The 57,671-nt window shown below is 66.5% G+C and carries 45 protein-coding genes and 6 pseudogenes (1 of these 51 only partly in view); 28 read left to right on the top strand and 23 right to left on the bottom strand.

Annotated elements, in window-relative coordinates; genetic code table 11:
* Positions 1–333: 333 nt before the first annotated feature.
* The 6 genes from ACQEXA_RS04125 to ACQEXA_RS04100 form a co-directional block, all read right to left on the bottom strand.
* Positions 334–4,035, bottom strand: a complete 3,702-nt coding sequence (locus tag ACQEXA_RS04125; RefSeq protein ID WP_433128721.1) for a S8 family peptidase — start codon at positions 4,033–4,035, stop codon at positions 334–336.
* Positions 4,036–4,792: 757 nt separating this feature from the next.
* The gene (locus ACQEXA_RS04120) at positions 4,793–5,575 is read right to left on the bottom strand and encodes an SDR family NAD(P)-dependent oxidoreductase (protein ID WP_432937164.1); all 783 of its coding nucleotides are present in this window, start codon (positions 5,573–5,575) and stop codon (positions 4,793–4,795) included.
* Positions 5,576–5,621: 46 nt separating this feature from the next.
* The gene (locus tag ACQEXA_RS04115; RefSeq protein ID WP_432937166.1) at positions 5,622–6,251 is read right to left on the bottom strand and encodes an LUD domain-containing protein; all 630 of its coding nucleotides are present in this window, start codon (positions 6,249–6,251) and stop codon (positions 5,622–5,624) included.
* Between the two features lie 64 nt (positions 6,252–6,315).
* Positions 6,316–6,861 carry a hypothetical protein gene (locus ACQEXA_RS04110; protein ID WP_432937169.1) on the bottom strand — a complete coding sequence of 182 codons (546 nt, stop codon included), beginning with the start codon at positions 6,859–6,861 and terminating at the stop codon, positions 6,316–6,318.
* 13 nt (positions 6,862–6,874) lie between these two features.
* A complete protein-coding gene (locus ACQEXA_RS04105; RefSeq protein ID WP_432937171.1) occupies positions 6,875–7,798 on the bottom strand; it encodes an RNA polymerase sigma-70 factor in 924 nt (307 codons plus the stop codon).
* Entirely contained in the window at positions 7,795–8,736 is a 942-nt protein-coding gene (locus ACQEXA_RS04100) for an NAD-dependent epimerase/dehydratase family protein (protein WP_432937173.1), read from the bottom strand. The genes ACQEXA_RS04105 and ACQEXA_RS04100 overlap by 4 nt, the downstream gene beginning before the upstream one ends.
* Positions 8,737–8,961: 225 nt before the next feature.
* On the opposite strand from ACQEXA_RS04100, the pseudogene ACQEXA_RS04095 reads away from it, so the two are divergent.
* Positions 8,962–9,289 (top strand): annotated as a pseudogene (locus ACQEXA_RS04095) (IS701 family transposase); the annotation flags it as partial.
* A gap of 76 nt (positions 9,290–9,365) precedes the next feature.
* Here ACQEXA_RS04095 and ACQEXA_RS04090 read toward each other — a convergent pair.
* Complete coding sequence (locus tag ACQEXA_RS04090) at positions 9,366–10,715, bottom strand: IS701 family transposase (RefSeq protein WP_432938733.1); 1,350 nt, start codon at positions 10,713–10,715, stop codon at positions 9,366–9,368.
* Between the two features lie 746 nt (positions 10,716–11,461).
* On the opposite strand from ACQEXA_RS04090, the gene ltrA (ACQEXA_RS04085) reads away from it, so the two are divergent.
* The 7 genes from ltrA (ACQEXA_RS04085) (at position 11,462) to ACQEXA_RS04055 (ending at position 19,391) form a co-directional block, all read left to right on the top strand.
* Positions 11,462–12,718 carry a group II intron reverse transcriptase/maturase gene (gene ltrA, locus ACQEXA_RS04085; RefSeq protein WP_432920871.1) on the top strand — a complete coding sequence of 419 codons (1,257 nt, stop codon included), beginning with the start codon at positions 11,462–11,464 and terminating at the stop codon, positions 12,716–12,718.
* A gap of 806 nt (positions 12,719–13,524) precedes the next feature.
* Positions 13,525–14,652: a group II intron reverse transcriptase/maturase gene (ltrA, locus tag ACQEXA_RS04080; RefSeq protein WP_432937481.1), complete on the top strand. Its 1,128-nt coding sequence runs from the start codon at positions 13,525–13,527 to the stop codon at positions 14,650–14,652.
* Complete coding sequence (locus tag ACQEXA_RS04075) at positions 14,649–14,780, top strand: hypothetical protein (RefSeq protein ID WP_433128713.1); 132 nt, start codon at positions 14,649–14,651, stop codon at positions 14,778–14,780. The genes ltrA (ACQEXA_RS04080) and ACQEXA_RS04075 overlap by 4 nt, the downstream gene beginning before the upstream one ends.
* 548 nt (positions 14,781–15,328) lie before the next feature.
* Complete coding sequence (locus ACQEXA_RS04070; RefSeq protein ID WP_433128719.1) at positions 15,329–16,006, top strand: reverse transcriptase domain-containing protein; 678 nt, start codon at positions 15,329–15,331, stop codon at positions 16,004–16,006.
* Between the two features lie 711 nt (positions 16,007–16,717).
* Complete coding sequence (locus ACQEXA_RS04065; RefSeq protein WP_433128717.1) at positions 16,718–17,572, top strand: reverse transcriptase domain-containing protein; 855 nt, start codon at positions 16,718–16,720, stop codon at positions 17,570–17,572.
* Positions 17,476–18,672: an ISAs1 family transposase gene (locus tag ACQEXA_RS04060; protein WP_433134444.1), complete on the top strand. Its 1,197-nt coding sequence runs from the start codon at positions 17,476–17,478 to the stop codon at positions 18,670–18,672. The genes ACQEXA_RS04065 and ACQEXA_RS04060 overlap by 97 nt, the downstream gene beginning before the upstream one ends.
* Positions 18,669–19,391: a group II intron maturase-specific domain-containing protein gene (locus tag ACQEXA_RS04055; protein ID WP_433128715.1), complete on the top strand. Its 723-nt coding sequence runs from the start codon at positions 18,669–18,671 to the stop codon at positions 19,389–19,391. Before ACQEXA_RS04060 ends, ACQEXA_RS04055 begins: the two co-directional genes overlap by 4 nt.
* A 483-nt stretch (positions 19,392–19,874) precedes the next feature.
* On the opposite strand, the pseudogene ACQEXA_RS04050 reads toward ACQEXA_RS04055, so the two are convergent.
* Positions 19,875–21,134 (bottom strand): annotated as a pseudogene (locus ACQEXA_RS04050) (IS4 family transposase); the annotation flags it as partial.
* 806 nt (positions 21,135–21,940) lie between these two features.
* Here ACQEXA_RS04050 and ltrA (ACQEXA_RS04045) point away from each other — a divergent pair.
* From ltrA (ACQEXA_RS04045) to ACQEXA_RS04025, 5 genes are all read left to right on the top strand, one after another.
* Positions 21,941–23,068, top strand: coding sequence for a group II intron reverse transcriptase/maturase (gene ltrA, locus ACQEXA_RS04045; RefSeq protein ID WP_432937481.1), 1,128 nt, complete (start codon positions 21,941–21,943; stop codon positions 23,066–23,068).
* Positions 23,065–23,196 (top strand): hypothetical protein, encoded by a 132-nt coding sequence (locus tag ACQEXA_RS04040; RefSeq protein ID WP_433128713.1) that lies wholly within the window; start codon positions 23,065–23,067, stop codon positions 23,194–23,196. The genes ltrA (ACQEXA_RS04045) and ACQEXA_RS04040 overlap by 4 nt, the downstream gene beginning before the upstream one ends.
* 554 nt (positions 23,197–23,750) lie before the next feature.
* Complete coding sequence (gene ltrA, locus ACQEXA_RS04035; protein ID WP_433128711.1) at positions 23,751–24,896, top strand: group II intron reverse transcriptase/maturase; 1,146 nt, start codon at positions 23,751–23,753, stop codon at positions 24,894–24,896.
* A 107-nt stretch (positions 24,897–25,003) separates the two neighbouring features.
* Positions 25,004–25,831, top strand: coding sequence for an HARBI1 family protein (locus tag ACQEXA_RS04030; RefSeq protein ID WP_433128709.1), 828 nt, complete (start codon positions 25,004–25,006; stop codon positions 25,829–25,831).
* 251 nt (positions 25,832–26,082) lie between these two features.
* The gene (locus ACQEXA_RS04025; RefSeq protein ID WP_433128707.1) at positions 26,083–26,565 is read left to right on the top strand and encodes a group II intron maturase-specific domain-containing protein; all 483 of its coding nucleotides are present in this window, start codon (positions 26,083–26,085) and stop codon (positions 26,563–26,565) included.
* A gap of 183 nt (positions 26,566–26,748) precedes the next feature.
* Here ACQEXA_RS04025 and ACQEXA_RS04020 read toward each other — a convergent pair whose 3' ends face one another.
* Complete coding sequence (locus ACQEXA_RS04020; protein ID WP_432937189.1) at positions 26,749–27,615, bottom strand: LysR family transcriptional regulator; 867 nt, start codon at positions 27,613–27,615, stop codon at positions 26,749–26,751.
* 200 nt (positions 27,616–27,815) lie between these two features.
* On the opposite strand from ACQEXA_RS04020, the gene ACQEXA_RS04015 reads away from it, so the two are divergent.
* Positions 27,816–28,205, top strand: a complete 390-nt coding sequence (locus ACQEXA_RS04015; protein ID WP_432937191.1) for a VOC family protein — start codon at positions 27,816–27,818, stop codon at positions 28,203–28,205.
* A 185-nt stretch (positions 28,206–28,390) separates the two neighbouring features.
* Entirely contained in the window at positions 28,391–29,140 is a 750-nt protein-coding gene (locus tag ACQEXA_RS04010) for an SDR family NAD(P)-dependent oxidoreductase (RefSeq protein ID WP_433128705.1), read from the top strand.
* 478 nt (positions 29,141–29,618) lie between these two features.
* On the opposite strand, the gene ACQEXA_RS04005 is transcribed toward ACQEXA_RS04010, so the two are convergent.
* Both ACQEXA_RS04005 and ACQEXA_RS04000 read right to left on the bottom strand, forming a co-directional pair.
* The gene (locus tag ACQEXA_RS04005; RefSeq protein WP_433128704.1) at positions 29,619–30,587 is read right to left on the bottom strand and encodes a helix-turn-helix domain-containing protein; all 969 of its coding nucleotides are present in this window, start codon (positions 30,585–30,587) and stop codon (positions 29,619–29,621) included.
* 466 nt (positions 30,588–31,053) lie between these two features.
* Entirely contained in the window at positions 31,054–31,707 is a 654-nt protein-coding gene (locus tag ACQEXA_RS04000; RefSeq protein ID WP_432937198.1) for a TetR/AcrR family transcriptional regulator, read from the bottom strand.
* Positions 31,708–31,765: 58 nt separating this feature from the next.
* Between ACQEXA_RS04000 and ACQEXA_RS03995 the strand changes: the two genes are divergently transcribed.
* A complete protein-coding gene (locus ACQEXA_RS03995; protein ID WP_432937200.1) occupies positions 31,766–32,284 on the top strand; it encodes an ester cyclase in 519 nt (172 codons plus the stop codon).
* A gap of 469 nt (positions 32,285–32,753) precedes the next feature.
* Here the strand turns inward: ACQEXA_RS03995 and ACQEXA_RS03990 are convergent, their stop codons facing one another.
* Entirely contained in the window at positions 32,754–33,668 is a 915-nt protein-coding gene (locus tag ACQEXA_RS03990; RefSeq protein WP_433128702.1) for a helix-turn-helix transcriptional regulator, read from the bottom strand.
* A gap of 244 nt (positions 33,669–33,912) precedes the next feature.
* Here ACQEXA_RS03990 and ACQEXA_RS03985 point away from each other — a divergent pair, with 244 nt between their 5' ends.
* On the top strand, positions 33,913–34,614 hold the full coding sequence (locus ACQEXA_RS03985) for a type 1 glutamine amidotransferase domain-containing protein (RefSeq protein ID WP_432937204.1): 702 nt from the start codon (positions 33,913–33,915) through the stop codon (positions 34,612–34,614).
* Positions 34,615–34,843: 229 nt separating this feature from the next.
* Positions 34,844–35,893 (top strand): NAD(P)-dependent alcohol dehydrogenase, encoded by a 1,050-nt coding sequence (locus tag ACQEXA_RS03980; protein ID WP_432937206.1) that lies wholly within the window; start codon positions 34,844–34,846, stop codon positions 35,891–35,893.
* Positions 35,894–36,038: 145 nt separating this feature from the next.
* Here ACQEXA_RS03980 and ACQEXA_RS03975 read toward each other — a convergent pair whose 3' ends face one another.
* Entirely contained in the window at positions 36,039–36,224 is a 186-nt protein-coding gene (locus tag ACQEXA_RS03975; RefSeq protein ID WP_432937208.1) for a DUF5808 domain-containing protein, read from the bottom strand.
* A 740-nt stretch (positions 36,225–36,964) separates the two neighbouring features.
* On the opposite strand from ACQEXA_RS03975, the gene ACQEXA_RS03970 reads away from it, so the two are divergent.
* Entirely contained in the window at positions 36,965–38,062 is a 1,098-nt protein-coding gene (locus ACQEXA_RS03970) for an NADH:flavin oxidoreductase/NADH oxidase (protein ID WP_432937210.1), read from the top strand.
* Positions 38,063–38,372: 310 nt separating this feature from the next.
* Here the strand turns inward: ACQEXA_RS03970 and ACQEXA_RS03965 are convergent, their stop codons facing one another.
* Together ACQEXA_RS03965 and ACQEXA_RS03960 are read right to left on the bottom strand one after the other, a co-directional pair.
* Positions 38,373–38,636: a hypothetical protein gene (locus ACQEXA_RS03965; RefSeq protein ID WP_432937213.1), complete on the bottom strand. Its 264-nt coding sequence runs from the start codon at positions 38,634–38,636 to the stop codon at positions 38,373–38,375.
* Positions 38,637–38,793: 157 nt separating this feature from the next.
* Entirely contained in the window at positions 38,794–39,822 is a 1,029-nt protein-coding gene (locus ACQEXA_RS03960) for a helix-turn-helix transcriptional regulator (protein ID WP_433128699.1), read from the bottom strand.
* Between the two features lie 870 nt (positions 39,823–40,692).
* Between ACQEXA_RS03960 and ACQEXA_RS03955 the strand changes: the two genes are divergently transcribed.
* The 4 genes and pseudogenes from ACQEXA_RS03955 to ACQEXA_RS03940 form a co-directional block, all read left to right on the top strand.
* Positions 40,693–41,622 (top strand): SAM-dependent methyltransferase, encoded by a 930-nt coding sequence (locus ACQEXA_RS03955; protein ID WP_433128697.1) that lies wholly within the window; start codon positions 40,693–40,695, stop codon positions 41,620–41,622.
* 267 nt (positions 41,623–41,889) lie between these two features.
* Entirely contained in the window at positions 41,890–42,816 is a 927-nt protein-coding gene (locus tag ACQEXA_RS03950; RefSeq protein ID WP_433128695.1) for a GNAT family N-acetyltransferase, read from the top strand.
* A 234-nt stretch (positions 42,817–43,050) separates the two neighbouring features.
* On the top strand, positions 43,051–43,539 hold the full coding sequence (locus tag ACQEXA_RS03945) for a cupin domain-containing protein (protein ID WP_433128693.1): 489 nt from the start codon (positions 43,051–43,053) through the stop codon (positions 43,537–43,539).
* Positions 43,540–43,563: 24 nt separating this feature from the next.
* Positions 43,564–43,764: pseudogene (locus tag ACQEXA_RS03940) on the top strand (transposase); the annotation flags it as partial.
* Here the strand turns inward: ACQEXA_RS03940 and ACQEXA_RS03935 are convergent.
* The 3 genes and pseudogenes from ACQEXA_RS03935 to ACQEXA_RS03925 form a co-directional block, all read right to left on the bottom strand.
* Entirely contained in the window at positions 43,740–43,934 is a 195-nt protein-coding gene (locus ACQEXA_RS03935; RefSeq protein ID WP_432937228.1) for a hypothetical protein, read from the bottom strand. The pseudogene ACQEXA_RS03940 and the gene ACQEXA_RS03935 overlap by 25 nt on opposite strands.
* A 97-nt stretch (positions 43,935–44,031) precedes the next feature.
* Positions 44,032–44,595 carry a dihydrofolate reductase family protein gene (locus ACQEXA_RS03930; protein WP_432937230.1) on the bottom strand — a complete coding sequence of 188 codons (564 nt, stop codon included), beginning with the start codon at positions 44,593–44,595 and terminating at the stop codon, positions 44,032–44,034.
* 216 nt (positions 44,596–44,811) lie between these two features.
* Positions 44,812–45,649 (bottom strand): annotated as a pseudogene (locus ACQEXA_RS03925) (IS5 family transposase).
* A gap of 92 nt (positions 45,650–45,741) precedes the next feature.
* On the opposite strand from ACQEXA_RS03925, the gene ACQEXA_RS03920 reads away from it, so the two are divergent.
* The 4 genes from ACQEXA_RS03920 (at position 45,742) to ACQEXA_RS03905 (ending at position 49,996) form a co-directional block, all read left to right on the top strand.
* Positions 45,742–47,148, top strand: coding sequence for an IS4 family transposase (locus ACQEXA_RS03920; protein WP_433128691.1), 1,407 nt, complete (start codon positions 45,742–45,744; stop codon positions 47,146–47,148).
* A gap of 79 nt (positions 47,149–47,227) precedes the next feature.
* The gene (locus ACQEXA_RS03915) at positions 47,228–47,539 is read left to right on the top strand and encodes a transposase (RefSeq protein WP_432929109.1); all 312 of its coding nucleotides are present in this window, start codon (positions 47,228–47,230) and stop codon (positions 47,537–47,539) included.
* Between the two features lie 251 nt (positions 47,540–47,790).
* The gene (locus ACQEXA_RS03910; RefSeq protein WP_433128689.1) at positions 47,791–49,035 is read left to right on the top strand and encodes an IS110 family transposase; all 1,245 of its coding nucleotides are present in this window, start codon (positions 47,791–47,793) and stop codon (positions 49,033–49,035) included.
* A 58-nt stretch (positions 49,036–49,093) separates the two neighbouring features.
* Positions 49,094–49,996: an IS3 family transposase gene (locus ACQEXA_RS03905; protein WP_432929105.1), complete on the top strand. Its 903-nt coding sequence runs from the start codon at positions 49,094–49,096 to the stop codon at positions 49,994–49,996.
* 42 nt (positions 49,997–50,038) lie between these two features.
* Here the strand turns inward: ACQEXA_RS03905 and ACQEXA_RS03900 are convergent, their stop codons facing one another.
* Complete coding sequence (locus ACQEXA_RS03900) at positions 50,039–50,623, bottom strand: DinB family protein (RefSeq protein ID WP_432937236.1); 585 nt, start codon at positions 50,621–50,623, stop codon at positions 50,039–50,041.
* Between the two features lie 269 nt (positions 50,624–50,892).
* On the opposite strand from ACQEXA_RS03900, the gene ACQEXA_RS03895 reads away from it, so the two are divergent.
* Positions 50,893–52,332, top strand: a complete 1,440-nt coding sequence (locus ACQEXA_RS03895) for an NF041680 family putative transposase (RefSeq protein WP_432920289.1) — start codon at positions 50,893–50,895, stop codon at positions 52,330–52,332.
* Between the two features lie 361 nt (positions 52,333–52,693).
* Here ACQEXA_RS03895 and ACQEXA_RS03890 read toward each other — a convergent pair whose 3' ends face one another.
* The 4 genes and pseudogenes from ACQEXA_RS03890 to ACQEXA_RS03875 form a co-directional block, all read right to left on the bottom strand.
* The gene (locus tag ACQEXA_RS03890) at positions 52,694–53,491 is read right to left on the bottom strand and encodes a maleylpyruvate isomerase family mycothiol-dependent enzyme (protein WP_433128687.1); all 798 of its coding nucleotides are present in this window, start codon (positions 53,489–53,491) and stop codon (positions 52,694–52,696) included.
* A 36-nt stretch (positions 53,492–53,527) separates the two neighbouring features.
* A pseudogene (locus tag ACQEXA_RS03885) lies at positions 53,528–54,457 on the bottom strand (NAD(P)-dependent oxidoreductase); the annotation flags it as partial.
* Between the two features lie 67 nt (positions 54,458–54,524).
* Positions 54,525–55,907, bottom strand: a complete 1,383-nt coding sequence (locus ACQEXA_RS03880) for an NADP-dependent succinic semialdehyde dehydrogenase (protein WP_433128685.1) — start codon at positions 55,905–55,907, stop codon at positions 54,525–54,527.
* Between the two features lie 349 nt (positions 55,908–56,256).
* Positions 56,257–57,671 (bottom strand): annotated as a pseudogene (locus ACQEXA_RS03875) (IS3 family transposase) (it continues 57 nt past the right edge of the window).

Raw genomic sequence — 57,671 nt, 5'->3', positions numbered from 1 at the left:
GCTTCAGCCAGTACGGCGGCGCGTGGGCGCATCACGGAGTCCGCACGTCCGTCGGTGCCGCGGTCCTCGCGGGCACCAGGCTCTTCATACCTGGTTCCGTGACCCGCTTCGCCGACACCCACCGCCGGCCGACGACTCCGACGTCATCGAGGGCGTCACCCGGGTCATCCAGCAGCCTTCCCAGGCCGGCACCGCGGCCGTCTGATCCCGCCGTCGCCGGAACGCGCGGGCCCACGGGCCCGCGCGTTCCGGATCGTCTCCCGCCGGGGCGGCTTCCGGCCCCCGGCGGGAAACGCGTGGGTGCACCATGCTGTGGCGGTGCGCCCCACAAGGTCAGCGGAGACCGAAGGCCCGCATCACGGTCTGTGTGACCGCGTTTCCGGCACTGTCGTGGGCGTGAGCCCGCAGTGAGACGAACTGGGCCTGCTTGGGGGCGGACAGTGCGAACCGGCCGTCCTTTCCGCTGGTGATCTTCCGCCACGTGTGTCCGTCGTCGTAGGACACCTCCAAGGTGACCGCCGACAGGGTTCCGGCGCCGGTGGCGTAGGCGAGGTGGGCGACGGACGCCGCGAGCGTCGCGTTCCTCGCGGCCTTGCCCGCCGCGTTGGTGTCGACTCCGTAGTTGATCTGCATGAGCGGCAGGACTGATGTCTCGTCCCCCGCCGGAGCCTGGGAGGTGAAGTCCCACTCGGTGTGCGTGGTGGAGGAGTACGGGCTCACCGTGCCGTCCCGGCTGGCGTCCAGGACGAGGCGGTACGGCAGCTTGCCGGCGCCCGGTGCGTCAGCCTGCACCATGGTGTTTCCCGAGTTCTGGGCCAGCTGGGTGTCACCCTGGTAGAGCGTGAGGGTGTGCGGCATGCGCTGGTAGTCCATGGACATGCCGACGTGATCCGAGCCGCCCCAGCCGGGGACGTCCAAGGTCAGCCGGCTCCCCGTGCGGGTCGGCGGCTTGTAGTTGTTGTTCAGGTACGGGCGCTCGATGGGCTTGAACCACTGCTGTGTCTGTGTGCTGCCCGCCCGGTACGTGGTGCGTGGCTCGATCTCGAAGAGCAGACCTTCGACGTACGCCTCCTGACCCCAGGAGTATCCGGGCCCGGTGGAGACCCAGTCGACCCGCTGCGAGTTCATCGGCTCACTCGTCATCGTGCCGATGCCCCAGTCCGAGTAGACCGGCCAGTCGAAGCGGAACTCACCACCGCGCCGGGTCGTATCGGGGCTGTCGAAGTCGACGTTCACCCGCGCGAGGGTCTTCGGGCCGCCCTGGACGACCATGTGGTCCGGAATCTGGTTGTGCCACGTCCACATCAGGTCGTAGACGTAAGGGCTGACCGGCTGCGAGTCCACCGAGAGCGCCGCCTTGGGAGCAGAGGCCTGGGCGAAGAGCTTCTCGCCCTCGTCCGTGCTCAACAACGCCACGTCGATCCGGGCGGGGGTCTCCTTCCACGGTTCCGGGCTGTAGCTCCGGAACCAGCGCCCCGGTTCGTTGTTCACGACCAGCAGGAGTCTGGCGCCCGCCTCGATCGCCGCGGCGGCCTGGTCGGCGTCGCTGATCGTGTCGTTGCGGCGGACGACCACCGCCTTGCCCCGCGCGTCCACGCCGGCGTAGTCCGCGCTCGTGCCGTCGCCGGCGGCCACGAGCGGGAGCTTGTAGTGACCCTGGGCCAGCGGGGTGACGTCCTGTTGCCGGAGGGCATCGGTGAACTCGGTGGTCTTGGTGGCGATGGCGAGTGCCGGCTGCTCCTTGCGCCAGCGGGCGCCGAGGTAGAAGTCGCCGTGGGTCACCTTGTGCGTGGTGGGCTGGGCCCAGAGGCTGTCGTAGCTGGTCTGCGTCTCCATGTAGTCGCGCCAGGTGCCACCGCCCATCGAGCGGTTGTACTCAAGGCGTTGGTAGGTCGTCTCGGTCTGCTGCGGCGTGGTCATGTCCACCCGCTCGATCTTCGAGGCGTCCAAGGTGACCGTGGTGTCGTGGTCCATCACGACCTCGGGGTCACCGAGCAACGCCATCCCCATCGAGTGAGGGCCGTGGACACCCTGTACGTCCTTGAACTCCAGCACTGAGTAGACGTCGTTGGGGAGGAACATCTGCGCCGTGCCCGTCTCGTCGACGATCAGGAACTCGGGCCCGAACTGACCGGACCGCAGCAACTCGACGACGCCCGACATCGGCTTGCCCTGTGCGTCCTTGAGGACCAGGGTCAGCTTGTGGGCGATGTCGCCCAGCGACACGGCCGTGTGGGTGAGGGTCTTCCCCGCCGTGTCGGCCGCGATGACCTGGCCGGTCCAGTGACCGTTCCCCGTCGCTTTGGAGCCGTCGATGATGGCCGTGACCTCGGCGGTGCCGTGGGCCGGCACGACGACCTGGGAGGCGGACAACCGGAACATTCCGGCAGGTGCGTTCGGGGCCTGCACGGACAGGTCGAGGGTGACCGGCGAGCCACCCATGTTGGTGTACGTGACCGGACGCGTCACCGCGTCGGACGCGCCCGTCGTCACCTGCCCGGCGAACGCGGTCGCCGAGGCGAAGACCTCGGCGCTGAGTGCCGACGGGACGTCCACCCGGCCGCTGCCCGCCTGGAAGGCGTCGTACTTGGGCGTTTGCTTCGAGCTGCTGACCAGGAGGTCCTTCAACTGGGAGCCGGTCAGCCCGGGGTGCGCCGCCGCGAGCAGGGCCGCGGCGCCCGCGACATGCGGGGTGGCCTGGGAGGTCCCGCTGAAGGTCTGATAGCTGCCCTCGCCGGACGGCGAGTATTGGGAGCGTGCCGCCAGCACGTCGACGCCCGGGGCGGTGATCTCCGGCTTGAGCCCGCCGTCGCCGACGCGCGGACCCTGGCTGGAGAACCAGGCGACGTCGTCCGAGGAGTCGACGGCCCCCACGGTCAGGGCTGCGTCGGCCGCGCCGGGGGAGCCGACGCTGTAGTCCGAGCCCGCGTTGCCCGCGGCGACCACGAACAGCGTCCCGGTCTCGGCGCTCAGGCGGTCGACCGCCGCGCTGAGGGGATCCGTGCCGTCGGACGGCGCCATGGAGCCCAGGCTCATGTTGACGATGTCCGCGTGCTGGTCCACTGCGGCCCACTCCATGCCGGCCAGCACCCAGGAGTCCTGACCGGAACCCTCGTCGGAGAGCACCTTGCCGATGTGCAGGTCGGCACCGGGCGCGACGCCCTTCTCCTTGCCGTCTGACGCGGCCCCCGTGCCGGCGATGGTGGACGCGACATGGGTGCCGTGGCCATGGCGGTCCGTCACGTCCTCGCCCGGAACGAAGCTCTGCGCGGCTGCTATTCGGCCGACCAGGTCAGGGTGTTCGGCGTCGACGCCGGTGTCCAGGACGGCGACGTCCACGCCCTTCCCGGTGTCGCCGGCCTCCCACGCCTGCGGCGCGCCGATCTGAGAGGTGGACTCCGCGAGATCCGCCTTCACGACCCCGTCGAGCCAGATGTGGGAGATACCCCCGCCGAAGGCCGGTTTGCCGGACGCGGCTGCGGTGGTCCTCGAGCCGGACGCCGGCGCGGAGGTGACAGCGCGCCAGAAGTCGGCCGATCGGTCCCGGTCCTCGGACAGGGCGGCACCCTGGACGCTGCCGAGGGCCTTGACCCGGGTGGCGCCCTCGGGGGTTGTGGAACGCAGCCCTGAGGCGGCCTTGCTGTTGTACGAGACGATCAGCGGCAACTGGTCGCGATGTGCGTCGTCGTAGCCGTCCGCGACGAGCTGGCTGATGTCGAACAGGCGCTTGTCCAGCACGCCTGCCGCCACGTAGGGGAGAACGGACTCGGGATAAACGTAAAGGTCGCCGTTCGACTCCATGATGCGCGCCTGGGCTTGTGTACCGGCGGCACCCTGCACATCGACGGTGCCGCCGGCGGCGCCGGACCGCCGTGTGACCACGACGTCACCCGTGATCAGGGTGACCGAGTGGGCGCCGGGGGGAACGTTGCGCTGCGCGGCGGGAGCGGGGGAGTCGGTGGCCGCGGCGTGGGCGGCGGACACGGCGGCGGGCTGTGCCAACGACAGGAGGGCGGCGCCGGCGACGGCGAACACGCTCCAGCGTCTCGGTGATGATCTCAAAAGGATTCCCTGACTGTTCCGTAGGGCCCAGGTCGGCCCCGCAAGCGATTCATGGCTGAAGTGACGGATCGGCGGGGGATGGGATGGCCGACGCTGCGGACCGGTGGTGGGGGTCCTGGGATCGCGGCAGCTCGGCGTGGACGATCAGAGTTAAGGCTCGTGAACGGTAGATGTATAGATCAGACTCGTGTCTGATATCGCCAGCTGGCGAATCGCGCCAACGCCCGGCGTGTTCGGATCAGGCGGAACAGCAGTGCCGTTCGAAACCCTTGGTGGTGGCTCGACTTGAGAACTGGGCCTCTTGGTCCACAACGGTCTCGGGGCCGCCACCGCGATCAGCGGGTCCGGCGTCCTGACGTCAGCTGTGGTCGGCAATGACACCTGCCCTCGTTGATCACGCCGTCAGTACTCAGATCCGCAGGAGTCGGTGAGCGGCCAAGTCGGTCCCAGACACCAGCCCTTCTTGCGCGAGAGGCGGGAGTTGTCCACGAGTCCGGTGTGCGCGATACCTGTTGTGATGTCGGGCATAGGCATCGAGGCCCTGCCGTGCACGGTACTCGTCGCAGACGGATCCCGAGCCGTGGCCCAGCCGCAGGTGCCTACCGGGCGCGCTCGACGGGCTCAATGGCTCGGCGGTTCAGGATCGGCAACCCCGGCCGAGTTGATCCAGGCCGCCGGCCGACTGGTCGCGCCCGGAGGTTCCACCGGCCTACCAGCGCGGCACGACGGGTCAGATCGTCTTGATCAGGCCGCCGTCGACGAGGTACTCCTGGCCGGTCATGCTGGCCGCCAGAGGCGAGGCGAGGTAGGCGACCAGGGAGGCGACCTGCTCGGGCTCGACGAGCCGGCCGGAGCGGATGCCGGACGCCGCAGCCAGGCCGGCCAGTAGGTCGTCGTGCGACATTCCCTGCGCGGCCGCGAGGGCGGCGCCGATGCCGTCCGGGGCGGTCCATACCGGCGTGCGGGTCGGTCCCGGGGCGACCGTCGCGACGCGCACGCCCTGGTCCCCGTACTCCTCGGCGAGCGCCTTGCTGAACGCGGTGAGCGCCGCCTTGGCGGTGTTGTAGGGAACCGGGCCGCTGTGCGGCAGACGGGCGCCCACCGAGGAGATGTTGACGATCAGGCCGTGCCGGCGGATCAGGCTGGGGATCGCGGCCCGGCAGGTGCGCACCGCGGAGTAGAAGTTCAGGTCGAACGTCTTGTGCCACAACGCGTCGTCGTAGTCGAAGAACGCGCGCAGGTCCGAGGCGTCGCCGCCGCCGGCGCAGTTGACCAGGACGTCGATGTCGCCGTGGGCTGCGACGGTCGCGTGCACGAGCTCGCCCGGACCGTCCGGCGTGGCCAGGTCGGCGGTGATCGCGTGTGCGCCGGACTCGGCGAGTTCGGGCGACACGGTGCGGGCCGAGCCGATCACGTTCGCACCCTCGGCGACGAGCGCCTGGACGACGGCCAGCCCGATCCCGCGGCTGGCCCCGGTCACGAGCGCCGTCGTACCTGTCAATTGCAGATCCATGTTCTGGGACTCCTCTACGTCCGGAGGGCCGGCCGGCAACGCGCGCTCAGAAGCCGATGGCTTCGCGGAGCAGCAGGACGGTGGCCCGGCCGGGGTGGGGTTCCGCGTTGAGCACGAGCAGGCGGTTGACCGCGCTGGGCAGGCCGTAGACGTCCTGGGCGCGGGCGCTTTCCAGAGGGAGGGCGTGCTCGTCGACGCGGCGCAGCGCCGTGGCCAGGTCGGGTACCACCTTCTGTGCCCCGATGATCCAGATCGCCTGGGCGGCACCTCCGGCATAGGCGGGTAGCTGGCTGCCGCTGGCCGAGGCGGCTACCAGCGAACCGGTCTCGGTGAGCGCGGCGACGCTGCCGACGACGACGTCGGGGCCGGCCAGCAGTCGCCGGATGTCGTCGGCCTGGGTGACGCGGTCCATGCCCACAACTCGAGGCTTGACCGCCTGGTATCGCCCGCCGGCGTTGATGTCCTCGTCGATACCGGACAGGCGCAACGTCTCGCTGGCCGCGGTGAACACGCTGGCCCCGTCGACGATGAGCTCGCCGACCCGGGCGCGGGCCTCGGCGGCGCTGTCCAGGATCTCGACGGCGAAACCGTTGGCCGTCAGCGCGGCGGCGGCTCGTGCGAGGCGGTCCGCGGGGGCCGGCACGGTGAACAACGTCTCGGGACTCGGCATGGTCATAGTGCCTCCATAAGGGTGTTTGCACGGCGCGGTGTTGCGTTCTGCGGTGGTGCTCGGTACGCGCTCAGCCGGTCGGGGTCGGGGCGGCGGCCGGGCGGCTGCGGTAGCGCCAGGCCAGCCGGCCGAAGAGGAGCCCGCCGGCGAAGAAGTAGGCGTCGGTCGCGCGGCCGGACCACAGCACGGACACGGACGGGTGGGCCATGCCCGTCGCATCCTCGATCGACAGGCCGGTGATCCCGTTGGGCAGCAGGCCGATCGAGCGGGTCAGGTCGTCGACCAGGCCGGAGGCGCCGCGCAGGGTCAGCAGCGCGCAGCCGAACCAGACAAGGAACGCGGCCAGGCGGCACAGCCGACCGCGCGGCCACCCGCGCGCGATCGCCAGGCAGGCCCACGCCCCGATCGGGAAGGCGGCGACGATCGCCACCTCGAAGATCCAGCCGATCACCGAGTGCGGTAGGAGGCCGGGCAGCACGCCGCCGCGCCTGAAGGTTCCGCCGGCGTACCAGTAGACGTGGAAGGCGGTGAACACGACGATCCACGCGAGCGCCACGTAGGCCAGCCACGCGACGCGGTCGTCGGCCTGCCCCGAACGCGAGGGCCTGGCTCGCATGAGAAGTGTCCGGTCAGTTCGTGGATTGGCGTGCATGACGCGCCTCGCGAAAGACTGCCCAGGCATCGGCGACCGGGCCGACGTGGGCCAGCTTGTCGGGGTTGATCACCGAGCGGATCGTCTGGATCTGCCCGTCGACGATGTCCAGCGCCCAGGTGTTGACGACGTTGCCGTGCCGGTCGCGGAAGATCGCGCCGGGCTGTCCGTTGACCTCGTGGGACTGCATGACACCACCGAGCCGCAGGAACGGCGGGACGAGAGCGGCGATCACCCGGGCGACGTTCTGCGCGCCGACCAGCTGGGCGGCCAGCTGCGGCCCCTTGCCGCCGCTGTCGCCGATCATGTGCACATCGGCGGCCAGCAGGTCCCGCAACCCGTCGAGGTCTCCTTCGCGGAAGGCGTCGAAGAACCGTTCGGCGAGCTGCTCGCGCTCGCGGCGGTCGGCTTCGAAACGCGGGCGTCCGGCGGCCATGTGCCGGCGTGCGCGCACCGCGAGCTGACGGCAGGCCGCCTCCGAACGTCCGACCGCCGAGGCGATCTCGTCGAAGCCGAACCCGAACACCTCGCGCAGCACGAACACCGCTCGCTCGAGCGGACTGAGCCGTTCGAGCAGCAGCAGGGCCGCCATCGACACCGAATCGGCCAGCTCGGCCGATCGCGCCGGGTCCTCGTACGGGTCGGCCAGCAGCGGCTCGGGAATCCACGGCCCGACGTACTCCTCGCGGCGGACGCGCGCCGAACGCAGCACGTCGATCGAGATACGCGTGACCACCGCTGACAGGAACGCCTTGGCCGAGGCGGGTTCGGTCGATGTGGCCTCGTAGCGCAGCCAGGTCTCCTGAACGGCGTCCTCGGCTTCGCTCACGCTGCCCAGGATCCGGTAGGCGATCGAGAACAGCAGCGGTCGCAGCTGTTCGAACTCCTTGGCTCGGTTCACGCCAGTTCCTCCTGGAAGCCCTGCCGCCACGACGGGTACCGCAAGTGCCAGCCGAGCTCGCGCTTGGCCTTGGAGTTGGAGAAGCCGCGGGCCTCGGTCATCATGATCACCGGCACCTCCCCAACCAGCATGCGGGCCAGCCACTTGGGAACCCGCATCGGCCGCTTGGCCCCGGCGCACTTCGCCAGGTAGGGCAGCCACTCGTTCACCGGCGCGGGCTCGTCGTCGACGATGTTGAACACGCCGGCCGCCCGCCGCTCCACCGCCAGCACCGTAGCGCTCGCCGCGTCGTCGAGGTGGACCCACGAGTGATAACCGTTGGCGCGCCCGACCAGCGGGTACTTGCGCCGGCGCACCAGCGTGACCTGGTCGTCGATGGCCCCAGGCCCGTAGAGCCCCCCGTAGCGCAGCACCGCTCCACCGGCCCGGCCGACGACCTCCTCGACGTGGCGCAGGGCCTGCATCGACGTGTACGCGGCCGTCCCCTCCTCGAGGTCCAGCGGGTCCTCCTCGGTCTTCACCCAGCCGCCCTCGCGAATCCCGTTCCAGCACGCGTAACCCTGCGCGACGAAGTGAGACACGCCGCTCGCCTCCGCGGCGGCCAGCAGATGATCTGTGCCCTCGGTGCGCAGCTTGATCGTCGGAACCGCCCACCGGTCGAAATGCCTGAAGTCGGGCTGGCCGGCGTGCTTCACGGAGATCCCGGTCATCTGGTGCACGATCGTGTCCGGCCGGGCCGTGGCCACCGCCTCGCCGACCGACGCCGCGTCCAGCCCGTCCATGACCACCGGCTCCGCGCCCAACCGCTCCAGCATCCCCACCTTGGCCGCGTTCGTCGTCGTCGCCGTCACCTGGTGGCCCCGGGCCACGAGCTGCGGCACCAACCGCTGACCCAGAACACCGGTCCCGCCCGCCACGAACACCCGCACAACCGTCACCGTCCTTGACCTCGAATCGACCTCACACCCGAGACGAGACAGCCCGGCCCGGTTGTGACATCAGGGCATGCGCCATGACGTAGCGCACAACCGCAGCCCAGCACGTACTTCGGTGATTGCCGGGGTCGACGTCACCGTGCCGAGCCGACCAAGCGGGTGTGATCCCCCAGCCAGACTGCTGAGTCGATGAGTCGAACGAAGAAGGCCTCGGTCATGCCCTTGGCCGGCTATGTCCGCGCGGTGGCCTGTTCGGCCGAAGTGGCCACCGGTGCGGGCACGTTCAGCGCCGATGCCTGGTGAAGAAGTGACGAAGTGGGCCTGGCAGAAGCTCTCGGCTGGACGCGGTGCGAAGGGACAGCGGTTCTACGACTGAGCCGTCATCGATCTCACCGGGGCGGCGCCGGGCAGCCGCCGGCTCCTGTTCCGCCGCAACCGCACCACCGACGAACTCGCCTACTACCGCTGCTTCTCAGCCCAGCCGGTGCTGCTGACCGAGCTGGTGCGGGTCACCGGATCCATCTACAGCTGGAGGTGTGCCACGAACGCTGAGAGTGAGGTTGATGGAGGTAGAGACCCTGCTTGATGCGGTGCTGTGCGGACACGGCAGCTGTAGTTCGTGATCACGGTGGTCATGTCGTTGCGGCTGCGGTGATGTTGTTCCAGTTGCGGTGGGCCTGGGCGGCTTGATGCTGATGGTGGCGGCGCCAGGCGGACCAGCGCAGTACGTGGTCGAGGTCGCGGCAGGGCGCGGGCAGTACGGTGGCGCGCAGGATCCGGAGTAGTTCGCGGGCGCTGGCTGCTACGAGGCGGAGCGGGCCGGGTGGGCTGCTCGCGGCGGTGGTGCGCAGGCGGGTGATGGTGAGGACGGCGGCGGCGAGCATGCTGATGAGGGTCCAGCGCATCCAGGAGTTCCAGCAGGTGGTCTGGCCCTGGTCGAGCCCGCAGGAGCCCTTGTGGAGCTGGAAGTCCTCTTCGATCTTCCAGCGGTAGCAGATCACTTCGATCAGGGTGGCCAGGGTGACGGGGGTGGTGGAGTGGCAGCGGTAGAAGGAGAGTTCCCCGGTGTAGCGGTGGCGGCGGATGACCAGATGGGAGTGGCCGTCCTCGTGGCCGTCGGGGGTGTCGTCAGCCTGAACGTCGACCAGTGCCCAGTCGTAGTGACGGTCGCCCTTGAGCCCGTGGCCGGTGCGCATCCGCATCCACGCCTTCTTCGGGATGAGTCGGGCGAGTTCGGCGGCGGTGTAGCGGCCGCCGGACGTGGTGAGGTGGTGGTCGGCCTTGACGGCCAGCGTGTAGTCGAAGCCCAGACGGCGGGCCTCGCAGCGCAGCTCGCGCCCGCCGTACACCTCATCGCCGGCGAACCAGCGTGCCACGATACCCAGGATGCGGGCACGGGCGAGCATGGCGGCCGCGAGCTGGGGCTTGGTGGCGAAGGCGATCTCATCGGGGACGTGCCGCAGCAGGCGCCGCTCCTCGTCTTCGGCCCAGGCGGCGGGCAGGTATAAGGCCCGGTCGATGATTGCGTGGCCGCGGTGGGTGGCGTAGGTGAGGTGGACTGCGACCTGGCACAGGCCCACTCCGCCCAGCGCGCCGGAGTACTGGTAGGCCGCACCGACGGCTTCGGTGGAAGACTTCGCGTCTCCGGTCTCGTCCGCGATCACCACCGCCTGCCCGTCTGCGAGTTCGCCAGCGGTCCAGACGGCGAGCCGGTCGCGGGCCAGGTCGTGGTCGAAGGCGGCTCGGGCGAGGCAGTGCTGCAGCCGGTGCGGGCCACAGTGGCCGAGCGCCTCGGCCAGCGTCCAGCAGTTGCGGGTGTCCAACTCCATCAGCATCGCCTCGCACATCTCCCGCACCAGCAGCCGCGGTTCGCGTCGTGCGAAGCAATCCGCTATCCCCGCTGTCGCCGCCCCGAGGGCCACCGTCCATGCCTGCTGGGCTACCGTGGCCTCCGCGGCCACCTGATCCTGGATCGTCTCCACAACGCTCATGATCACGGTGGCCGTTCACCTGCCTACAGGCACCCCCGCGACCACCTGACCAGCCTCAACTGGGCAACCATCACGAACTACAGCTGCCGTGGCGGAAGATGAAGGTTTGTGGCCCTTCGGCGTCGCCCTGCGGTGGGAGGCGTCAAACCGCGTGTGTCACGAACGCAGAGGGGAGTTCAGGTAGGAGAGCTTCGCGATGCGGTGCTGTGCGAGAGATGAGGGACTTGGCCCCTCGGTTCCGTCCTGCGGGGGATGGTGCCAAACCGCCACATGCTGCGTTGGTTGACGACCGTCGTGGTGAGCGATGTGGAAAAGGCGGCGGTAGAGCCGTCAGGTGGGGATCAGGAAGACGAACGCAAGTGAATCGCTGCTGAAGTGTCGTTAGAAAACAGGTGACATCAGAACCGGAGATTTGTGGTTGCTCCGGGATAAGTCTGGCGGGAGTCCCGTCTACTGGCCAGGCGGTGTCCGGCACGGAGGCGACGTGAGCCTGATCTGCGGCTCTCGCATGGAACGTGAGAAGGCATGCCCTGATAGTGCCGCTTGAGTCATGCGGGTGGCGAGAGGGAGCGGCCCAAGCGGAAGAACCGTGAGGGTTTGAGTACCGACGCGGGGTGTGCTGGCGGACCGGCTCGTAGTAGTGAGGAACCCTTTGTAATGAAGGGGGAGCGAAGGGGCCGGGTCATCCGTGACTGATTGTTCGTTCGGTCAACCGGAAGTTCTCCGGGAGGAGCTGGGTGGACCAGTTGAAATCATCGGACAAGCCGTTTGAGATCTCGAAGTGGGAGGTTCAGGAGGCGTACGAGAAGGTCAAGGCGAACAAGGGTGCGGCAGGGGTGGACGGGCGCTCCATCGAGGACTTCGAGAAGGATCTGAAGGGTAATCTCTATCGAATCTGGAATCGTCTGTCTTCGGGGAGTTACTTTCCGCCTCCGGTGAAGGGTGTGGAGATCCCGAAGTCGCATGGTGGTGGGGTTCGTTTGCTCGGTGTGCCCACCGTGGCTGACCGAATCGCTCAAACGGTAGTAGCCCGGCGTCTTGAAGAGAAGGTCGAACCGATCTTCCATCAGGACTCCTACGGCTACCGTCCTGGGCGGTCCGCGTTGGATGCGGTCGCGGCGTGCCGGAAACGCTGTTGGAAGTATGACTGGGTGATCGATCTGGACATCCAGAAATTCTTTGACAGCGTGCCATGGGACCTTGTCGTCAAAGCGGTTCGGGCCCACACGGATCTCCCCTGGGTAGTTCTGTATGTGCGGCGGTGGCTTGAGGCGCCGTTGCAACTGCCTGACGGGACCTTGCAGCAGCGCGATCGCGGAACCCCGCAGGGTTCTGCGATTTCGCCTGTTTTGGCTAACCTGTTCATGCATTACGCGTTCGACATGTGGATGGCCCGGGAGTATCCGGGCGTACCGTTCGAACGGTACGCAGACGACGGTGTTGTGCACTGTGTCAGCGAGGGTCAGGCCCGGAAACTACGGGAGGCAATCGCGAACAGGATGCGGGAAGTTGGGTTGCGGCTGCATCCCGACAAGACCAAGATCGTGTACTGCCGGGATGGTAATAAGCGCCGACGTCCGTACGGGCAGACGGAGTTCACCTTCCTGGGGTTCACTTTCCGGGCTCGCAAGGCCATCGACAGGAATGGGGAGAGGTTCACCTCGTTCCTGCCGGCGATCAGCAAGGAATCCTCGAAGAAGATCAGCGGTGAAGTGCGGCAATGGCGGCTTCACCGACAGATCGGCCGGACCTTCGCCGAGCTCGCACGGGCGATCAATCCGATCGTTCGGGGCTGGATGCAGTACTTCGGTGCGTTCTACCGGACGGCGCTGCTTCCCCTCCTGGAGCGCATCAACGCCTACTTGATGCGCTGGATCCGCAAGAAGTTCAAGCGGCTGCGGACCTTCAAGAAGGCCCATGCGTGCTGGCGGCGTATCACCCGTCAGTACCCCAGGCTCTTCGCCCATTGGGCATGGGTTCCCACGTTCTGGTGATCAGGATGACAAGAGCCCGGTGACGGGAGACTGTCACGCCGGGATCTGTGAGGGCCGGGGGGTGAAATTCCCCCCGGCTACTCGACCCCGAGCTGCGTTGGTTGATTGTGTCCTGAACGCGAAAGGGAGTTGATGTAGGACAGCTTCTGGAAGCGATGCTGTGCGAGAGATGAAGGTATGGCCCTTCGGAATCGCCCTGCGGAGGGAGATTTCAAACCGCGTGTGTCACGAACGCAGAGGGGAGTTCAGGTAGGAGAGCTTCGCGATGCGGTGCTGTGCGAGAGATGAGGGACTTGGCCCCTCGGTTCCGTCCTGCGGGGGATGGTGCCAAACCGCCACATGCTGCGTTGGTTGACGACCGTCGTGGTGAGCGATGTGGAAAAGGCGGCGGTAGAGCCGTCAGGTGGGGATCAGGAAGACGAACGCAAGTGAATCGCTGCTGAAGTGTCGTTAGAAAACAGGTGACATCAGAACCGGAGATTTGTGGTTGCTCCGGGATAAGTCTGGCGGGAGTCCCGTCTACTGGCCAGGCGGTGTCCGGCACGGAGGCGACGTGAGCCTGATCTGCGGCTCTCGCATGGAACGTGAGAAGGCATGCCCTGATAGTGCCGCTTGAGTCATGCGGGTGGCGAGAGGGAGCGGCCCAAGCGGAAGAACCGTGAGGGTTTGAGTACCGACGCGGGGTGTGCTGGCGGACCGGCTCGTAGTAGTGAGGAACCCTTTGTAATGAAGGGGGAGCGAAGGGGCCGGGTCATCCGTGACTGATTGTTCGTTCGGTCAACCGGAAGTTCTCCGGGAGGAGCTGGGTGGACCAGTTGAAATCATCGGACAAGCCGTTTGAGATCTCGAAGTGGGAGGTTCAGGAGGCGTACGAGAAGGTCAAGGCGAACAAGGGTGCGGCAGGGGTGGACGGGCGCTCCATCGAGGACTTCGAGAAGGATCTGAAGGGTAATCTCTATCGAATCTGGAATCGTCTGTCTTCGGGGAGTTACTTTCCGCCTCCGGTGAAGGGTGTGGAGATCCCGAAGTCGCATGGTGGTGGGGTTCGTTTGCTCGGTGTGCCCACCGTGGCTGACCGAATCGCTCAAACGGTAGTAGCCCGGCGTCTTGAAGAGAAGGTCGAACCGATCTTCCATCAGGACTCCTACGGCTACCGTCCTGGGCGGTCCGCGTTGGATGCGGTCGCGGCGTGCCGGAAACGCTGTTGGAAGTATGACTGGGTGATCGATCTGGACATCCAGAAATTCTTTGACAGCGTGCCATGGGACCTTGTCGTCAAAGCGGTTCGGGCCCACACGGATCTCCCCTGGGTAGTTCTGTATGTGCGGCGGTGGCTTGAGGCGCCGTTGCAACTGCCTGACGGGACCTTGCAGCAGCGCGATCGCGGAACCCCGCAGGGTTCTGCGATTTCGCCTGTTTTGGCTAACCTGTTCATGCATTACGCGTTCGACATGTGGATGGCCCGGGAGTATCCGGGCGTACCGTTCGAACGGTACGCAGACGACGGTGTTGTGCACTGTGTCAGCGAGGGTCAGGCCCGGAAACTACGGGAGGCAATCGCGAACAGGATGCGGGAAGTTGGGTTGCGGCTGCATCCCGACAAGACCAAGATCGTGTACTGCCGGGATGGTAATAAGCGCCGACGTCCGTACGGGCAGACGGAGTTCACCTTCCTGGGGTTCACTTTCCGGGCTCGCAAGGCCATCGACAGGAATGGGGAGAGGTTCACCTCGTTCCTGCCGGCGATCAGCAAGGAATCCTCGAAGAAGATCAGTGGTGAAGTGCGGCAATGGCGGCTTCACCGACAGATCGGCCGGACCTTCGCCGAGCTCGCACGGGCGATCAATCCGATCGTTCGGGGCTGGATGCAGTACTTCGGTGCGTTCTACCGGACGGCGCTGCTTCCCTCCTGGAGCGCATCAACGCCTACTTGATGCGCTGGATCCGCAAGAAGTTCAAGCGGCTGCGGACCTTCAAGAAGGCCCATGCGTGCTGGCGGCGTATCACCCGTCAGTACCCCAGGCTCTTCGCCCATTGGGCATGGGTTCCCACGTTCTGGTGATCAGGATGACAAGAGCCCGGTGACGGGAGACTGTCACGCCGGGATCTGTGAGGGCCGGGGGGTGAAATTCCCCCCGGCTACTCGACCTCATGCCGCGTTAGCCGAAGACTGTCGTGGTGAGCGATGAGGAAAAGGCGCTCAAGAGGCGTCAGGTGGGGATCGGGAAGACGAGCGCAAGCGAATCGTTGCTGAAGTGTCGTTAAGCAGACAGATGGCATCAAAACCGGGGTCTTTAGCCAACTCCGGGAAGAGCCTGGCGGGAATCCGCTTACTGGCCAGGTGGTGTCCGGCATGTAGACGACGTGAGCCCGGTCTGCCGCTCTCGCATGGAACAGGAGAAGGCGCGCCTCGATACTGCCCTGTCCTCGGGCGGGTGAGAGGGAGTGTCCCAAGTGGCGGACACCACAAGGGATCGAGTACCGACGCGGGGCGCGCTGGCGGACCGGTTCGTAGTAGTGAAGAAGCTCTTGTAATGAGAGTGGAGCGAAGGGACCGGGCCATTCGTGACGTTGTTTATCTAGACAACCGGGCTTCCCGGGAGGACCTATATGGACGCGTTGAATTCATCAGGCAAGCCGTTTGACATCTCGAAACGGGAAGTCTGGGGGGCGTACGAAGTGGTGAAAGCGAACAGAGGCGCGCCCGGCGTGGACAGTCGCTCCATTGAGGACTTCGAGAAGGATCTGAAGGGCAACCTTTATAAGATCTGGAACAGGATGTCGTCAGGGACGTACTTCCCGCCGCCGGTGCGTGCGGTGGAGATTCCCAAGTCGTCTCCCGAAGGCGGCGTCAGGATCTTGGGCGTGCCCACGGTGGCCGACAGAATCGCCCAGACGGTGGTGGCCAGGCATCTGATGGACCGGGTCGAACCCGTATTCCATGAAGACTCCTACGGCTACCGGCCCGGACGATCGGCCTTGGAGGCGGTGGAACGCTGCCGTCAACGCTGCTGGAAGAGGGACTGGGTGATCGATCTCGATGTCCAGAAGTTCTTCGACAGCGTCCGGTGGGACCTCATCGTCAAAGCCGTGGAAGCGCACACCGATGCCCGTTGGGTAGTGCTGTATGTGAAGCGGTGGCTCCAAGCTCCGCTTCAACTGCCCGATGGCACCTTGCAAGAGCGGAATCGTGGGACTCCCCAGGGGTCAGCGGTTTCGCCCGTGCTGGCGAACCTGTTCATGCACTACGCGTGTACGTCCAGGAGTTCGGGCATCGTTCCAGCTTGAAAGAGGGGGAGGGGATGTAACCGGACGTCAAGCTCAGGGCAGCCAGCCGGTGCAAGTCCGGTCCGGGGAGACGCCAGGGTCCCCGGTAGCTGACTCCCGGCGTCGTTCGAGAGGGCGGCGTCGAAGTGGGGTGACAAGCGTCCTTCGGGGGCGTGCGAACGGCCGGTCCGCAACATCAAGTGAAGCCTGCAGCGTCGATATGCAGACCCCGCCCGTTGGGGTGGGCCAAGGGGGTGCCGAGTCCGTATGCGTAGGGCGAAGGCCATGGAAGGCGTCCGGGAACCTGGAGCGGGCGCCGAAGAACCTCCCGGCGTTAAGGGGCGTGGAACGGCTGGAAGGTTGTCCTGGGAACTGGAGAGGGCCTACTCGGCCCCGGGTATGCGGCCCGGGAGCGTGGCTCGCCTATAACCGGCGGAACCGGGAAGTGGCGGGTTGTCGAGAGGCAGTCGGAGGGGGTCGTAGTAGTGCCGATCGGCGGGACAACATAACCCGCCGGGAGCGAAGGGCCCCTGCTTCATCGATGCGATTCGCGAACAGGGAGGGGCCCGGATGAGTGCCGTTTCGGCTAGTTCCATCCGCCGGGAGGAAGGCGTCGCACGACTGGATGGCCGTCCTCTGGACAAGGTCCGAGCCTTGCAGTGGACGCTCTACCGCTGTGCCAAGCAAGAACCCTAACGACGGTTCCATGCTCTGTATGTCCACGTCCACCGCATGGACGTCCTGTGGCGGGCATGGTCGGTCGTGTGCGCGAACCGGGGAGCCCCTGGCGTGGACGGTGTGACCGTTGACGCGGTGGCGGCCTCGGGGGTGGACGCATTCCTCCAGGACCTGGCGGAACGACTGCGGACGTATACGTATCGTCCGTCGGTGCTGCGGCGGGTCCAGATTCCCAAGCCGGGGCGGCCGGGGGAGTTCCGGCCGCTGTCGATTCCCACCGTGGCGGACCGGGTGGTGATGACGGCCGCGAAGATGGTTCTCGAACCGGTCTTCGAGGCCGGGTTCACTGAGGCGAGCTACGGATTCCGGCCGAAACGGTCCGCGACCGACGCGTGCGATGCTGTGCGCGTTGCGGCGAACCAAGGTCGGGAGTGGGTGTTCGAGGCCGATATCCGGAACTGTTTCGGGACGATCGGGCACGACGCACTCGTCGCTCAGCTGGCGAGGCGCGTGGTGGACCGGTCGATGCTGAAGCTGATCCGGTCGTGGCTGCGGATGGGAGTACTGGAGGGTGGGGTGACCTCAGGGCCCCGGCGTTTGCCCGGCTCGTCCGACCTTGGGTCGGTTGACGTCGGCGGCGGGCCCCGGAAGCAGGCGAACACGGCCCCTGTGGATCATGGAGTTCTCTACGCTTCAAGATCCACGAAGGTGCCGTGTTCGTCCCACCATCATCCCCCATCCCTGCTCCTGTCTGCCCCGCACCCCGCCTGCAAGATCTGCGTGAGGGTGCCGCCCGGGATCAAGTCGGCAGCCTGGTCGCGGAGTTCGAGTCACTCACCGATCCGCGCGGAGCCAGCGGTGTGCGTTACCGGCTCTCCTCCCTGCTGGCCCTGGTGGTCTGCGCGATGACGCCCGCGGGCCACGACTCGATCACTGCGGCAGCGGAGTGGTGCCGGCGTGCGGCCCCCGAGGAACTGGCCGCCTTCGGCCTGCCCTACCACCCGCTCCTGGGCCGTTACCGGGTGCCGAGCGAGAAGACCCTGCGCAGCGTGCTGGGGCGCCTTGATCCGGCCGAACTCAGCGCGGCCGGGTTCGCCTACCTGACGTCCCTGCTCTCCGACGAGCGCGCGCATCCCGCGCTGCTGATGCCGGACGGCGGCCCGGAACGCGAACAGCGCCGGGCCCACCAGGCTGCCGCCCAGACCGATCCGGTGCGTCAAAGGCGCCGGGCGATCGCGGTGGACGGCAAATGCCTGCGCGGTGCCAGGCGCCCTGACGGCAGCCGGGTCTTCGTGCTCTCCGCGGTCCGCCACGGCGACGGCATCACCCTGGCCTCCCGCGAGATCGGCGCGAAGACGAACGAAATCCCCGAGTTCGCACCCCTGCTCGACCAGATCGACGACGTGGACCTCGCCGGCGCGGTCATCACCGCCGATGCTCTCCACGCCCAGCACGCCCACGCCGCCTACCTGCACGAGCGCGGCGCCCATTACCTCCTCACGATCAAGAACAACCAGCGCGGTCAGGCCCGCCAACTCCACCGGTTGCCCTGGAAAGAGGTCCCCGTGATCCACCGTGACGACACCCGCGGCCACGGCCGCCACGAGCAGCGCCACGTACAGGTCGTCACCGTCGACGGCCTGCTCTTCCCCAACGCCCGTCAAGTCCTGCGCATTCAGCGCAGGCGCCGCCTCTACGGGGCGAAGAAGTGGTCCAGCGAGACCGTCTACGCCATCACCGATCTGCCCGCTGAGCAGGCATCTGCCGCCGAGATCGCCGCCTGGGCTCGCGGGCACTGGACCGTGGAGAACACCGTCCACTGGGTGCGTGATGTCGTCTTCGGTGAGGACAAGTCCCAGGTCAGGACCCGCAATACGCCAGCCGTGCTCGCCGCCGTCCGCGACCTGATCCGCAGTGCACTCAAACTCGCCGGGTACGTCAACACCGCCGCCGGACGCCGAGCCCACACCGAACGCCACCGCGTCCTCGCCCTCTACGGCATCACATGACCAACCAGACATCCGAGGCAAACGCCGGGGCCCTGGGGGTGACCTCCCCGACCGGGGCGGGAACCCCACAGGGCTCACCAATCTCCCCATTGCTCGCGAATATCGCTCTGCACGTCCTCGATGAGGCGTGGCAGGGCGAGGGTCGCCGGCTGGGGGTGCTGGTGAGGTATTGCGATGACTTCGTGGTCCTGTCGCCGACCAGACAACGGGCCGAGCAGGCCCAGCAGCTGGCGGCGAGAGTGCTGGGACTTCTCGGGATGCGACTGCACCCCGAGAAGTCCGGCATCACCTGCCTCACCCGAGGTGGGCAGGGCTTCGAGTTCCTCGGCTTCCACCACCGGAAAGTGGAGTCGTGGAAGTGGCGGGGCAGGTTCTACCTGTACCGGTGGCCCTCGCAACGGGCGTTGAAGGTGCTGCGGGACAAGGTCCGCGCTGCTACCTCGCGCTCTCGGACCGAGCGGCCGGTGGCTACCGTGGTGGCCGAGCTCAACCCCGTGCTCCGGGGATGGGCCGGGTACTTCCGTAAGGGAAATTCTGCGCGGAAGTTCGAAGCGGTGGACCAGTACGTCCACGAGCGGCTGGCGATTTTCACCAGCAGGAAACATGGCCTCTCAGGCCGGAATTGGGCTGCCCGCTACAACTACGGGTGGATCAGTCGGCTCGGGGTCTTCCGCCTGTCCGGAAAGTGGCACGGGGCGACGGTGCATGCCGAGCGGTGAACGATGTCGGAAAGCCGGATGCGGGAGAACCGCATGTCCGGTTTGAAGCGGCGGGGACTGGAAACGGAGACTCATCCACCGCGCCAGTCCCCGACCCTACTCGACGCGTGGATGGTCCGGGAGTACCCGGGCTGCCCGTTCGAGCGCTTCGCCGACGACGGGGTGGTCCACTGCCGAACGTTGGCAGAGGCAGAACGGGTTCTGGCCGCGCTGCGGACCAGGATGGCCGAGGTCGGTCTGGAGTCAATGCCACGTAGCGTAAGTTGATCATGCTGTGAGAGTGAGTGCTCGGGCGTTGACGAGGTGGATTGTGGGCGGCGCCGGATGGCGGGTGCCGGTGTCGGCAGGACGCTTGACGCGGTAGCTGTTGTGCCGGGCGCGCTTGACGACACGGGGGTAACTGCGATGGCGGCGGCGGGGGTTGAGGTTCTTCTTGCGGGTGATGTCGGCGCGGACCCTGGCCAGGACGGCGTCCAGGTCCTCAGGGGAAATAGCCGCCGGGTCGGCGACGCGGCGGCGGACGATGCGCAGGGTGCGGGTGAATTTGACCCGGTCGGGGTCGATGTCGGCCTCGGTGGCAGCCCGGCAGATCAGGGCGGAGATCGCGTAGTGGGTGAGCAGGTAGCCGTACAGCTCCTGCCGGACGAGGTCCGGGCTCTTGGAACGCAGGATGCGGCCTGGGCCGCGTAGGGCGGTCTTCAGGTCATCGTTGGACTGCTCGTGCTCCCAGCGCTGGTGGTACGCGTGAGCGAGCAGGGGGGCGGGGGCGTTCGCGTGGTCGGTGATCGTGGTGATCAGGCAGACCAGCTCCCGCTCGGCGTCGGTGCCGCGGTCGGGGACCTCGTACTCGACCACGCGCACCACTCGGGCGGCTGCGGGATCGACCTCCCGCCCGGCGCGGGCGTCTTCCAGCAGTCGGCCCCGCGCCGCCGTGTTGAGGCGGGGGGAGTAGACCAGGGAGAGGTAGGAGCCGTCGGGCAGGTCCGCGACCAGCGGGAGGGTGAGCGTGTCGCCGACGCGCCAGAGCAGGTCCGCGCCGGTCCCGGCGGCAGCGCACCACTGCTCGAAGCCGAAAAAGCCCCGGTCGGCCAGCAGCAGCATGTCCTCTTCCAGGCGCTCGAACAGCTGGAAGGCCAGGGTCTGCTCGCCGGCGCGCTTGCCGGCGATCGGCCCGATCGCTGCCCCGATCGGGGCGCGGGAGCCGGTCTCGACCAGGGTGAGCACCCGCGCCTTGGGGAAGGCGGAGGGATTGGCGGCGGTCCCGGAACGGCCGAACGCCTCGGCGTTGGATTCGGTGTCGGGCAGGTCCCACTCCATGCCGTCGATGGAGACCAGGCGGCGGGGCCCGAGCCAGGCCCCGCGGGTGAGCTGCTCCGCGACCGGCTCGGTGATGCGGTCGAAGATCTCCGCGAGCGGTTCGGAGCCCAGGCGCTTGCGGGCCTGGGTGATCGCGCTGGTCGTGGGCACCTCCCAGGCCCGGTCCCAGCAGCCCCACCGCTCCAACGGCTCCGAAAGGCGGGTGATGGCCTCTTCGTAGTCGTCGTCCGCGAACAGCGCCAACGCCATCACCAGGTACACCACCACATGCGGCGGGAGCTTCCCGTCCGACCGTCTGGCCTGCCGTCCGAACGCCCGCACCGCGTCGTCGATCACATCACGTGGGACCGAGCCCGCCAGCAGCCCGATCGAGATCCACTCCGGCAACCGCCCGCCTGCACCAGCACCCTGAGTCACGGTCAGCAACCTACCGCCCGGAGTCGAAGGCGGCCCCACGCCCTTGATCAACTTACGCTACGTGGCATTGGGTCTGGAGTTGCATCCGGACAAGACCCGGATCGTGTACTGCAGTGTGTCCCGAACGCGAAGGGGAGCTTTATGTAGGTAGAGCTGCTTGATGCGGTGCTGTACGGAAGATGAAGGAAGGCCCTTCGGAATCGCCCTGCGGAGGGAGATTTCAAACCGCGTGTGTCACGAACGCAGAGGGGAGTTCAGGTAGGAGAGCTTCGCGATGCGGTGCTGTGCGAGAGATGAGGGACTTGGCCCCTCGGTTCCGTCCTGCGGGGGATGGTGCCAAACCGCCACATGCTGCGTTGGTTGACGACCGTCGTGGTGAGCGATGTGGAAAAGGCGGCGGTAGAGCCGTCAGGTGGGGATCAGGAAGACGAACGCAAGTGAATCGCTGCTGAAGTGTCGTTAGAAAACAGGTGACATCAGAACCGGAGATTTGTGGTTGCTCCGGGATAAGTCTGGCGGGAGTCCCGTCTACTGGCCAGGCGGTGTCCGGCACGGAGGCGACGTGAGCCTGATCTGCGGCTCTCGCATGGAACGTGAGAAGGCATGCCCTGATAGTGCCGCTTGAGTCATGCGGGTGGCGAGAGGGAGCGGCCCAAGCGGAAGAACCGTGAGGGTTTGAGTACCGACGCGGGGTGTGCTGGCGGACCGGCTCGTAGTAGTGAGGAACCCTTTGTAATGAAGGGGGAGCGAAGGGGCCGGGTCATCCGTGACTGATTGTTCGTTCGGTCAACCGGAAGTTCTCCGGGAGGAGCTGGGTGGACCAGTTGAAATCATCGGACAAGCCGTTTGAGATCTCGAAGTGGGAGGTTCAGGAGGCGTACGAGAAGGTCAAGGCGAACAAGGGTGCGGCAGGGGTGGACGGGCGCTCCATCGAGGACTTCGAGAAGGATCTGAAGGGTAATCTCTATCGAATCTGGAATCGTCTGTCTTCGGGGAGTTACTTTCCGCCTCCGGTGAAGGGTGTGGAGATCCCGAAGTCGCATGGTGGTGGGGTTCGTTTGCTCGGTGTGCCCACCGTGGCTGACCGAATCGCTCAAACGGTAGTAGCCCGGCGTCTTGAAGAGAAGGTCGAACCGATCTTCCATCAGGACTCCTACGGCTACCGTCCTGGGCGGTCCGCGTTGGATGCGGTCGCGGCGTGCCGGAAACGCTGTTGGAAGTATGACTGGGTGATCGATCTGGACATCCAGAAATTCTTTGACAGCGTGCCATGGGACCTTGTCGTCAAAGCGGTTCGGGCCCACACGGATCTCCCCTGGGTAGTTCTGTATGTGCGGCGGTGGCTTGAGGCGCCGTTGCAACTGCCTGACGGGACCTTGCAGCAGCGCGATCGCGGAACCCCGCAGGGTTCTGCGATTTCGCCTGTTTTGGCTAACCTGTTCATGCATTATGCGTTCGACATGTGGATGGCCCGGGAGTATCCGGGCGTACCGTTCGAACGGTACGCAGACGACGGTGTTGTGCACTGTGTCAGCGAGGGTCAGGCCCGGAAACTACGGGAGGCAATCGCGAACAGGATGCGGGAAGTTGGGTTGCGGCTGCATCCCGACAAGACCAAGATCGTGTACTGCCGGGATGGTAATAAGCGCCGACGTCCGTACGGGCAGACGGAGTTCACCTTCCTGGGGTTCACTTTCCGGGCTCGCAAGGCCATCGACAGGAATGGGGAGAGGTTCACCTCGTTCCTGCCGGCGATCAGCAAGGAATCCTCGAAGAAGATCAGCGGTGAAGTGCGGCAATGGCGGCTTCACCGACAGATCGGCCGGACCTTCGCCGAGCTCGCACGGGCGATCAATCCGATCGTTCGGGGCTGGATGCAGTACTTCGGTGCGTTCTACCGGACGGCGCTGCTTCCCTCCTGGAGCGCATCAACGCCTACTTGATGCGCTGGATCCGCAAGAAGTTCAAGCGGCTGCGGACCTTCAAGAAGGCCCATGCGTGCTGGCGGCGTATCACCCGTCAGTACCCCAGGCTCTTCGCCCATTGGGCATGGGTTCCCACGTTCTGGTGATCAGGATGACAAGAGCCCGGTGACGGGAGACTGTCACGCCGGGATCTGTGAGGGCCGGGGGGTGAAATTCCCCCCGGCTACTCGACCTCATGCTGCGTTGGGTTGAAGACCGTCGTGGTGAGCGATGAGGAAAAGGCGTCGTCAGAGGCGTCAGGTAGGGGTCAGGAAGACGAGCGCAAGCGAATCGTTGCTGACGTGTCGTAACACGAACAACTGACATCAAAACCGGGATGTTGCAGTTATCCCGGGACGAGTCTGGCGGGTACCCGCTCATTGGCCAGGCGATGTCCGGCATGTAGACGACGTGATCCTGATCTGCCGCTTCCGTACGGAACGGGAGAAGGCGTGCCCCGATGCCGTCAAGCCTCGGGTGGACGAAAGGGAGCGCCCCAAGTGGCAGAAACCACAAGGGGTTGAGTACCGAGTCGGGGTCCGCTGGCGGACCGGTTCGTAGTAGTGACGAAGCTCCTGTAATGGGAGTGGAGCGAAGGGGCCGGGCTGTCCGTGACTGGTGTTCGTTCGATCAACCGGGCTGAGTTCCCGGGAGGAGTCGCGTGGACGAGTTGAAATCGCCGGGCAAGCCGTTCGAAATATCAAAGCGGGCTGTCTGGGAGGCATACAAGAAGGTCAAGGCAAACAAGGGGGCATCGGGGGTCGACGGGGTATCGATCGAGGAGTTCGAGAAGGATCTCAAGGGAAACCTTTACAAGATCTGGAACAGGATGTCCTCCGGCTCGTATTTCCCGCCTCCGGTGCAGGCGGTGGAGATCGCCAAGACGCATGGCGGAGGCACCAGGATTCTCGGAGTGCCGACTGTAGGCGACCGGATCGCACAAACGGTGGTGGCTCAGGAGTTGGAGCGGAAGGTCGAGCCGATCTTCCATCCCGACTCCTACGGTTACCGCCCGGGGCGTTCCGCGTTGGATGCCGTCGAGGTCTGCCGGCGACGCTGTTGGAAAGCGGACTGGGTGATCGATCTCGACATCCGGAAGTTCTTTGACAGCGTTCCGTGGGACCTGATCGTCAAAGCGGTGGAGGCGAACACCGACCTCCCGTGGGTGGTGCTGTACGTGCGGCGGTGGCTCAATGCCCCGCTGCAACTACCCGACGGGACCTTGCAGCAGCGCGACTGCGGGACTCCTCAGGGGTCAGCGGTTTCACCCGTACTCGCCAACCTGTTCCTCCACTATGCACTCGATACATGGATGGCCAGGAAGTTCCCCGCCATCAGGTTCGAACGCTATGTGGATGATGCGGTGTTGCACTGCTTCAGTGAACGTCAGGCACGTTTCGTGCTGAAGGCGCTCACGGAGCGGATGGACGAGGTCGGGCTGGCGCTGCATCCGGAGAAGACCAGGATCGTCTATTGCCGGGACGGAAATCGACGCGGCTCACATGAGCACACGTCGTTCACCTTCCTGGGGTATACGTTCCGGGCTCGCGGAGCGCGGCAAAAGGACGGGAAGATGTTCACCGCTTTCCTGCCCGCGATCAGCAAGGACGCCTTGAACAAGATCAGCGCAGAGGTGCGGTCCTGGAGACTGCACGTGCGTACTGGTCATACCTTCATGGACCTCGCACGGATGATCAATCCAGTAGTGCGGGGTTGGACCAACTATTACGGCGCCTTCTACAGATCGGCGCTATATCCCCTCCTGGCACGCATCAATGAGCCTTTCTCGGTAACCGGCGGTCGCTGAGTGTGATCGCCTCCGGGTGTCTCGTGGTGCACTCCCAACTCCGGGCAGGCGTAAGGCCCCTGGTAGGAACGATCTTGCAACAGAAAGATCCGACCGAGGGGCCTCACGTGCCGACCAGTGTCACATACACCGCCGTGCTCGATGTCCGGCGCTCCACCGCCGAGCACCTGGCCCGGCTCCTGCGAAGCCATCGAACCGAGGTCGGCACCCGCCGCGGGCGCCGCGCCCTGGGCTGCTTCAAGCAGGCCGTGCTGATCCTGCGCTGGTTCATCGACGGCACCCGTCTGTCCCAACTCGCCCGCGACAACGCCCTGTCCACGTCCACCGCCTACCGATACCTGCACGAAGGGCTGACGGTCCTGGCGGCCGGGGCACCGGACCTGGCCACCGCGCTGGAACGGGCGAAGGCGGCCGGCCTGACCCATCTCAATCTGGACGGCACGGTCATCCGCACCGACCGTGTCGCGGCCCCGGGGCCCAACGGGGCAGACCTCTGGTGGTCGGGCAAGCACAAGCATCACGGCGGCAACGTGCAGGTCATCTCCGCCCCGGACGGCTGGCCGATCTGGGTCTCGCCGGTGCGGCCCGGCCGCGAGCACGACACTACCTGCGCCCGCCACCACGGGCTGCTCGATGCTCTGAACCGGCTCGCCGACCAACTGGGCACACTGACCCTGGTCGACCTCGGCTACGAGAACGCCGGAGACGGCTTCCGTCACCCGGTCAAGAAGCCCGCGGGCGGTGAACTCACCGAAGCCCAGCAGACCTTCAACAGGGTCATCCGAGGCATCCACGGGATGTGCGAACGCGCGAATGCCCTGCTCAAGACCACCTTCAAGGCCCTGCGGCGGGTCAGCCTCGATCCCAGCCGCATCACCCAGATCGCCGCCGCAGCCCTCGTCCTACTCCAACTTGAATACGACCGCACCATCTGAACGTTCACACACAGGCATGATCGCTTACCGGGAAAGGTTCAATGCCTACTTGGTGCGGTGGATTCGCCAGAAATACAAACGGCTGCGGTCGAGGAAGAAGGCCCAGGAGAGCTGGCAGGGGATTGTCAAGCGTTACCCTCGCCTGCTCGCGCACTGGCAATGGGTTCCCTCGGTTCCGCGTGTTTGGTGACCAGGACAGTAAGAGCCCGGTGAACTGAGAAGTTCACGCCGGGATCTGTGGGAGCCCGGGGGTGAGATTCCCCCGGGCCACCCGACAGGACGACAACCGACGGGGCCGGTTTCCGGTCTGCGAGTTCACGTTCCTGGGGTTCACGTTCCGGCCGCGAGGAGCCAAGGACAAGCACGGGGTGATGTTCACCGCGTTCCTACCCGCGATCAGTAAGCAAGCCCTGAAGAAGCTGAGTAGGACGGTACGGTCCTGGCGACTGCACCGTCGCACCGCGGAGGAGTCAGCCGATCTGGCCCGGATGGTCAATCCGGTGGTCCGGGGATGGATGAACTACTACGGGCGCTTCTACCGCTCGGCGCTGTACCCGCTGCTCGACCGCATCAACGCCTACCTGTTGCGGTGGATCCAGAAGAAGTACCGGACCGGGATGAAACAGGCCCTGCGGCGGCTGGCCGAGGGCCACACGCGGCGTCCAAAGTACTTCGCTCACTGGACCTGGGTGACCCCGGCGGGGTCGAGGACCAGGACGACAAGAGCCGTATGACGGGAGACTGTCACGTACGGTTCCGTGGGAGCCCGGGGGTGAGATTCCCCCGGGCGACCCGACTACTGGGTGTGACGGGAGAGCGTGTCTCTTCCACGGCGCGGTCCTGTCGCCGCGATTCGGCCATGGCTGCGCTGATGATCCGCCGGAAATCCTCAAGTGGTCATGCGATCGGGGACGTGTTCAGACGCCCAGCAGGGAGAGGAAAGCGGAGGCCGCGGGTGACGGGGTGAGTCGGCTCCAGATGAGGCGCTCCACCCGTACTGGCCCGTCGGCGATCGCTACTCGCCGCAGTCCGTGCAGTTCAGCGGTGAACGTCTCGGGCAGCAGGGCGATGCCCAATCCATGGCGGACCATGCGGACCATGAGCTCGACGCCGGACACCTCGAAGGCGACCTCGCGCCGCAGGCCGGCCGCCGCGAACGCCTGGTCCGACTGGGCGCGGGCGGCGCTGCCGTCGGCGAAGTCCACGAACACCTCGTCGGCGAGGAGGCGAAGGTTCACCTCGGCTTCTCTGGCCAATGGATGGTCCGGGGCCACAATCGCGACATGCCGGCCGTGGGCGAGTTCCTTGTCATGGACGCCCTGCGGCCGGAATCCGGACTGGACGCCGAGGAATGCAGCGTCCAGATTGCCGTCGCGCACCTGCTCGACGAGGCTCTCGCTGGAGCCCCCCCGAAGACTGATCCGTACCTGGGGGTAGCGCAGGCGGTAGTCCCGGAGCACCGCTGGGAGATCGACGGCCGCCACGGTGGGGATCGACCCAACGGTCAGTTTGCCCTGAATCCTGCCGGTGGCCGCCGCCACCTCCGACCGGGCCCGCTCGGTCGCTTCCAGGGCCTCGCGGGCGGCCGGCAGAAACGCCTCTCCGGCGGAGGTCAGCCGCACCCGGCGGCTCGTCCGATCGAACAGCCGGGCACCCAGTTCCTTCTCCAGCCGGGCCACTTGATGGCTAAGCGCGGACTGGACGATGTGACACCGCTCGGCGGCGCGGGTAAAGCTGGCGGTCTCCGCCACCGCGAGGACGTAGCGCATCTGCTGGAGATCCATTGATCCATCGTGAAACACGATGGATCAGATGACAAAGGTGCGTTGGACCCATGGACAGCGGGTCGGCCATGCTGAACGCGGTGGCGGATCACGGTCGCCGGACGACGGGCCACCGCCCCGGTCCGGCGAGGCCCCGAAGCCGCCGGCCGTCGTACTTCCACCGGCGCCCCAAGCGCCTCGGCCCCCCGGGGGAGATACTCATGCGCGTGATCGGCTTTGACCACCTCGTCCTGAATGTTGCCGACATGGAGCGTTCGCTCGCCTTCTACACCGGCCATCTGGGCCTGCAACCAGTACGGGTGGGGGAGTGGCGGGCCGGTAAGGCGCCCTTCCCTTCCGTGCGGGTGAGCCCCACCACCATCATCGACTTGGTCGAGGCGCCCGCCGAGCGGCCGGAGGGCTCCAATGTCGACCACATCTGCCTGGTGGTCGAGCCGCTCGACTGGCAACAGGTCATCGATTCCGGGGTCTTCACAGTGGTGGACGGTCCCGGCGAGCGCTTCGGCGCCCAGGGCATCGCGGTCTCTCTCTACGTGCAGGACCCGGACGGTAACACCGTGGAACTGCGCTGGTATCCGCAGAACGACTGAGAATCTCAGCGGTGCCACACGACCGACGGCGGACGGTAGATTCCTTTGTGATCGCCGCGTATACCCAAGGGCGGATCGTCCCTCGGTGGTGAATGCGCTTGCCGCGATCCTCATCCGCCAAAGCCTGCTCCTCACATCTACATCGCACACATTGGTTGGTTCACATGGCTCGTTTTCAGGACCGGGTGGCAATCGTCACGGGCGCTGGAGCTCCGGACGGGATCGGTGCCGCCGTGGCGCGGGGACTTGTCGCGGAGGGCGGACGGGTCGTGTTGTGCGCGACCTCCGAGCGGATCCACGAGCGTGCCGCGGAATTGGGCGAGACTGCGGTGGGCGCGGTTGCCGACCTGACCCTCGAAGGCAGTGCGGATGCCGTGCTGCACGCCGCGGTCGAGCGATGGGGTCGGGTTGATGTGCTGGTGAACAATGCGGGCATGACGTCGGTGACCTCGGGTTGGGATGCTGATGGGGATGTCGCCGCGCTGTCATTGGCGGACTGGAACGCGGCTCTGGCCCGTAATCTGACGACGGCCTTCCTGATGTGCCGCGCCGTGGTGCCCACCATGAGGGCGGCTGGATACGGCCGGATCGTCTCGGTCGGCTCCACCACGGGAACGGTCACTGCCATGCCGGGCCAGGCCACCTATACAGCGGCGAAGGCCGGGTTGGTGGGGCTGTCCCAGGCGCTCGCCCTCGAAGTCATCAGGGATGGCGTGACGGTGAACATCGTGGCTCCCGGTTATGTGGCAACCGGTTCGCAGCTGGAGTTCGAGGCCGCGGCCGCCGTGGCGGGACCGTTCGGGCGCAGCGGCACGGCGGAGGAGATCGCGGCGTGCGTGCTGTTCTTGGCGCATGAATCGGCTTCCTTCGTCACCGGCACGGTTCTGGTGGCGGACGGCGGTCACCATCTCCCGGAGACCTGGCCCGCTTCGTGAAGCCACGGGGTCGGGCATCCGGGAGTGACCGCCTGGCGCCGCCTGCGGGACTGGACCGAAGCCGGCCTCTGGCCCCGACAGCAGGTCGCCCTGCCGGTGGCATGCAGCCCAAGAGAACATCGGTGATGGCTGGAAGACCGGACTGCACGCCCCAGCCCACGCCGCGTACGTCACTTTGCGCGCTTCCGCGCACGACAACCGGGGCAACAGCGTCACCCAGAGCATGATCCGCGCCTTCGGGCTGAAGCAACCGCCCTCTGCCCGTCACAGGGGCGGGGCCGCCACCCGCGGTCCCGCCCGTCCTACTGCCGAATCTCCGGCATCACCGAGTACTGGCGAGCGCTCTGTTCGCATCCCAGGGGTTGGCGCGTGAACCAGGAAGATCACGCTGTCCGCGGTCCTACCGCACCGGCGCGGCGTACGCCGCGCCCACTCGACGCGCATCGCCACAGAAGTGGCACGGCGTCGTTCGTCGGGCTCAGATCCAGCCTCGCTTGGCGGCTTCGGCGCCCACCTGGAAGCGGGTCTCGAGGCCGAGGCGGGAGGCGATCGTGGCGATCCGGCGGGTCACGGTGCGCGCGCTCGTGCCCAGTTGCCGGGCGATCGCCTGGTCTTTGTAGCCCGCTTGCAACATTCTCAGCAGCAGGAGATCATCCGTGCTCGGCTGGTCGGGGGTCACCGGAGCCGTCGAGACAATGGGTTGCGCCCGTTGCCAGTAGACGTCGAACAGCTCGAGGAGTGCGTCGAGCAGACCCGATTGATGGACGACGGCGATTCTGTCGTACCGTCCTCCGATCAGTGCGACCAGTGCGACACGACGGTCCATGATCCGAAGCCTGAACGGCACGGTCGACAGGAGCCGGGCCTGCTCGCCGAGCCGAGCAAGGCGGGTGATCAGTTCGAATCTGCCATGTTGCTCCAGCGCCTCGGGGCTGTACACGGACCGTATGTCGACGCCGCGGTCCAGCAGATCCCTCGTGAAGGTCTCCTCCAACTCGGTGCTGTACGGGCCCAGGTACGGTGGCCGGTCCAGCACCCAGAAGTGGGTGCGGATCGATTGGGTCAGCTCGGCGACCCGCAGGGTGATGGCCGCCTCACCAGTGATCACCTCCACCAACTCGGTCGGATGCTCCTGCAGTCGGCTGGCGCGGTACTCGCTTGCCAGGTCATCGACCACGTCTCCCACTGCGGCGAACGCCGCTTCGGAATCGGCTCGGCGTTTGGCGAGCAGTGCGCTCAACGCGGTCCGCGGGCTGACCGGCCGGTACTGGCCGTGTCCTTCTGTGCGCAGCACGCCCAGTTCCACCAACCGGGCCACCGCATGCCGTATTCGGCTGGAGGTGGCGCCAAGGTCCTCCGCGATCTCCCGCGCCGTCAGGTCCGGCTTGGCCAGGAGCGTGCGGTAGACCCGCTCTTCGAACTCACTGATCCCGAGGGCACCGAGCACCGGGCCTCCTTCTGTCATCACCGCCCGGCAGGAGGTAAGCCCGGCAATGGCGCGATTCGCCAGCCGACGTTATCAGACAAGAGATCAACCGCTCTGGGGTCGTATGCGCTGAGCGCACGACTTGACTGCGTCGACAGTTCCTGCAGGTCACAGGTCACATTTACCGTTGTCGACACTCTGAGGCGCGAGTCCGGCATGCGCGAGGCGGACCGGATGGCTCAGGAGATCGCCGCGTGCATCCCCTCGGAGAACTGACCGCGCCCAGACAGACCACAGATTTGGCGGCCGCACCCCAGCCCCGGGTGCGGCCTTGACGCGTTCCGTGCCTCAACACATACCCCGCCAACTTCAGGAAGGAATAAAGCCGTCGCGATGCGCAGGATGCCCGTCACAGGCAGGTCGGCAGCGGCGTCGCTCTGGGCGGGCGGTCCTGGTCGCGTCGCTGGATGATGCCCCGTTCTCGGTGTCAGCCGATGAGCGCAGCGATGAAGCTCCCGGCGAGCCAGTCCTCGTATTCGTCATCGGTCCAGCCGCGCTCGCGGCACAGGAGTTGATAGACCTCCGGCGAGTTCAATGTCCAGATCAGATCACGGGCCCTGTCGGCGTCGAGGCCGGCCCGCGCGCCGCCAGTCTGCAGGACCTGCCGGACGATCGCCGTGGCACCCAGGAGGCGTTCTTGCTTGATCGTCTCGGCGAACTCACGGAGGTCCGGATCGCCCCCCTTGGCACCCGAGAGAAGGACGTCGAGCAGCAAACCGAGTCGGCTGGAGACCATCCGGCACACAGCGGCGTAGTGGACGAGTTTGCCGCGGGCCGAAGGTTCGGCGATCAGCGCCTGGAACTCCGGACGCTCGACCATGGGGACCGATTCCTCGTCGCCGCTCAGCGTCACGTCGTAGACATCCTTGACCAGCTTCGCTTTGGTGCCGAACGCCTTGTAGACGGTCTCGGCGGAGACCCCGGCCTCGGCGGCGACCGCTTTGATCGTGGTGCCCGCGTAACCGTTGGTGATGATCAGCTGGTAGGCGGCTTCGAGGATCCGATGGCGGGTCGCTCCGGCCTGCTTGGCACGGGCGGTGTTGTCGTACTGCCGTTTGCCCTTGACGTCACGCTCAGACATTCCTTACAGTCTTCCCGTCTTCAATACAGTTCGACTGTAATCATATCGGGGGGGAGTCGTGGAGGCCATCGCCGCACACGCTGAGCTCTGCCGCAGGTCCATATCGATCATGAGCGAGGGCGACCTTTCCGAGCTCGCCGCCGTGATCCATCCCGACGCGACGAACCGCGAGGCCAAGGGCGAACCACCCGCCTGCCGCACCAAGGGTCCGGCCGCCTTCGTGGCGACAGCCCTGTGGCTGCGCTCCGCCTTCGCCGACCTGCGCTTCGAGTTCCATGACGCGGCGACATCGGGGGATCTGGTCGTCCTGCATGTCACCATGTCAGGCCGTCAACTGGGCGATTTCATCAGCTACGGCGAGAACGCCGAGGTCGCGCAGGCCATGCCGGCCACCGGCCGATCCTTCGCGGTCACCCAGTCTCACTGGTTCCGGATGGCCGATGGCCTGATCATCGAACACTGGGCGAACCGCGACGACATCGGCATGGCGGAGCAACTCGGCTGGGTCCCGCCCACGCCCCCCTACCTGGTCCGGATGGCGCTGGCCAAACGCCGCGCACAGCGCGCAGTCCGTTGAGATCACGGCTTTGACGGTGTCGGCCTCGCGCTGGGTGTCCTGCTGAACCCGCAGTCCCCGCCAGGCTCCTTCGACCTCGGCGGCTTCCAGTGGATCCGTTCCTCGCCCAGTTCGACGCGGTCGCCGGCTATCAGATCAGCTGGGCCACCTACGTCTCGGATTCCTCGCATCCCGGACAGGGCTGGACTGCGTATCGTTCCAGGTCGGCTGACGTGCCGACTTCAAGTCCTGGATGTCGTGGCCCGACGAGTCGGGGACGGATGCCTCGGACTTCGAAGTCGCCGACACCGCCGCGAAGTTGTAGAGCGATGGCTTTGACGGGCTGCACATGATGCTGTGTTGAAACGGACCGGCCTCCCAAGTTCAGCCGGGATGCGCCACGGTCGAGTCGATCCGCACAGCCGCACGTGATGCCGAGAAATCGGTTCGTCCAACACGAGGCGAGCCCGTTCCAGCGCCAACGAGAGAGCTAATCAAGTCGCCGAGGGTGCGCGCCGCGCCCGGAGGCGCTGCTGTGGCTGCTCGTACCCCCGGGAACTGCTGGTTCCTTGGCGCTCCAACTGGCGAGCAGCTTCCAGGCGTCCTGGGACGCCTGGTCTTGGGCCGGCAGGTACAGGAACAGGGTCTGGTCGGCCTCGCCCGGCAGCGCGAAGGCCTGATAGTCGACGGTCAGGTCGCCGACGATGGGGTGGTGGTGGCGTTTGCGGCCGTGCGTGCGGTCGAAGACCTTGTGGTCGGCCCACCAGCGGCGGAAGTGCTGGCTCTTCACCGCCAGCTCACCCACCAACTCGGCTGTGCGGGTGTCGTCGGGGTGACGGCCCGCGTCCATGCGCAGGATCGCGGTCATCTCGGCGGCGATCTGTTCCCAGTCCGGGTACAGCGAGCGGGCAGCCTCGTCCAGCAGGATCCAGCGGGCGAGGTTGCGCTCACGCGCGGGCATCGCCTCGAAGTCGGTCAGAAGGGCGCGGGCGAGGTGGTTGGTGGCCAGCACGTCGGTGCGGCGTCCGAGGATGAAGCCGGCCTGGTCGGTGAAGGAGTCCAGGAACCGGCGTACCAGGGGCCGGACACGCTGTACGACCGGTGCGGAGCGGCGGGAACTGCTGGGTTTGGAACCGGCGAGGTCGAAGAGGTGGGCGCGTTCGGCAGGGTCGAGCCGCAGCGCGCCGGCCACGGCCTCCAGCACCCCGGTGGAGGGGGTGATCTGCCGCCCCTGCTCCAGGCGCGTGTAGTAATCGGTGCTCACCCCGGCCAGGTGGGCGACCTCCTCGCGGCGCAGCCCCGGCACCCGCCGGTAGGCCCCTCGCTCGGGAAGCCCGGCCGACTCGGGGGTGATGCGAGCTCGGGACCGGCGCAAGAACTCGCTGAGCTCGACGTTTCTGGCCATGCCTTCATTCTGCGCCCGCGGTATTCCGCGGTCGACCAGGGAAGGGGGGTCGCTGAGTCCTATGCAACCGATTCCCTGGCAGGTCAGGGCCGGGAAGCGGCCTCCGCGGGCCGGAGGCCGCGTGGTGTTCTGGATTGCGGAGGCCAGCCCGGTAACTACCAGGTCTGATGACCCGGCCGCACCCCGATCGCCTCCTTACCACTGAGCCCCAGGTGGCATCCCCCTGAAGAAAGTGAGTGCCGATATGGCCCGGATCCTGATAGTGCTGTCTGGCGTCGACTACTGGACGCTGACAGACGGCAGCAAGCACCCCAGCGGCTATTGGGCCGAGGAGTTCGTGGTTCCGCACCGCATCCTCACGCAGGCCGGGTTCACCGTCGACATCGCTGCCCCGAAGGGCGGTAAGCCGACCGCCGACCCCGTGAGCCTGCGGCCCGAGGTAGCCGGTCCCGAGGCGGACGCCTTCGCCGCTTACATCGAAGATGCGGCCGAAGCGCTCGCCCACCCCAGGACGCTGTCCGACATCGACACGGCCGACTACGACGCGATCTTCCTGCCCGGCGGGCACGGTCCCATGGAGGACCTGGCCCACGACCCCGACCTCTGCCGCATCCTCATCGAGGCCGACGCCGCCGGGAAGATCATCGCCCCGGTGTGCCACGGCCCCGCCGCACTGCTGTCGGCGAACCTGCCGGGCGGACGCTGGCTGTTCGCCGGACGCACCCTGACCGTCTTCACCAACGAGGAGGAGCGGCTCAACGGCACCGCCCACCGAGCACCGTGGCTGGTCGAGACCGTGCTCACAGCACGCGGCGCCGTCGTTCGTTCCGCGCCAGAGGCTTGGAAGGCGAACGTCGTCGTCGACGGAAACCTGTTCTCCGGCCAGAACCCCGCCTCCAGCGAGCCGCTGGCCGAAAGGGTCGTTGCCGCACTCACCGACCGCTGATCCCGGCTTCGTCGCGTCCCTGACGGGCGGGGTCCCGCCCCGCTCCGCGCAGCCGCAGGTCGCGAACAAGGCCTCACACACGAAAAGTTCTGAGCCGATCTGCCGACAGGCGTCGCGCCAAGAGGCCTGGCCACCAACCACCCGACCGCCGGATCAGCGCACCTACCAGGTTGCTCATGCCATGCGACCCCGGACTACATCGGAACCAATCATTTAGGGAACCTCTCGTATGACCACCACCACTACTGCCTATGCCGCGCGCGCTCCCAAGTCTCCGCTGGAGCGCACCACCATCGAGCGTCGCGCGGTGGGCGAGTTCGACGTCCTGATCGGCATCAAGTACGCAGGCATCTGCCACTCCGACATCCACCAGGCACGCGCGGGCTGGGGCGAGGCGATCTTCCCCATGGTTCCCGGCCACGAGATCGCAGGTGTCGTACGGGAAGTCGGCCCAGGCGTCACCAAGTTCCAGGTCGGCGACCGCGTGGGTGTCGGCTGCATGGTGGACTCCTGCCGAAGCTGCGACAACTGCAAGGCCGGCCAGGAGCAGTACTGCACGGGTGGCGGCGGCAAGGTCGATACGTACAACGCACTCGACAAGGACGGCGAGCCTACCTACGGCGGTTACTCCCAGGCGATCGTCGTCGACGAGAACTATGTGGTGCGCATCCCCGACGGCCTTGCCCTGGACGTCGCCGCGCCGCTTCTGTGCGCCGGCGTCACCACCTACTCCCCGCTTCGGCACTGGGGCGCCGGTCCCGACCGGAAGGTGGCGGTGCTGGGCCTGGGCGGCCTGGGCCACCTGGCCGTCAAGATCGCCCACGCGCTCGGCGCCGAAGTCACGGTCCTCTCCCAGTCCCTGCGCAAGAAGGACGACGGCCTGCGCCTGGGCGCCGACCATTACCGCGCGACCAGCGATCCGACGACCTACGAGGAGCTGGAGGGCACCTTCGACCTCATCCTCTCCACCGTCTCGGCCCCGCTCGACTACGGCGCCTACATGTCCCTGCTGAAGACCGACGGCGCCCTGGTGAACGTCGGCCTGCCGGAGGAGCCGATCTCCCTGGACCTCTTCTCCCTCGTCACCGGCCGCAAGACCATGGCCGGCTCCAACATCGGCAGCATCGCGGAGACCCAGGAAATGCTGGACTTCTGCGCCGAGCACGGCATCGGCGCAGAGATAGAACTGATCCGCGCCGACCAGATCAACGAGGCGTATGAGCGCGTACTCAAGAGCGATGTGCGGTACCGCTTCGTGATCGACACGGCCACGATCTGACGGACGGGACGGCGTGGCGACGCTGCCGACGGCCAGTGCTGTGACCGGAAACCTTCACCAGCCTGAGTAGTCACGACCGAACGTCAAAGCCGGCTGCTCCCCAAGCAGGTCAGCGGGATATCGCGAGGTGCGCAGCACCGTGGCGTCAGTGTTTGCCCAGGTAGACGATCACTCCCACGGCGAGGGGAGCGCCGAACGTCCAGACCCAGGCCATCGGGTGGCCGTAGTTCAAGGTCCGGCCCCATCCGATGCGCTTGGGAACGGCGAGCCGTGGATCAGCCTTGTTGACGTAGAAGATCCCATGCCAGTGGCGATTATCGTCCCAGTTCATGGCCCGCCTCCAGAGACCCGACCCTCTGGAATGAAGCTACCTGGCACAAGAGACACCACCAACCGGTGAAGGCTTCCGGTCGCAGCACCAGGGGTGTCGCCGAGAGCGCGAAAGGCCGCGCGCGGTGCCTGCCGGCAGGCACGCGGCCGAGCGTCACCGCCGGTCGTGCGGTCGCGGAGATCGACGCCGGGCTTCCTCGATGGCCGAGAAGGAACGCATCGGCGCCACCCTCAGCCATCTGGTAGCCGCCGATGACCGCACCCGTCACCGTGAGTGGTGACTGGAACCGGCCCGTCTTCGCCCGCAGCCCCGAGGCGGCCGGGCCGGTCCGGACGGGCGCTGCGCGAGCCTGCTCAGTGAGGAGCTGGGAGCAGCGAACGGCGACGGCACCTTCGCCGCCGCAGCGGGCAGCCCGGTACTGATGGGCTGGGCGCTGCCGGGAACGACGCCCACGCGCCCTCGGAAGACGTGTCCGCTGCCGGGCTCGTCCGGCGGGCCGGGCCAGCCGCGCTGATCCTGACGTCGCCGGCCTGATCCGCCCCGGCCCTGCGCGACTGCGCATCGTCACGGGGCGACGACTGTCGGGCACCGGAAATTCTCTGCCCGACAAGGAATGCACACGCCTATAGAGTGCGTTTGCAAGTATGCGGATCGCAACCAAGAGCGGCCGGAGATCCACTCCGCCGTTCGGCCGCGCGGCCACCGCGGGGCCGCTTGTCGCACTACAGGAGAGACCTTTTGTGAGTACGCTCTTCGAGCCCTATCACGTTCGATCGCTGACCATTCCGAACCGCATCTGGATGGCCGCGATGTGCCAATACAGCGCAGCACCGGAAGGTGAACTCGCGGGTGTGCCGAACGACTGGCACTTCACGCACCTCGCCGCGCGGGCGACCGGAGGCACTGGCCTGATCATCACCGAGGCCACCGCGGTGAGCCCGGAGGGCCGAATCAGCCCCTACGACCTCGGCATCTGGAACGACACCCAGGTGCAGGCATTCCATCGGATCACGGACTTCCTGAAGTCTCAGGGCACCGTCGCGGGGATCCAGCTTGCCCACGCCGGCCGCAAGGCCTCGACCGAGCGGACCTGGGTCAACCGCGGAGCGCCGATCGCGCCCGAGGAGCAGTACGGGTGGACGCCCGTGGCCCCGAGCGGGATCCCGATGCTGCCGGACGCGGCGACTCCCGAGGAACTGACGGTGGAGCAGATCGGAGCTGTCGTACGAGAGTTCGCGGACGCGGCCCGGCGCGCTTTGGACGCGGGGTTCCAGGTGGCTGAGATTCATGGTGCGCACGGGTACCTGATCCATCAGTTCCTGTCTCCGTTCAGCAACCGGCGCACCGACGAGTACGGCGGTTCCTTCGAGGGACGCACCCGCTTCGCCATCGAGGTCGTTGAAGCCGTGCGTGCGGTGTGGCCCGAGGACCTGCCGGTGTTCTTCCGTATCTCCGCCACCGACTGGCTCGAAGAGAACGGCGATGCGCGCGAGGGCTGGACCGCGGACGAGACGGTGCGCCTGGCCAAGGAACTCCGCGCCCGGGGAGTCGACCTGTTCGACGTGTCGACCGGCGGCAACGTGGCAGACGTGACGATTCCCGTGGGGCCCGACTACCAGCTGCCCTTCGCCGAACGAGTTCGCTCGGAGACCGACATGCCGGTGGCGACCGTCGGTCTGATCACCGATCCCACCCAGGCGCAGGCCATCGTCGCCGCGGGCAAGGCGGACGCGGTGCTGCTCGGGCGTGAACTGCTTCGCAACCCGTACTGGGCACGCCACGCCGCCGTCGAGCTCGGTGGTGAGGTCGCGACCCCGGACCAGTACCACCGCGCGTAAGCGACAACCGCGCGCCAGGGAGAAGGGCGCGTGGGGCAGAGCGCCGGAGACGGACGAGGGGTTTCCCCCGAGGATTCCGTCTCCGGCGCGCCTCGAGCCAGTAGTTCTCCCCGGTCGACCGCCGTGTTCTCGCACGCTCTGCTACAGGCAGCGGAAGCGACACCTTGAGCCCTTTCCAACCCGTCCAGCGGGTTCGGAAGTCGGCCTAGTGGAGCGGTGAAGCCGCGGGTAGATGCAGCACCACCCGGACGACCGATCTCGTGCAGGCTGTTCTGATGCTTCACCATGCATGCGTAGGGGCGAGCAGGTCTTACCGGGGGTCATCGCTTTCCCACGGGTAGCCGAAGCAATCCGGCCGCAGCCCCCAGAGGGCGAGCGCGTCCTCGAGCGCGGACTCGTCCGCCGTCGAGGCGGCGCGCACCAGCACCGCATCGATGTCGTGGTCGAACCCGTCGATCCGGTCGGCGTCGTACTCCCAGTGCTCCAGGCGGAAGCTGCGCGTCGCGTCACCGCGCACCCAGTCCTCCTGCGCCGCCTGGGCATCGCGCGTATCCCGTTCCGGAGTGATGTCCACAAACAGCTGCGCACGGACGTCAGCACAGCACTACGAGTCATGGGCAGACTCGCCGCTGCGAGGTTGGAAAGAGCTCCTTGTCCGTCATCCGTCGCGGTCAAGCCCAGGGTATCCACCCGTCAACGAGACTCATCCACCGTCCGAGCGCCTTTGAATATCAATTCTCACTGCCTGCCTTGCCGTAGTTTCTCAGGTAGGCGGCCGGAGTGGTTCCGTAGAATGACTTGAAGTGTCTGATGAAGTGACTTGAATCCGAAAATTGCCAACATGCGGCGATTTCGGAAATGCTGGCTGTGCTGCCCAGCCTCATGAGCTCACCGTGAGCCTTTTGCAGGCGTCGTCGGCGAGCGAAGGCCATGAGGGAATCATTCGATTCCGAAAATGATCTGTGCAAAGTGCGAACGGAGACCCCGATCATTTGGGCAACCATCGCGGGGGACAGATCAGCTCTCTCGATGTTTCTTTCGATGACGTTCTTCGCAGCATTCACCGTGGCGTTCGGGTGATCCTGCAGGCCCAGTTCGGAACGCTCGGAAAGCATTCCTGAAAACAGAGCCGCGCAGGCGTCCAATGCAATATTCTGCGTGGAGATCGAGCGGTCGAGATCGCTGCTGCTTTTCTCGATCGCTTCCAAGAAGTTCACGAGGAAGCGAACCTCGGGGGCTGAAACATCCGAGGTGTACGCCTGGCCGAGTATCTGAGGTGATCCGACGCGTGAAAGCACCAGGTGCCGCGGGATTGTCACGACGCGCAGACGGGTGGCCGGCGCGCAAAAGAACTCCCAAGAGGCTTTTGTGTCCCGGATGCAGATCTGGCCGGGGGTGACAGAGTGGGTTCCCGTCTTTCCCGTGAAATTGATCTGGCCAGAGGTTACCAGGTCGGCCACGATTGGGTCCTGGTCCAGATCGTTCCCCGAGATTCCTGTCAATGAATCACAGTACACTTTGACCGATAGGAGGCTATCGAATAGATGGCCGTTTGCGGAGAATTTGAAACCACGCGAAGCGAGATGGTGGGGGATGGTGACGCGCTTGAGGTGTGAGAATGGGCCGCCTTCCCATTCCTGGAAGATGCGCTTGGTATCCCCGATTTGCCGAGCCGAAAGGTTCATGCTGGTCTTGAAATCTGTTGCGCGGCTGGAATTCAGGGGAGCTTCCGCGAAGTCTTCCGGCTTCTGGTCACTCATCTGTGCCTCTTTTCGGCCGCTCTAGCCGGCATTCTTGTCGAGCGCATAGAGCGGTCGATGGGAAATCGATGTGGTTACAAGTCGGTGACACCGTTGTCGCCCTTGAGGTTTTTGTACGGTACTGGCTGATGGGGACTCCTGTCGAATGATCAAGGAGCGTTGGCGTCATCGTTCAATCCTGTGGCCCTCATGTACAACTTCGGCATCTTCCTGGAGGCCTCGTGCACGGTTGGCCGTGGCACTTCGAGGGCGTGGTGCGGGCGGTGTGTTCATGCGTGAAGGCCACCGGGGGAGGGGGGTCCGCTGGGAGGGCAGTGCGGCGACGGCGTGGGTGAGACCGCTCATCTGCTCGGGACGGCCTGAGGGGGCGGGGAAGATCCCTCTGGTCCTTCGGCGGTTTGATGCCCGGCTTGATGTGGATACGCGATGAGGAATGCGCCCTCCGCTGCCGCTCGTGTCTTCTCCTGCCCAGCGTGTGAGTTCTTGTGGACCGTGCGATGCGGCGGTGTCGTACCCCATCCGAAATGTCCGTAACGACCTACAGTCGCCCCGGGCACCGCCGTGACGCGGTCGACGGATGCCTGACCGGGACCCGGCTCAGGCTCCACCCGAGCCTGAGCAACAGTCGGACACACCTTGACGCTCCAGGCGCAGAACCACGCGGACCGTGGCGACGATAAACCGACGTAGCTGACTACGGGCATGCGGATTCCAGAACCACGGCGACGTTGTGCGAAGCGATCTTAGGCACTGATCTTCTATCCAACCGGGCGTTGTACGAGTGACGATCAGGGCTGTTGTTCCGGGCGTCGGCACGGTCGAAGTGCTGCACGTGGCATCAGGTTTTTCAATGGACAAGAGTGGGACTCAGTGCAGCAAGGCGCAGCGGGGCAGGACCCTCGAAAGCAAGTAGGGAACGCTCTTCCCTCGGACATCGGCTGGACAGGCTTGCTGACGGCTCATATGCGCGCCGTCGAGAGCCAGAGGAATGACCGCCTCTTCGACGATCCGTTGGCCACCGCACTGGTGGACCTCGTGCGCAACGCCGTCCACACGGATCCTGACGGCACGTTGCCCACAGGGCCCGAAGACAACAGCGGCGAGCTCACAGAGGCGTGGTACATGCTGGCGACCTACTTGGGTGTCCGCACGCGCTACTTCGACGACCGCATCCTTGACGCCGTCAGTGGGGGAACGCGGCAGGTAGTCCTCCTGGCGGCTGGGCTGGACTCGCGAGCCGCCCGACTCGCTCTGCCCGCCGGCACCATGGTGTACGAGATAGATACCGAACCCGTGCTGCGATTCAAAGAATCGGTGTTCGAGAGCGCTGGTCTGAAACCCGGCGGGGGGCGTCGACCGGTCCATGCAGATCTGCGCGGCCCTTGGGTTGAGAAGCTGACTCGAGCCGGCTTTGACCCTCTGCAGCCCACGATGTGGCTGATCGAGGGGCTGCTCATGTACCTCGCGCCCGAGGTTTGTGATCGCCTGCTCGACGCGGTGACGCACTTGAGTGCTCCCGGCAGCCGTGTGGCACTCGAGTATTTTGACAGCGTCCCTCGCCAGGACGATGTGTCCACTGTCAACGATGTTGAAGCAGCCGTGATCGGCCGCATCGTGAGCTTCTTCCAGGACGGGCCGGCCCTCCCGCCGAATCGATGGCTGGAAGAACGCGGTTGGGATCCTGATGTGATCACACTCGCTCAGGAGATCGCAGGACACGGCAGGGACATACCGCCTCTGTTCCAGAAGGGGCGCAGGCACGAAGTCGGTGTCTGGCTCGCACACGGCCGTCTGCACTGACACCCCGTCGGTCCCCGGCCCATGCGGCCACTCAGCCGCGCTTGACGGGTTGCCCGGCGGGTCGACCCTTGCCGGTGCGCTCTTACCCGGAGAACCGCTCGGCGCAATATCGGCTTGGTTGTTCGGTCCTTCCGGCGTTTCCGTTCCAAGCGACGTCATGGGTACGGGCGCACTGACTGGTTCGCCGGCGGCTTCCCCTCCGGGCGATCCCTCGTGCCGCGGCGCGGTTCGTGAGGGCTCCGGAGCCGCGGACGAGCCGGACAATCAATGAGCACCACACAAAAGGCGGATTCCATGGTCATGCCGGCAGACATCGTTCCTCTCCTCGAACAGGCGGAGGCCGAGGAGATGAGCGAGTTCCAAAGTCTTGTGGTCGGCGAGGAACGCACCGCATTGAGCATGGCGTCGGTCCGCCTCCGCGGAGGCGTCTGCATGTCGGTCGGCAACGATCCCGACGAGTACTGGAACAAGGCGCTCGGCTTTGGATTCGAGGCGCCGGTGACCACGAGCCTCGTCTCGGACGTGCTCGACTTCTACACGACTCACCAGTCCCGCGTGGCCGTGCTCCAGTTCGCGCCCTCCGTGATGCCGACCCACTGGGAGCAGATCGCCCGGGAATTCGGGCTGCAGCGCACCGCGGGAGTGATCAAGTTCGCCGCTCCGGTCGAAACCGTCATCGCTGCGGGCCGATCCGCTGAACTGGCGGAAGGCCTGTCCGTGGAAGCCGTGCGACCGGAGCACGCCGCGAATTGGGCGCACACCGTCGTCAGCGGTATGGGAATGAAGGAGAACTGTTTCCTGCCCGGCTCCATAGGCACCGTGGGGCATCCCGCCTGGCGGCCCTTCGGTGTCCGCGACGGCGACGGTAACTATGTCGCCGGCGGCAACCTCCGGATTCACGGCCCTGTGGCCACACTCTTCGCCGGAGCGACCCTGCCGCAGGCGCGTAACCTCGGGGCCCAGGGAGCGCTCGTCCGCGCGCGAGCCCTGGCCGCCCGCGAAGCGGGATGCGAATGGCTGTTCGTCGAGACCGGACCGTCGACTCCTGAGCGTCCGAACCCTTCGTACCGGAACATGCTGAGATACGGGTTTGAGATCGCGTATCAGCGGCCGAACTGGGTCTGGAAGCGACCCCTCACGCATGGAGTGTCGAATTCTATTTCGGCTGGATCCCGGTCGGCTGCTGTCTCCTAGCAAGCCCAGGGTGAGCCAGGAATTCTCACATGTTGTGACTGCGGGGGAAGTAGTTAGTATTTGCCAGGCCCGCCCGAAAGATCTTGTTCCACGTGAATGAAATGCACGGGTGGTGCTGGACAGTCGCGTCCGAAGTGCGTCCGTACGAACAGCCCATGGCTTCGTCCGTGGCGTCATCGGATCCCAAACGAGTCCCGCCGACTGTAGGCCGCGGGCCAGCAATGAGGAGATGTTGTGAGCAACTGGGGATCTGACGGTTGGGCGGTGGCGCCGGGCGAGGGCGTGCGCGTGGAGCCCGGCGGCAATCACTGGCTCGAGGTGATGGTGAGCGGTAAGGACGTCGATGGCGCCCTGGGGGTGTTCGTCTTCACTCATGACGTCATCACCGAGAACCCGCCGCATGCCCACCACGCCTTCATGAAGATCATCTATGTGCTGGAAGGGCACTACGATTTCCGCGTCGGCGACGCGACCTTTTCCGGAGGACCTGGCACCGTGGTCGTGGTGCCCAAGGGAAGCCAGCACACTTTCACGACTCCCACTGGCGGCCGGGCGCTGTTCGTCTCGTCGCCGGCCGGCAACGAGGAACTCTTCCTCGAAATGGGCAAGCTGGGCCCTGATCCCACCCCGGAACAGCTGGCAGACCTCAATGCCCGGTTCCACACCACAGGGTTGGGGGATGAGGAGGCTTCCTGGCAGCAGATGCACAGTAAGGGCGACTAACTGATCATTTCAGAATGAGTTGACGTGTCGGGCTTGGCGGTTGGGCTTGATGGGGGCAGAGTTCATCGAGTGGCGGATGATCTTGTGCCTGATGACCTGTGGGAACGTTTTGCCCCGTTGCTCCCTCCCTGCCCGCCACGGCGTCGACGGTATCCAGGCCGGGTGTCGACGGATGACCGCGCCGCCTTGCGGGGCATTGTTTACGTCCTGTGTACGGGCGTGAGCTGGGCAGACGTCCCCACGGAGAAGATCGGCTGCAGTGAGGTGACGTCCTGGCGCGCCTTCGGGACTGGACGCAGGCTGGCGTGTGGCCCCGTCTGCACGAGGTCCTTCTGGCGGAGCTGCGGGCAGCGGGCCTGCTGGACATGGATGACGCGGCGGTCGACGGCTCCCATGTCAGAGCCCTCAAAGGGGGGCCCACACCGGACCTTCGCCGGTCGACCGCTCACGTTCGCGTGGACCCGGCAGGCGGTCGAGTCGCGTGACGGGCGCTCAGCGCCTCGTCTCGTACCTGGTCAGGATCACGCCGCAGGGAAGCGTCCGCGTCTCCACCAGGTTCAGCTTCACCCAGCTGTCCAGCGCGGTGAAGAACGGCGTGCCGCCGCCCACCAGGACCGGCGCGGTGGCCAGCACGTACTCGTCAATCAGCCCGGCCCGCATGGCCGCCCCGGCGAGCGTCGCGCCGCCGATGGCCATCGGGCCGCCGTCCTCGGCCTTGAGCCGGGTGATCTCGGCGACCGCGTCGCCGGTGACCAGGCGGGTGTTCCAGTCGACCTTGTCGATCGTCGAGGAGAACACCACCTTCGACATGTCCCGCCAGCGGCGCGCGAACTCGATCTCCGCCGGGGTGGCGTTGGGCTGCTGGTCGGCGGTCGGCCAGTAGGAGCTCATCGTCTGCCACAGCTTGCACCCGTACAGCGACAGGTCGGTCGCCTGCAACTGGTCGGACCAAAACTGGAACAGCTCGTCGCTCGGCACGCTCCAGCCAATGTCGTCGCCGGGCGCGGCGATGTAGCCGTCCAGGGTCAGGTTCATGCCGTAGATCAGTTTCCGCATGGCGCCAGCCTTCCGTGAGTCGGTCTCACGCGTACAGACCGGTGCGGCGCGGGAAACTCATCGGTGCGCGATATGAGCTCGCATGTAGTCCTCGTGCTCGGTGGCTCAGCCGCAGACTCAGCGTTCCGCCGAGGAAATGGCATCGATCTGAGACTGATCTTGGGTGACATCGCGGTGAGACAACAGAGAACCAGCAGGTCACAGAAGATCGACATGTCATCGGCGGCGAGACCCTACAGCGGCAAGTTTCGCGAGCTTCTTGTAGCAGGTCAGGGCGGCGGCCAGGCCGAGGAAGGCGAGGAAGTGCGAGCCCTTTCGTTCGTATCGGACGGTGAGGCGGCGGTAGCCGAAGAGCCAAGCGATCGACCGTTCGATCTTCCAGCGGTGCCGACCGAGGCGTTCGCCGGACTCGATGCCGGGCCGCGCGATGCGCGCGACGAGCCCGCGCTCGCGCAGCCACGCCAGGTGTTCGGCGGAGAAGTACGCCTTGTCCGCGCGGAGTTTGACGGGTCGGCGCCGCCGTGGTCCCCGGCGGGACCGGACGGCGGGTATGCCGCGGATGAGCGGCTTGAGGGCGAGGCTGTCGTGCATGTTCGCGCCGGACACGGCGACGGCGAGCGGGATGCCCCCTGGGCATCGGACAGCACGTGCAGCTTGCTGACCTTCTTGCCGCGATCGACCGGGTTCGGCCCGGTCAGCGATCCCCCCTTTTGGCGCGAACGGAGGCCGCGTCGACGATCGCCGAGGTCCAGTCCACCTCGCCCCGGGCCCCGAGTTCGTCCAGCACCGCCCGGTGCAGCCGACGCCACAGGCCGGCCTCGGTCCATACCGTGAAGCGGCGATGCGCGGTGGCGGGCGACGTGCCGAACGTCGGCGGCAGATGCCGCCAGGCACAGCCGCTGGTCAGCGCGTACACCACTGCCGTGAACACGGCCCGCTCGTCACACGGAGCGGTCCCACCACCTTGCGGACGAGCAGCGAACGACGGCAGCAACGGGGCGGCCAGCTCCCAGAGTTCATCAGGAACCAGACGCTTCGATAGATCAGCACCCACGACCGGCATCATGCCGCACGAACATCAAGTCACGTCAGACAACCTCTAAGCCCAATGCCGTTGCTTTAGATGGGCGCGTAGGCTGCTCGGTGGTGGTCCCGGGGGTGGTTCGGGTGTCTACAAATGTGTCTGAGTTATCGGGCCTTGGGCTGTTGACTTGGGTGTATCCACCGGGGTTGGTGGATCGGGTGGTGGCCGCTTGCGGGTGCGCAGAACAACGCAAGCGGCTGCTTCCCGCGCGGCTGGTGGTGTACTTCGTGCTGGGGCTGGCGCTGTTCTCTCCGGCTCCGTATCTGGAAGTGATGCGGCACCTGGTAGAAGGTCTGCGAGGCCAGGGGCTGCTGGGCAGCTGGCACGTGCCGGCGAAGTCCTCGTTGTTTCGGGCCCGGCAGCGGCTGGGCTCTGAACCCTTGCGTGTGCTGTTCGCCGCGACGGCCCAGCCGATGGCCACCGAGGCGACGCCCGGCGCGTTCTGGCGGGGCTTGCGGCTGCTGGCTGTGGACGGGACCTGCTGGGACGTCACGGGCACCGAAGCCAACGAGGCCGCCTTCGGACGTCCGGGCAGCGGCCGCGGGTCCGGCCGGAGCGCGTTTCCGCAGGTGCGGATGGCTGCATTGGTGGAGGTGGGCAGCCATGCGGTGCTGGACGCGGAACTTGCCGGCTGCCGCACCGGTGAAGTCACCCTGGTCGGCCGCCTGCCGCGTTCGCTCGGCCCGGGCCAGCTCGTCTTGGCCGACCGTGAATTCCTCGGTGTCCCGTTGTGGCGGGCATTCACCGCCACTGGCGCTGATCTGCTGTGGCGGGTGCCCGCCAACCGCGTCCTGCCGGTCGCCAAGCGGTTCCGTGACGGGTCATGGCTCTCACAGATCCGGGCGGGCAACGGCCCTGCCCGCGATGAACCGGTCGTGGTCCGTGTCCTGGCCTACCAGCTCAAGGGCCGGGTCAGTGAGGGTGCAGCTGACGGCTATCGCCTGGTCACCACTCTGCTGGACGCCCGGCGCTATCCGGCCCGGCAGCTGGCCGCGCTCTACCGCGAGCGCTGGGAGGTCGAGTCCGTCTTCGCCGAGATCAAAACCCATCAGCGCGGTGCCCGCGTCGTCCTCAGCAGCAAAACCCCCGATGGTGTCCGCCAGCAGGTCTGGGCGCATCTGCTGGTTCACCACGCCCTGCGCGAGCTCATGCTGAGAACGGCTGCCACCCGTGGCCTGGACCCGGATCGGGTCTCCTTCACCGAAACCCTGCGCTCCGCCCGCCGCAGCGTGACCGTCACGCCGGGCAGCTTTTCCCCTGACCTCCTGGTCAGGGCCTTGGTGATGCTCGAGCAGGACCTCCTGGAAAGGCTCCTGCCTGTCAGACGTCTCCGCAGCCAGCCCCGCGTCGTGAAACGCAAGATGTCCAATTATCGGCTCAAGCGACCTGAATACCACGTCTGGCCGCAACCGACCCGCACCGGCACACAAGCCATCCTCATCACAAGACCCCAACCCGCAGGCCCGTAATGCAACGGCATTGAAGTTCCCCCGCTGAGCTGGACAGCCTGATACTGGGACGGTTGGGTCCCAGAGGAAGCAGTCCAGGTTGAGTGGCAAGAGCAACATGAGCAAGCGGTACACGCCCGAGTTCAAGCAGGACGCGGTGGAGCTGGTTCGCTCCTCCGGTCGGAACGTGACCGAGGTCGCCCGGGAGCTCGGCGTGAGTGCCGAGGGGCTGCGCGGCTGGGTCAAGCAGGCGAAGGTCGACCGCGGCGAGGGGCCCGCTGGCGCGCTGACCAGTGATGAGCGGGACGAGCTGCGGCGGTTGCGTCGTGAGGCCGCCGAGCTGAAGAAGGCGAACGAGATCCTGGTAAAAGTAGTCATGCCGCCGCTGTGCGGCGCCACCGTGGCGGGATGAGAATCCGGCTGGACCGCGCCTGCAGGACGCCAGCCCAACGCTACTGTTCGCCATCGGCTCGCCAGGGTCATCCTGCGGATGGTGACGCCCGGTTGACGTCGGTGCCGTGTGGTACTTCGAGTCCGCGTAAAAAGTATGACGCTGGGGCCTGAGGGATCGTTGACTGCTGCCACGAGCGCGAATCTCAGACTCTTCGACTGGTAGGCCCCTTCGGGCGGCACCGTCCGCGGCCGATCATCGGGGAGGCGAGGATGGACGTTATCGTGGACCGGGTCGCCGGCTTGGACGTGCACCGCGATACCGCGGTCGCCACGATCCGGGTTCCCGGCAGGCGCCGGGGCAGTCGGCATCATGAGACGCGGACTTACCAGACCACCGTGCGCGGTCTGGGTGAGCTCGGCAACTGGCTGGTCGCCGAACATATCGAGCTGGCGGGCATGGAGGCCACCGGGATCTATTGGAAGCCTGTGTTCGCCGCGCTGGAGGATCGGCTTGCGTGCTGGTTGTTGAATGCCCATCACATGCACAACGTGCCGGGCCGTAAGACCGACGTGGCCGACTCCGCGTGGATCGCCCAATTGTTGGAGCACGGACTGGTACGGCCTTCGTTCGTGCCGCCGCCGGAGATGCGGGATCTGCGGGATCTGACCCGCTCGCGCAGCGCGGTCACCCAGGAGCGGACCCGGATGATCCAGCGCCTGGAGAAGGTGATGCAGGACGCTGGGATCAAGCTGACCTCGGTGGCCTCGCAGGCGTATTCGAAGTCTGCCCGGGCCATCGTGGACGCGCTGATCCGTGGTGAGGGTGACCCGAAGGCGCTGGCGGCGCTGGCCAAGGGGCGACTGCGCTCCAAGCAAGACCGTCTGGTCGAGGCCCTGGGCAACCGTTTCCGCCCCGAGCACCACGGTGTGCTGGCAGCGCGGCTGCTGGACCACATCGACTCGCTGGAGGAAGCATCGGCGACGCTGGATGCCGAGATCGGACGGCGCCTTGCTCCGCACGCCGATCTGGTGGAACTGATCCGCTCCATCCCCGGCGTTGGGCCGAAGAACGTCCAGGTCCTGATCGCCGAGATCGGACTGGACATGGAGGTCTTCCCCACGTCGGCCCACCTCGCCTCCTGGGCAGGTATCTGCCCCGGCAACAACGCCTCCGGCGGCAAGCGCCGCCCAGGGCATACCCGTCCCGGCTCGCGCTGGCTCAAACAGGCACTGACCGAGGCCGCCTGGGGAGCCGCCCGCACCCGCGGTACCTACCTGGCCGCCCACCATGCCCAGATCAAGGGCCGTGCGGGACGGTTCAAGGCCATCGGCGCGACCCGGCACGACATCATCGTCGCCTACTGGCACATCGTCCACGACCGGGTGCCCTACCGGGAGCTGGGATCGGACTGGATCGCCCGCCGGTACTCGCCCGAGCGCCGAGCCCAACGGCTGATCTCCCAGCTGGAGGACCTGGGCATGAGGGTGACCGTGGTTCCGGGCACGTCGGCGTGACGTGGATTCATATCTCAGCAGCGGCCTTCTTCGCGAAGGAGATCGTGAAGTAGGCGAGGTGTGCCTCTTCATCGATGCGGAGAAGGCCACCGAGGGCAACCCCGATGGCTACAGCGTTGCGCTGCTGTGCCGTGTACTGAAGGTCTCGCGCGCCACGTACTACTTCTGGCTGGCAAGTCGGCCGGCCGTCGCCGAGCGGCAGCGCGCCGAGGACGAACTCGCTGAGGAGATACGGGAGATCCACGGGAAGTCGCGTGGTGCCTACGGCGCCCCGCGCGTGCACGCCGCGCTGCGGCGCAAGGGCCATGCGATCAACCGGAAGAAGGTTGAACGGATCATGCGGGAGCGCGATATCCGAGGCGTGACCCGCCGCAAGCGCCGGTACCTGACGAAGCAGGACACCAAGGCCGCCCCGGCCCCGGACCTGGTCGGCCGCGACGTCACCGCCGCCGAACCCGGCACGAAGCTCGTCGGGGACATTACGTATCTGGCGACGATCGAGGGCTGGTGGTACCTGGCGACGGTCATCGACCTGGCGACACGCGAGGTGATCGGGTACGCGATGGCCGATCACCACCGCGCCGAACTGGTTACCGACGCGCTGGAGATGGCCGCCGGGCGCGGCCAGTTGCAGCCCGGCTGCATCATGCACACCGACCGCGGCAGCGAGTACACGAGTAGCGAATTCTGCCGGAAAATAAGGAAGTTGAACCTGAGGCAGAGTATGGGGAGAACCGGCATATGCTACGATAACGCCGCAGCCGAGAGCTTTTTCGGTTTGCTCAAAGCGGAGATCGGCACGACCGTCTGGGAGAGCCGCGAGGCGGCTCGCGCCGACGTCTTCCGCTTCATCGAAGTCGAATACAACCGCACCAGGCTCCGCAAACACCCCGAGTTCGGGTACCTCACCCCACTCGAAACCCGAGCCAGGCTGCAGCACGACTTCACCCCCGCAGCGTAAGCATCCGCTGTCCAAGATCAGGGGGGAACTTCAGCATTGCCTCTAAGTCTTGATTGGTGCGGCCGACCTGGCGGCCTGCTCGATCTTCGCGCAATAGGCTGCACGGGCTTCCTCGTCGATCTGCTTCTGGAGTTCGGCGCGCAACCCGGTCCGGCCGTCGAGGCCCTCGCGCAGGATATCGGCGTGCCCGGCATGCCGGATGGACTCGCCGAGGACATGGACCATGATGGCCAACAGGTTGGTGTCGGCATAAGGCTCCGGCCACCACGGCACGTGGCCGGGGGCGTCGAGGGGAAGCTCGTTGATCGTCGCGTCCGAGTGTTCCCACGTGCGCCGGTAGAACCCGATGATCTGATCGCGGGTCTCGTCCTCGGTCGCCCACAGATCGCTGCCGTTGGAGTCCTGCCACCGGGGCAGCGGTTCCGGGGAAGGGCGGTCGAAGACCTCACCGAAGTACCTGGCCTCGACGGTGGCCACGTGTTTGACCAGGCCGAGGAGGTTGGTCCCGGTCGCTGTCAATGGTCGGCGGGCGTCGTATTCGGACAAGCCGTCGAGTTTCCAGAGCAGCGCCTTGCGGTCCCGCCGCAGTCTCTCGTGCAGGTTGTCTTTCGCGAATTCATCGATCATGCGGCATGAGCCTGCCATGGGCTGCTCATGGTCTCAAGATCCCGTACGTGGTCCGCAACGACTGGCAGAGCCGAGGTCTGGCCATGGCCGCCGCCCTGACCTGCTACAAGAAGCTCGCGAACTTGCCACGAGAGACACCCTCTAAGCTTGATCTTTAACCTCGGCAAGATCGTTTCTTGTCGGGGTTCTTGATTCGCCGGACAGAGAGCGCGGCCGTCCTTGAGGCTTCGGAGTGTCGAGCAACGAAGCACCAAGAAACGGCCGCTGTGATGAGTGTTCTGGATGACGCCGCCCGCGTCGAGTCGCTGTCCGTGTTGTCCTGCTTCCGTGAGGACTTCCATGCCTGCCTGTCCCGGCGAGCGGATGCACTGTTCGAGCTGACGGATGCGGTTCTGTGTGCCGACGGCCCGGTCACCTCGCTGGTCGACCTGACGCTGGTGGCGGAGCACCAGCGGGGACACGGCGCGATGTACGACGCGCTGAACTGCGGGCGCCTCCAGGTGGAACGTCTGCGCCGGTCGTTGGCGTCCCTGCCGCTACCCAGGGCGGCCGATGGGAGGATCGTGCTGGCGGTCGATGTCTCGCCGTGGCTGCGGCCCGATGCGCCGACCAGCGCGGAGCGGCTGTTCTGTCATGTCTACGGGCGGGCCAAGAGCAACTCGCAGTTCATCCCGGGCTGGCCCTACTCTTTCGTCGCTGCCTTGGAGACCGGACGCACATCCTGGACCGCGCTGCTGGACGCGGTGCGGCTGGGCCCGGCCGACGACGCCACTGCGGTGACCGCCGCCCAGCTCCGCGAAGTTGTCGACCGGATCATCGCTGCAGGGCACTGGAGCGACGGTGACCCGGACATCCTGATTGTGATGGACGCCGGCTACGACGTCACCCGCCTCGCTTTCGTCCTCACGGACCTGCCGGTCGAGCTGGTGGGCCGTCTCCGCTCCGACCGGGTGCTGCTTCGACCCGCACCACCGCACCGTTACAGCCCCAAGGGGGGCCGGCCCCGCAAGCACGGCGGAACCTTCACCCTGGCCAAGTCCGACACCTGGCACGAGCCGGAGGTGGCGACCGTCACCGACACCACCCGCTATGGGAAAGCCGAGGCGATGGCATGGGACCGGATGCATCCCCGGCTCACCCACCGCGGGCCCTGGCTGGACCACGAGGGCGAACTCCCCGTTCTGCATGGCACGTTGATCCGCCTCAGGGTCGAGTACCTGCCCGGTGACCGTGACCCCAAGCCGGTCTGGCTGTGGTCGTCGGTCACCGGTGCGAGCGCTGGACTGGTCGATGTGTTCTGGCAGGCCTTCCTGCGAAGGTTCGATCTTGAACACACCTTCAGGATGATCAAGCAGACGCTCGGCTGGACCCGTCCGAAGGTCCGTGAGCCCGATACGGCGGACCGCTGGACCTGGCTGGTCATCATCGCCCACACGCAGCTCCGGCTCGCCCGCCCACTCGCCGAGGATCTTCGCCGCCCCTGGGAGAAGCCCGCCGAGCCGGGGCGGCTCACGCCCGCGCGGGTGCGGCGGGGGTTTCGGAACCTCCGAGCGAAGACGGCCCGTCCGGCGGCCGCACCCAAACCTTCCCGGCCCGGCCCCGGACGCCCGACCGGCTCGAAGAACCGCCGCCGGGCACCCAACCACGACGTCGGTAAAACCGTGAAACGCGATCTCAGCATCGCGGAACACAAGAACCGTGCAGGTTAAAGATCAAGCTAAGTCCGCGAGACGGGCGACTCATGTCGGGGGGCCGCTCCCGACATCGCTCAATCAAGTTCAGCAGTAGCTGGTGAGCAAGGTGCTTGTGGCCGGCGGCGCTTGCGCTTGTCGGGGAGTTCTGCAATCAACCTTTTGGCTCGGCGAGCCGGGCGGATGAGGTCGTGCGTGCCCATGGTGACCAGCGTTGGAGTGTCGATCTCGCCCGGTCGGCCTTTGTGGTCGAAAGACGCGCCGGTCACATGGTTGTCCGACCAGCCCATAGCGACGGGCGCACAGAGGCCAGGGAGCGGAACTCAATGCTGGCTCACCCTGGATCACCTGGTCTTCCTCGACCATGACGCGGCCTCTGCTAAATGATGTTGAGGCAGTCGAGGAACGGCGTCGCGGTGGATGCGTCCCCCGTGATGCGGCAGTGGTCGCGCCAGGGTTTGCGGGTGGTGGCCCATGCGATGAAGTCGAGTGCCGTGCTGTGGACCTGGGTGGTGGCGTCCGCACCGGGTGCCACGGTCAGCTGCCCGTCCGGCTCGGTCGCGGGGAGGATGGTGACGGTGGTGGCGCCCGGCCCGGTCAGGTCGAGGACGAGGGGTCGGTCGACGGTGGCGGTGAGTTCGGGCCCCTGCATCTGGGGGAGGCCGGCGAGCATGAAGTCGACAGCGGGGGAGACCAGGGCGTCAGCCGGTTCCGGCAAGGTGAACGGGAGCGGGCCGTCCGGGGCGAGCATGTCGTTGCGCAGGTGGCAGAAGACGTTGAACGCCATGGTGTTCGCCAGGAGGTGCCGCGGATACGTCCCGAGCCCGGGCACGTCGACGGGCTCGCCTGCCCCGGGCGGTTCCTGGGCGGCTTCCAGGAGGTCCAGTTGCCGTGGGGTGCTGCGCCGCCACTCGTCGAGGACTTGGGCATGGCTCCAGCCACGGCGTTCGTCGACGCGCAGGTCGTGGTAGCGCTCGCGGTTCTTCGGCAGTGAGGGGTCGGGCGGCGGTGGGTCCACCGCCTCGGAGGCGAGGGCAGCGAGGTGGGCCACCACGTCGATGACGCGCCAGCCTTCGCACGCGGACGGCAGCTCCCATTGATCGTCGTCCATCTGGGAGATGATCTCCGCCAGTAGCGCCGTGCTCGAGCGCGCGGCGGTGATGCCGGCACGGGTCATCGTTCCTCCCTCGCCTCTCTCGAAGGGACGGCCCGGTCAGGATGCGGCGTGGCGAGATACAAGGTAGGTCGCGGCGACGTCCGCGCGGCCGAGTCCGTCGTCGGCCGCGCGGTCGAGGCGTTCGCGTACGACTTCCGCGATGCCCAGGTGCAGGCCGGCGGCACGGGCGGTGTCGGTGATCAGGCCGGCGTCCTTGTCCGCCGCTTCGAGGGGGAAGGAGGGTGTGTCGAGGTCGTTGTCGATCATCATCGGGCCCTTGCTCTGTACGTAGGTGCTGTTGAGGCCGCTGCCGTCGATGACGTCGATGACCAGATGAGGGTCCAACCCCAGGGTGTCGGCGAGGGTGAGGGACTCCGCGATCCCCTCCACAGTGGTCAGGACCCACGCGTTGTAGGCGAGTTTGAGGCTGCTCGGCTGGCCTACCTCGTCGAGCCACATGATGCGTGATGCCACCGCCTCCAGGACCGGTCGCACCTGTTCCCGTGCCTCCCGCTGGGGGGAGGCGGCCGGGATGGTCAGGGTGCCGGACACGGCCGGTTCCTTGGTGCCGAGGATGGGGGCTTCGACGTACGCGACGTTCAGGCGGTTCGCCTGTTCCGCGAGACGGCGACCCCCGTCCGGGGAGACCGTGCACGTCTGCACCCACACCGTGTGACTGTCGAGGCCGTCGCGGGCCTGGTCCATCACGTCGGCGACCACCTTCTCGTTCGCGAGGGCGGTGAGTACGACGTCTGCGCCGCGACAGGCCTCGGCCGGTGTGTCGCATACCGTGGCACCGACGTCGGCCAGTGGTTCGGCGCGGGCGCGGTTGCGGTTCCAGGCGCGGAGTCCCAGTCCCGCCGCCGCGATGTTGCGTGCCATCGCCTCTCCCATGGTGCCGGTGCCGAGCACCGCGACCACGGGCCTTTTCTGCCCAGACGACGGCGTCCGGTTCGCTTCGCTCATCGTCGCGCCTCCATGCGCTCGGCGGGCAGCGCGCCGCGACGGCCGGCGCGCATGCCCAGTGGTGTCGACTGCCGCCCGGTAGCGAGGTTCAGGCGTCCTGGCCGATCCAGACGGTCTTGGCGTTCATGAACTCCCGCATGCCGAGGTCGGACAACTCGCGTCCGTAGCCGCTGCGTTTGACGCCACCGAAGGGGATCTCGGGGTAGCTGGTCGTGTTGCCGTTGATGAAGGCCATGCCCGACTGCACATCGCGGACGAACAGTTCGCGTTCGGCCTCATCCTCGCTCCACAGGTTCGAACCGAGGCCGTAGGGATGGCCGTTGGCCTCCTGCAGGGCCTCCTCCAGGGAGGAGACCGTCCACACCTGCGCCACGGGGCCGAAGACCTCCTCGTGGTACATCCGCATCTCCGGCGTGATGCCGGTCAGCACGGTGGGCGGGTAGAACCAGCCGGGCCCGGCCGGGCGTTCGCCGCCCAGCAGCACCGTCGCACCCTTGGCGATGGCGTCGTCGACGTAGGACTCCACGTCGCGCCGGCCGGACTCGGTGGCCAGCGGACCGACGTCGGTGCCCGCTTCCATCGGGTCGCCCACCACCAGTGCGTCCATCTTCGCCACGAACATCTCGATGAACGCGTCAGCGATGTCCCGGTGCACGAAGAACCGCTTGCCGTTGATGCACGACTGCCCGTTGTTCAGGCACCGCGCCTTGACCGCGACATCGGTGGCCCGCTCCAGATTCGTGGAGGGCATGACGATGAACGGGTCCGAACCGCCGAGTTCGAGGACCACCTTCTTGACCTCACTGCCGGCGATGGTGGCCACCGACCGCCCTGCCGGTTCACTGCCCGTCAGGGTCGCGGCCGCCACCCGCGGGTCGCGCAGCACCTGCTCCACCCTTCCCGCGGAGATCAGCAGGGTCTGGAACACGTCATCGGGGAAGCCCGCGTCACGGAAGAGCTCTTCCAGGTACAAGGCGCACTGCGGCACGTTCGAGGCGTGCTTGAGCAGACCCACGTTTCCCGCCGTCAGGGCGGGCGCGGCGAACCGCATCGCCTGCCACAACGGTAGGTTCCAGGGCATCACCGCGAGCACCACACCGATCGGCTGATACGTCACAAACGTCTGCTTCGCGCCCACGCGTGCGGCGTCAGCGTCCAGGTCCCGCAGGTACGCGGGGCCCTCGATGGCGTAGAAACGCAGCCCGCGCACGCACTTGACCACTTCCTCCTCCGCCGCACGGAAGGTCTTGCCCATCTCCGTGGTGATCATCCGGCTGACGCTCTCGATCTCCTTCTCCAGGCGTTCGGCCGCATGCTGCAGCCATCCCGCCCGCTCCTCGACGCTCGTCAGCCGGTACGAGGCGGCAGCGGCCGCCGCCCGGGCGAGCTTGTCCTCCAGTTCCTCAGGAGTCAGCTCGTCGAAACTCCTGAGAACCTCACCTGTCACGGGACTCGTGGTTGCGATAGCCATAAACCCACGGTATGACCGCCTAGTAAGACCCGCAATCCACCTATTTGCCCCCTTCCCGGCCCATGAAGCGGAGCGCTGATCCGCTGTACCTTCCACCCGCAGTCCAGCACCCCGCGGTCCCACAGCGACGACCCTTCGTGCAGCCAGGGCACACCGTTGGCATACGGCGTCCTCGCCGGCCGTCTGCCGGACCGCGAAGCCCCTGCTGCAGCGGTGGCCGCGGTGACCGACGCGAGAACTCGATGCCTGCCTCCGCTGTACGGCCCCAGCCGCTTTTCCGCTTGCCACCCGCTGCCGAGGTCTTGCGCCTTTCGGAACCTGTCAAAGCGATCAAGGCAGGCATGTCGTTCTAATGTTGCGCCGGTATCAGTGGGCCTGCTGGTGTCGGCTTGTTGATCCAGGCCGCTGCGGGGAGCTTTGGAGGCTCGGGGGGTTTGCGGACGAAGCGTTCGGGGTGCTTCGCGTAGACCGTCTCCAGGACGTTGGCTCGCATCTCACGGAGTTGTTCGGCGAGGCCGAAGTGCACGTCGTAGGGGGTGTGCAGGCCGATCCCGGAGTGCCGGTGCTCCTGGTTGTACCAGGTGAAGAAGCGGGTGCACCACGCGCGGGCGTCCTCGAGGGAGCCGAATCGGTCGGGGAAGTCGTGCCGGTATTTCAGGGTCTTGTACCGGCTCTCGCTGTAGGGGTTGTCGTTGGACGTCTTTGGCCGGGAGTGCGACTTGGTGACGCCGAGACCCGCCATCATCTGGGCAACGTTCTGCGCGACCATCGGGGACCAGCGGTCGGAGTGGATCGTCAACTGACCTGGTCCGATACCGTACTTGGCGATCGTCTCGGACAGGAAACGCTCCGCGAGATCCTTGTTCTCGTGGGCGGCGATCATCCAGCCCACGGTGTAGCGGCTGAAGATGTCGATGATTGTGTAGAGGCAGTAGTAGACGCCCGTCACCGGCCCCTTCAGCTTCGTGATGTCCCACGACCAGACGCGGTTCGGAGCCTCGGCGACCAACTCGGGGACTGTCCGGGGCGGGTGGACGGCCTGGCGGCGGCGTTCACGGACCTCGCCGCGCCGGCGCAGGAGCCGGTACATCGTCGATTCCGAACACAGGTAGACGCCACGGTCGAGGAGGACGGCGTAGATCTCGGCGGGGGCCATGTCGGCGAACTCCGGGGAGTGCAGCACGTCGAGGACCCGTATCTCCTCCTCGGGCGAGAGCGCCCGGGGATGCCGCCGCCGTTCGCGCCGCGGCCGCTGGGGCGCGGGGCTCTGGCGGTGGTGGCGGTAGTAAGTGGCCCGGCTCACGCCGAGCGCCGCGCACGCCTGGACCCGTCCGACCAGCAAAGTGAGCTCTTCGAGGGCCTGGTCGCGGGCGGTGTCGAACACCACGGCCGCGACCTGGGCTTCGCTCACTGGTTCTTCTCGCCGTGCCGGGTCGGGGCGCTGTCCGTGGCGAACTGGTCGAGCAGCGCGGAGAGTTTTCCCTGCACCTCGATGACGGTGCGGGCCTTGGCCAGATCGGCCTCCAGCCGGGCCTTCTCCGCCTTGAGCTTCTCGATCTCCTTGTCCCTCGGGTCCGCCTTCGGCCTCCCGGCCGGGGCGGCGAGCGCGTCCAGGGCACCCTTGTCCCGCTGCTGCCGCCACGTCGTGATCAGCGACGAGTACAGGCCTTCTCGCCGCAGCAGAGTACCCTTGCCCTTCTTGTCCAGCGTCTCGTACTCCGCGAGGATCCTCGCCTTGTACTCCGCTGTGTACCGGCGCGGGCC

It is taken from the genome of Streptomyces sp. CA-106110 (assembly GCF_050936285.1).
GTDB lineage: Bacteria > Actinomycetota > Actinomycetes > Streptomycetales > Streptomycetaceae > Streptomyces.
This window is presented reverse-complemented; position numbering and strand designations above follow the sequence as displayed.

Coding starts and splice junctions, on each gene's coding strand:
- ACQEXA_RS04120 (WP_432937164.1), bottom strand. CDS start 5,575: ATGGATCTGCAATTGACAGGTACGACGGCGCTCGTGACCGGGGCCAGC.
- ACQEXA_RS04115 (WP_432937166.1), bottom strand. CDS start 6,251: ATGACCATGCCGAGTCCCGAGACGTTGTTCACCGTGCCGGCCCCCGCG.
- ACQEXA_RS04110 (WP_432937169.1), bottom strand. CDS start 6,861: ATGCGAGCCAGGCCCTCGCGTTCGGGGCAGGCCGACGACCGCGTCGCG.
- ACQEXA_RS04070 (WP_433128719.1), top strand. CDS start 15,329: ATGGACGCGTTGAATTCATCAGGCAAGCCGTTTGACATCTCGAAACGG.
- ACQEXA_RS04065 (WP_433128717.1), top strand. CDS start 16,718: ATGGACGTCCTGTGGCGGGCATGGTCGGTCGTGTGCGCGAACCGGGGA.
- ACQEXA_RS04055 (WP_433128715.1), top strand. CDS start 18,669: ATGACCAACCAGACATCCGAGGCAAACGCCGGGGCCCTGGGGGTGACC.
- ACQEXA_RS04020 (WP_432937189.1), bottom strand. CDS start 27,615: ATGGATCTCCAGCAGATGCGCTACGTCCTCGCGGTGGCGGAGACCGCC.
- ACQEXA_RS04015 (WP_432937191.1), top strand. CDS start 27,816: ATGCGCGTGATCGGCTTTGACCACCTCGTCCTGAATGTTGCCGACATG.
- ACQEXA_RS04000 (WP_432937198.1), bottom strand. CDS start 31,707: ATGTCTGAGCGTGACGTCAAGGGCAAACGGCAGTACGACAACACCGCC.
- ACQEXA_RS03990 (WP_433128702.1), bottom strand. CDS start 33,668: ATGGCCAGAAACGTCGAGCTCAGCGAGTTCTTGCGCCGGTCCCGAGCT.
- ACQEXA_RS03985 (WP_432937204.1), top strand. CDS start 33,913: ATGGCCCGGATCCTGATAGTGCTGTCTGGCGTCGACTACTGGACGCTG.
- ACQEXA_RS03980 (WP_432937206.1), top strand. CDS start 34,844: ATGACCACCACCACTACTGCCTATGCCGCGCGCGCTCCCAAGTCTCCG.
- ACQEXA_RS03975 (WP_432937208.1), bottom strand. CDS start 36,224: ATGAACTGGGACGATAATCGCCACTGGCATGGGATCTTCTACGTCAAC.
- ACQEXA_RS03960 (WP_433128699.1), bottom strand. CDS start 39,822: ATGAGTGACCAGAAGCCGGAAGACTTCGCGGAAGCTCCCCTGAATTCC.
- ACQEXA_RS03950 (WP_433128695.1), top strand. CDS start 41,890: ATGAGCACCACACAAAAGGCGGATTCCATGGTCATGCCGGCAGACATC.
- ACQEXA_RS03935 (WP_432937228.1), bottom strand. CDS start 43,934: ATGGGAGCCGTCGACCGCCGCGTCATCCATGTCCAGCAGGCCCGCTGC.
- ACQEXA_RS03930 (WP_432937230.1), bottom strand. CDS start 44,595: ATGCGGAAACTGATCTACGGCATGAACCTGACCCTGGACGGCTACATC.
- ACQEXA_RS03910 (WP_433128689.1), top strand. CDS start 47,791: ATGGACGTTATCGTGGACCGGGTCGCCGGCTTGGACGTGCACCGCGAT.
- ACQEXA_RS03900 (WP_432937236.1), bottom strand. CDS start 50,623: ATGATCGATGAATTCGCGAAAGACAACCTGCACGAGAGACTGCGGCGG.
- ACQEXA_RS03895 (WP_432920289.1), top strand. CDS start 50,893: ATGAGTGTTCTGGATGACGCCGCCCGCGTCGAGTCGCTGTCCGTGTTG.
- ACQEXA_RS03890 (WP_433128687.1), bottom strand. CDS start 53,491: ATGACCCGTGCCGGCATCACCGCCGCGCGCTCGAGCACGGCGCTACTG.
- ACQEXA_RS03880 (WP_433128685.1), bottom strand. CDS start 55,907: ATGGCTATCGCAACCACGAGTCCCGTGACAGGTGAGGTTCTCAGGAGT.